General features: G+C 59.6%; 55 protein-coding genes and 5 tRNA genes (2 of these 60 cut by a window edge). 19 read left to right on the top strand and 41 right to left on the bottom strand.

The window, feature by feature from the left end:
* A protein-coding gene (gene ypfJ, locus CS919_RS06510; protein ID WP_099298681.1) for a KPN_02809 family neutral zinc metallopeptidase crosses the window boundary here: on the top strand, window positions 1-74 show its 3' end. Its footprint begins 832 nt before the window's first position; the window shows 74 of its 906 coding nt (coding positions 833-906); the start codon falls outside the window, past its left edge; the stop codon is at window positions 72-74.
* A 25-nt stretch (window positions 75-99) separates the two neighbouring features.
* On the opposite strand, the gene CS919_RS06505 is transcribed toward ypfJ, so the two are convergent.
* The 4 genes from CS919_RS06505 to CS919_RS06490 form a co-directional block, all read right to left on the bottom strand.
* Window positions 100-2,778, bottom strand: a complete 2,679-nt coding sequence (locus CS919_RS06505; RefSeq protein ID WP_099298680.1) for an ExeM/NucH family extracellular endonuclease — start codon at window positions 2,776-2,778, stop codon at window positions 100-102.
* Between the two features lie 152 nt (window positions 2,779-2,930).
* On the bottom strand, window positions 2,931-4,991 hold the full coding sequence (locus CS919_RS06500; protein WP_099298679.1) for a bifunctional metallophosphatase/5'-nucleotidase: 2,061 nt from the start codon (window positions 4,989-4,991) through the stop codon (window positions 2,931-2,933).
* Window positions 4,992-5,154: 163 nt separating this feature from the next.
* Window positions 5,155-6,450, bottom strand: coding sequence for a histidine--tRNA ligase (hisS, locus tag CS919_RS06495; RefSeq protein ID WP_099298678.1), 1,296 nt, complete (start codon window positions 6,448-6,450; stop codon window positions 5,155-5,157).
* 78 nt (window positions 6,451-6,528) lie between these two features.
* Window positions 6,529-7,227 (bottom strand): MBL fold metallo-hydrolase, encoded by a 699-nt coding sequence (locus CS919_RS06490; protein ID WP_099298677.1) that lies wholly within the window; start codon window positions 7,225-7,227, stop codon window positions 6,529-6,531.
* 134 nt (window positions 7,228-7,361) lie between these two features.
* On the opposite strand from CS919_RS06490, the gene CS919_RS06485 reads away from it, so the two are divergent.
* Window positions 7,362-8,231 (top strand): peptidylprolyl isomerase, encoded by an 870-nt coding sequence (locus tag CS919_RS06485; protein ID WP_099298676.1) that lies wholly within the window; start codon window positions 7,362-7,364, stop codon window positions 8,229-8,231.
* Between the two features lie 81 nt (window positions 8,232-8,312).
* On the opposite strand, the gene CS919_RS06480 is transcribed toward CS919_RS06485, so the two are convergent.
* The 9 genes from CS919_RS06480 to ruvC form a co-directional block, all read right to left on the bottom strand.
* Window positions 8,313-10,583, bottom strand: coding sequence for a RelA/SpoT family protein (locus CS919_RS06480; RefSeq protein ID WP_099298675.1), 2,271 nt, complete (start codon window positions 10,581-10,583; stop codon window positions 8,313-8,315).
* Between the two features lie 11 nt (window positions 10,584-10,594).
* Window positions 10,595-11,206, bottom strand: coding sequence for an adenine phosphoribosyltransferase (locus CS919_RS06475; protein ID WP_234990852.1), 612 nt, complete (start codon window positions 11,204-11,206; stop codon window positions 10,595-10,597).
* 128 nt (window positions 11,207-11,334) lie between these two features.
* On the bottom strand, window positions 11,335-12,927 hold the full coding sequence (locus CS919_RS06470; RefSeq protein ID WP_159460962.1) for an ABC transporter substrate-binding protein: 1,593 nt from the start codon (window positions 12,925-12,927) through the stop codon (window positions 11,335-11,337).
* 34 nt (window positions 12,928-12,961) lie between these two features.
* A complete protein-coding gene (gene secF / locus CS919_RS06465) occupies window positions 12,962-14,233 on the bottom strand; it encodes a protein translocase subunit SecF (RefSeq protein WP_099298673.1) in 1,272 nt (423 codons plus the stop codon).
* Complete coding sequence (gene secD / locus CS919_RS06460; protein ID WP_228073535.1) at window positions 14,233-15,972, bottom strand: protein translocase subunit SecD; 1,740 nt, start codon at window positions 15,970-15,972, stop codon at window positions 14,233-14,235. Before secD ends, secF begins: the two co-directional genes overlap by 1 nt.
* Window positions 15,973-16,177: 205 nt before the next feature.
* Window positions 16,178-16,498, bottom strand: a complete 321-nt coding sequence (yajC, locus tag CS919_RS06455) for a preprotein translocase subunit YajC (protein WP_099298671.1) — start codon at window positions 16,496-16,498, stop codon at window positions 16,178-16,180.
* 58 nt (window positions 16,499-16,556) lie between these two features.
* Window positions 16,557-17,669 (bottom strand): Holliday junction branch migration DNA helicase RuvB, encoded by a 1,113-nt coding sequence (gene ruvB / locus CS919_RS06450; protein ID WP_099298670.1) that lies wholly within the window; start codon window positions 17,667-17,669, stop codon window positions 16,557-16,559.
* Between the two features lie 3 nt (window positions 17,670-17,672).
* Entirely contained in the window at window positions 17,673-18,308 is a 636-nt protein-coding gene (gene ruvA, locus CS919_RS06445; protein ID WP_099298669.1) for a Holliday junction branch migration protein RuvA, read from the bottom strand.
* On the bottom strand, window positions 18,305-18,838 hold the full coding sequence (gene ruvC, locus CS919_RS06440; RefSeq protein ID WP_099298668.1) for a crossover junction endodeoxyribonuclease RuvC: 534 nt from the start codon (window positions 18,836-18,838) through the stop codon (window positions 18,305-18,307). Before ruvC ends, ruvA begins: the two co-directional genes overlap by 4 nt.
* A gap of 89 nt (window positions 18,839-18,927) precedes the next feature.
* On the opposite strand from ruvC, the gene CS919_RS06435 reads away from it, so the two are divergent.
* Window positions 18,928-19,389: a DUF3817 domain-containing protein gene (locus CS919_RS06435; RefSeq protein ID WP_194187380.1), complete on the top strand. Its 462-nt coding sequence runs from the start codon at window positions 18,928-18,930 to the stop codon at window positions 19,387-19,389.
* A 42-nt stretch (window positions 19,390-19,431) separates the two neighbouring features.
* Here the strand turns inward: CS919_RS06435 and CS919_RS06430 are convergent, their stop codons facing one another.
* From CS919_RS06430 to CS919_RS06360, 15 genes are all read right to left on the bottom strand, one after another.
* Window positions 19,432-20,184: a YebC/PmpR family DNA-binding transcriptional regulator gene (locus tag CS919_RS06430; RefSeq protein WP_099298666.1), complete on the bottom strand. Its 753-nt coding sequence runs from the start codon at window positions 20,182-20,184 to the stop codon at window positions 19,432-19,434.
* A gap of 115 nt (window positions 20,185-20,299) precedes the next feature.
* Entirely contained in the window at window positions 20,300-20,872 is a 573-nt protein-coding gene (gene pdxT, locus CS919_RS06425; RefSeq protein WP_306345847.1) for a pyridoxal 5'-phosphate synthase glutaminase subunit PdxT, read from the bottom strand.
* Between the two features lie 14 nt (window positions 20,873-20,886).
* On the bottom strand, window positions 20,887-21,756 hold the full coding sequence (locus tag CS919_RS06420) for an acyl-CoA thioesterase (RefSeq protein WP_099298664.1): 870 nt from the start codon (window positions 21,754-21,756) through the stop codon (window positions 20,887-20,889).
* A gap of 5 nt (window positions 21,757-21,761) precedes the next feature.
* The gene (pdxS, locus tag CS919_RS06415) at window positions 21,762-22,673 is read right to left on the bottom strand and encodes a pyridoxal 5'-phosphate synthase lyase subunit PdxS (RefSeq protein ID WP_099298663.1); all 912 of its coding nucleotides are present in this window, start codon (window positions 22,671-22,673) and stop codon (window positions 21,762-21,764) included.
* Between the two features lie 64 nt (window positions 22,674-22,737).
* Window positions 22,738-23,223 (bottom strand): SNARE domain-containing protein, encoded by a 486-nt coding sequence (locus tag CS919_RS06410; RefSeq protein ID WP_099298662.1) that lies wholly within the window; start codon window positions 23,221-23,223, stop codon window positions 22,738-22,740.
* Complete coding sequence (locus CS919_RS06405) at window positions 23,220-24,374, bottom strand: glycosyltransferase family 4 protein (protein WP_099298661.1); 1,155 nt, start codon at window positions 24,372-24,374, stop codon at window positions 23,220-23,222. The genes CS919_RS06410 and CS919_RS06405 overlap by 4 nt, the downstream gene beginning before the upstream one ends.
* A 33-nt stretch (window positions 24,375-24,407) precedes the next feature.
* The gene (locus CS919_RS06400) at window positions 24,408-25,349 is read right to left on the bottom strand and encodes a phosphatidylinositol mannoside acyltransferase (protein WP_099298660.1); all 942 of its coding nucleotides are present in this window, start codon (window positions 25,347-25,349) and stop codon (window positions 24,408-24,410) included.
* Window positions 25,350-25,381: 32 nt separating this feature from the next.
* Entirely contained in the window at window positions 25,382-26,047 is a 666-nt protein-coding gene (gene pgsA, locus CS919_RS06395; RefSeq protein ID WP_099298659.1) for a phosphatidylinositol phosphate synthase, read from the bottom strand.
* A gap of 3 nt (window positions 26,048-26,050) precedes the next feature.
* Entirely contained in the window at window positions 26,051-26,584 is a 534-nt protein-coding gene (locus CS919_RS06390) for an HIT family protein (protein ID WP_099298658.1), read from the bottom strand.
* A gap of 6 nt (window positions 26,585-26,590) precedes the next feature.
* Window positions 26,591-28,675 (bottom strand): threonine--tRNA ligase, encoded by a 2,085-nt coding sequence (gene thrS / locus CS919_RS06385; RefSeq protein WP_099298657.1) that lies wholly within the window; start codon window positions 28,673-28,675, stop codon window positions 26,591-26,593.
* 71 nt (window positions 28,676-28,746) lie between these two features.
* Window positions 28,747-29,958, bottom strand: coding sequence for a Dyp-type peroxidase (locus CS919_RS06380; RefSeq protein ID WP_099298656.1), 1,212 nt, complete (start codon window positions 29,956-29,958; stop codon window positions 28,747-28,749).
* 12 nt (window positions 29,959-29,970) lie between these two features.
* Window positions 29,971-30,642 (bottom strand): copper chaperone PCu(A)C, encoded by a 672-nt coding sequence (locus CS919_RS06375; protein ID WP_099298655.1) that lies wholly within the window; start codon window positions 30,640-30,642, stop codon window positions 29,971-29,973.
* Window positions 30,643-30,713: 71 nt separating this feature from the next.
* Window positions 30,714-31,058 (bottom strand): hypothetical protein, encoded by a 345-nt coding sequence (locus CS919_RS06370; protein WP_099298654.1) that lies wholly within the window; start codon window positions 31,056-31,058, stop codon window positions 30,714-30,716.
* 100 nt (window positions 31,059-31,158) lie between these two features.
* A complete protein-coding gene (locus CS919_RS06365; protein WP_228073514.1) occupies window positions 31,159-31,752 on the bottom strand; it encodes a copper resistance CopC family protein in 594 nt (197 codons plus the stop codon).
* A gap of 332 nt (window positions 31,753-32,084) precedes the next feature.
* Window positions 32,085-32,159 (bottom strand) — tRNA-Val (locus CS919_RS06360).
* Window positions 32,160-32,520: 361 nt separating this feature from the next.
* On the opposite strand from CS919_RS06360, the gene CS919_RS06355 reads away from it, so the two are divergent.
* The 6 genes from CS919_RS06355 to msrB all read left to right on the top strand — a co-directional run bounded on the left by CS919_RS06355 (window position 32,521) and on the right by msrB (window position 34,895).
* Window positions 32,521-32,593 (top strand) — tRNA-Gly (locus CS919_RS06355).
* A 34-nt stretch (window positions 32,594-32,627) separates the two neighbouring features.
* Window positions 32,628-32,702 (top strand) — tRNA-Val (locus CS919_RS06350).
* A gap of 47 nt (window positions 32,703-32,749) precedes the next feature.
* Window positions 32,750-32,825: transfer RNA gene (locus tag CS919_RS06345), tRNA-Gly, on the top strand.
* Between the two features lie 50 nt (window positions 32,826-32,875).
* Window positions 32,876-32,947: transfer RNA gene (locus tag CS919_RS06340), tRNA-Cys, on the top strand.
* 123 nt (window positions 32,948-33,070) lie between these two features.
* Window positions 33,071-34,474 carry a glycosyltransferase family 87 protein gene (locus CS919_RS06335; protein ID WP_099298653.1) on the top strand — a complete coding sequence of 468 codons (1,404 nt, stop codon included), beginning with the start codon at window positions 33,071-33,073 and terminating at the stop codon, window positions 34,472-34,474.
* Complete coding sequence (msrB, locus tag CS919_RS06330; protein WP_099298652.1) at window positions 34,452-34,895, top strand: peptide-methionine (R)-S-oxide reductase MsrB; 444 nt, start codon at window positions 34,452-34,454, stop codon at window positions 34,893-34,895. Before CS919_RS06335 ends, msrB begins: the two co-directional genes overlap by 23 nt.
* A 118-nt stretch (window positions 34,896-35,013) precedes the next feature.
* Here the strand turns inward: msrB and hemQ are convergent, their stop codons facing one another.
* The 3 genes from hemQ to hemE form a co-directional block, all read right to left on the bottom strand.
* The gene (gene hemQ, locus CS919_RS06325) at window positions 35,014-35,733 is read right to left on the bottom strand and encodes a hydrogen peroxide-dependent heme synthase (protein WP_099298651.1); all 720 of its coding nucleotides are present in this window, start codon (window positions 35,731-35,733) and stop codon (window positions 35,014-35,016) included.
* Window positions 35,734-35,826: 93 nt separating this feature from the next.
* Window positions 35,827-37,290 carry a protoporphyrinogen oxidase gene (gene hemG, locus CS919_RS06320; RefSeq protein ID WP_099298650.1) on the bottom strand — a complete coding sequence of 488 codons (1,464 nt, stop codon included), beginning with the start codon at window positions 37,288-37,290 and terminating at the stop codon, window positions 35,827-35,829.
* Complete coding sequence (gene hemE, locus CS919_RS06315; protein ID WP_099298831.1) at window positions 37,287-38,447, bottom strand: uroporphyrinogen decarboxylase; 1,161 nt, start codon at window positions 38,445-38,447, stop codon at window positions 37,287-37,289. Before hemE ends, hemG begins: the two co-directional genes overlap by 4 nt.
* Window positions 38,448-38,641: 194 nt before the next feature.
* Here hemE and CS919_RS06310 point away from each other — a divergent pair, with 194 nt between their 5' ends.
* Complete coding sequence (locus tag CS919_RS06310) at window positions 38,642-39,289, top strand: DUF3000 domain-containing protein (protein ID WP_099298649.1); 648 nt, start codon at window positions 38,642-38,644, stop codon at window positions 39,287-39,289.
* A 63-nt stretch (window positions 39,290-39,352) separates the two neighbouring features.
* Window positions 39,353-40,621, top strand: coding sequence for a ribonuclease D (locus CS919_RS06305; RefSeq protein ID WP_099298648.1), 1,269 nt, complete (start codon window positions 39,353-39,355; stop codon window positions 40,619-40,621).
* On the opposite strand, the gene dxs is transcribed toward CS919_RS06305, so the two are convergent.
* From dxs to dut, 5 genes are all read right to left on the bottom strand, one after another.
* Window positions 40,618-42,516, bottom strand: coding sequence for a 1-deoxy-D-xylulose-5-phosphate synthase (gene dxs, locus CS919_RS06300; RefSeq protein WP_099298830.1), 1,899 nt, complete (start codon window positions 42,514-42,516; stop codon window positions 40,618-40,620). The two genes, CS919_RS06305 and dxs, sit on opposite strands and share 4 nt — an antisense overlap.
* A 213-nt stretch (window positions 42,517-42,729) precedes the next feature.
* Window positions 42,730-44,025 carry a class I SAM-dependent RNA methyltransferase gene (locus CS919_RS06295; protein WP_099298647.1) on the bottom strand — a complete coding sequence of 432 codons (1,296 nt, stop codon included), beginning with the start codon at window positions 44,023-44,025 and terminating at the stop codon, window positions 42,730-42,732.
* Window positions 44,000-44,620 carry a DUF3159 domain-containing protein gene (locus CS919_RS06290; RefSeq protein ID WP_099298829.1) on the bottom strand — a complete coding sequence of 207 codons (621 nt, stop codon included), beginning with the start codon at window positions 44,618-44,620 and terminating at the stop codon, window positions 44,000-44,002. The genes CS919_RS06295 and CS919_RS06290 overlap by 26 nt, the downstream gene beginning before the upstream one ends.
* A 144-nt stretch (window positions 44,621-44,764) precedes the next feature.
* Window positions 44,765-45,442 (bottom strand): DUF3710 domain-containing protein, encoded by a 678-nt coding sequence (locus tag CS919_RS06285; RefSeq protein WP_099298646.1) that lies wholly within the window; start codon window positions 45,440-45,442, stop codon window positions 44,765-44,767.
* An 80-nt stretch (window positions 45,443-45,522) separates the two neighbouring features.
* The gene (gene dut / locus CS919_RS06280) at window positions 45,523-45,981 is read right to left on the bottom strand and encodes a dUTP diphosphatase (RefSeq protein ID WP_099298645.1); all 459 of its coding nucleotides are present in this window, start codon (window positions 45,979-45,981) and stop codon (window positions 45,523-45,525) included.
* A 157-nt stretch (window positions 45,982-46,138) separates the two neighbouring features.
* Between dut and CS919_RS06275 the strand changes: the two genes are divergently transcribed.
* A complete protein-coding gene (locus CS919_RS06275; RefSeq protein ID WP_099298644.1) occupies window positions 46,139-46,636 on the top strand; it encodes a DUF3093 domain-containing protein in 498 nt (165 codons plus the stop codon).
* Between the two features lie 45 nt (window positions 46,637-46,681).
* Here the strand turns inward: CS919_RS06275 and CS919_RS06270 are convergent, their stop codons facing one another.
* Both CS919_RS06270 and CS919_RS06265 read right to left on the bottom strand, forming a co-directional pair.
* Window positions 46,682-46,978 carry a DUF4193 domain-containing protein gene (locus CS919_RS06270; RefSeq protein ID WP_099298643.1) on the bottom strand — a complete coding sequence of 99 codons (297 nt, stop codon included), beginning with the start codon at window positions 46,976-46,978 and terminating at the stop codon, window positions 46,682-46,684.
* Window positions 46,979-47,056: 78 nt separating this feature from the next.
* Window positions 47,057-48,070, bottom strand: a complete 1,014-nt coding sequence (locus CS919_RS06265) for an inositol monophosphatase family protein (RefSeq protein ID WP_228073746.1) — start codon at window positions 48,068-48,070, stop codon at window positions 47,057-47,059.
* Window positions 48,071-48,264: 194 nt separating this feature from the next.
* Here CS919_RS06265 and ppgK point away from each other — a divergent pair, with 194 nt between their 5' ends.
* Both ppgK and CS919_RS06255 read left to right on the top strand, forming a co-directional pair.
* The gene (gene ppgK, locus CS919_RS06260) at window positions 48,265-49,011 is read left to right on the top strand and encodes a polyphosphate--glucose phosphotransferase (RefSeq protein ID WP_194187728.1); all 747 of its coding nucleotides are present in this window, start codon (window positions 48,265-48,267) and stop codon (window positions 49,009-49,011) included.
* A gap of 294 nt (window positions 49,012-49,305) precedes the next feature.
* On the top strand, window positions 49,306-50,940 hold the full coding sequence (locus tag CS919_RS06255) for an RNA polymerase sigma factor (protein WP_099298640.1): 1,635 nt from the start codon (window positions 49,306-49,308) through the stop codon (window positions 50,938-50,940).
* 13 nt (window positions 50,941-50,953) lie between these two features.
* Here the strand turns inward: CS919_RS06255 and CS919_RS06250 are convergent, their stop codons facing one another.
* From CS919_RS06250 to CS919_RS06240, 3 genes are read right to left on the bottom strand one after another with little or no spacing between them, the layout of a single operon-like run.
* A complete protein-coding gene (locus CS919_RS06250; RefSeq protein ID WP_099298639.1) occupies window positions 50,954-51,331 on the bottom strand; it encodes a hypothetical protein in 378 nt (125 codons plus the stop codon).
* Window positions 51,332-51,362: 31 nt separating this feature from the next.
* Window positions 51,363-53,066: a DEAD/DEAH box helicase gene (locus CS919_RS06245; RefSeq protein ID WP_099298638.1), complete on the bottom strand. Its 1,704-nt coding sequence runs from the start codon at window positions 53,064-53,066 to the stop codon at window positions 51,363-51,365.
* Window positions 53,063-53,305, bottom strand: a complete 243-nt coding sequence (locus CS919_RS06240; protein WP_099298637.1) for a DUF3039 domain-containing protein — start codon at window positions 53,303-53,305, stop codon at window positions 53,063-53,065. Before CS919_RS06240 ends, CS919_RS06245 begins: the two co-directional genes overlap by 4 nt.
* Before the next feature lie 58 nt (window positions 53,306-53,363).
* Between CS919_RS06240 and CS919_RS06235 the strand changes: the two genes are divergently transcribed.
* The 5 genes from CS919_RS06235 to CS919_RS06215 form a co-directional block, all read left to right on the top strand.
* On the top strand, window positions 53,364-53,864 hold the full coding sequence (locus CS919_RS06235; protein WP_159460961.1) for a DUF3099 domain-containing protein: 501 nt from the start codon (window positions 53,364-53,366) through the stop codon (window positions 53,862-53,864).
* A gap of 12 nt (window positions 53,865-53,876) precedes the next feature.
* Window positions 53,877-55,547 carry a DUF7782 domain-containing protein gene (locus CS919_RS06230; protein ID WP_099298635.1) on the top strand — a complete coding sequence of 557 codons (1,671 nt, stop codon included), beginning with the start codon at window positions 53,877-53,879 and terminating at the stop codon, window positions 55,545-55,547.
* A complete protein-coding gene (dtd, locus tag CS919_RS06225) occupies window positions 55,544-55,996 on the top strand; it encodes a D-aminoacyl-tRNA deacylase (RefSeq protein WP_099298634.1) in 453 nt (150 codons plus the stop codon). Before CS919_RS06230 ends, dtd begins: the two co-directional genes overlap by 4 nt.
* Before the next feature lie 184 nt (window positions 55,997-56,180).
* A complete protein-coding gene (locus tag CS919_RS06220) occupies window positions 56,181-57,218 on the top strand; it encodes a sigma-70 family RNA polymerase sigma factor (protein WP_370551586.1) in 1,038 nt (345 codons plus the stop codon).
* 132 nt (window positions 57,219-57,350) lie between these two features.
* Window positions 57,351-57,671, top strand: the beginning of a protein-coding gene (locus CS919_RS06215) for a metal-dependent transcriptional regulator (RefSeq protein WP_099298633.1). Its footprint extends 396 nt past the window's final position; 321 of the gene's 717 nt are visible here — the first part of the coding sequence; the start codon lies at window positions 57,351-57,353; its stop codon lies off the right edge, out of view.

Raw genomic sequence — 57,671 nt, 5'->3', positions numbered from 1 at the left:
AGCGCCAGGAATCCTTCTTGCGCGGCTACCAGGGCGGAACCATGGAATCCTGCCATGAGGATTTCCGGCGCTAAGTAGCGCCCGCTTCCCCAGCGCCGATTAGCGCTGGGAGTTCAGCCACCACCAGAACGCAAGGCCCACTCCGGAGCTCAATCCCACCAGGCCCAGGACAAAGCCGAGGAACCCGTTCCGGGAGCTGCCGTTGGCCAGGGAGTCCAGTGGTGAATCCTCATCAGAGGAACCAGGGGTCTCCGGCAAGGGGTTTTCTGGGTCTTCCGGATCCGTTCCGCCACCGACCAGATTGAATCCAACCTTAATCGGATCGTGGTCGCTAGAGCGGAACGGATCGGGCGCGTAGAAGTCCGTGACGTTGTAGTTGCGACGGGAGTACTCGTAAGCCACGGATTCATCGGAGTTGATGTCCCACACGTCCGCGCCCGTGGTCATCTCCAACGCCTTATCGTTAGCCAACACGTGATCGAGCGAACCGAGGCGACCGTCGAACTGGTAGGAGTGCCCTGCATCGAACTTGTCCTCGATGTTGGTGTAGCCCGCGTCCTCGAGGATGCGCACAGCATCTTCCTTCGCATACGCGTTCAAATCGCCGATGATGAATTGTGGCTTGTCCTTGAAGTCCTCTTCAGCAGCCAACCACTCCACCAACTTGCGGGACATCTCGGCGCGAAGGTTGGCGTTGTTGCCCTGTCCGTCGCCCATGTCCGCATCACCACGAGCAATGGATCCCTTGGACTTGTAGTGGTTCACAACGGCCACGAAAGCGCTGTCGTCGTCGGCACCCACACCCTTGAAACGCTGCGCAAGAGGTTGGCGGGCGATATTGGAGAAAGCTTCGTGGTCGAAGATCTTGGACTCACCGACCGGCTCCACGGCACCTTCGCGGTAGATGAACGCGGTGCGGATCACATCCTCATTTTCGGGGACAACCTCCGGGGAAGGCACGGCCTTCCAGTTGCCTCCGGCCGCATTGAGTGCTGTGACAAGAGTGTTCAGCGACTCGTCGCGATCACCACCAAACTGCGCGGTGTTTTCGATCTCTTCCAAGCCCAAGACGGATACATCCAAGGTGTTGATCGCGCTGACGATCTTGGCTTGCTGATCCTGGAATGCTTCCTCGGTGTACGCACCGCGAACTTGGCAGTAGTCCGCGGTCACGGGATTACCGTCCATATCTTCGTATGCCCGGCATCCATCCTCGTCTTTGCCCAGGTCGGTGAAGTAGTTCAGCACGTTGAAGCTGGCAATGCTGTGCGTGCCTCCCACTGCGTCCGGTCCACCGATTTCAGCAGCTCGAGTGTCCTCCCAAGAAATTGGTAGCTCGGTAGAGGCGGAGTCTCCCGTGATCTGGGAGGTCGGCTGCAGGCCCCATTTGTCGAAGTTGTAGCTCAGCACCACTGGGTTGGAGAAGCTCAAATGATCGCCCGTGCGCAGTGCCTTCTCGCCGTCAGCGGTGGTCAGGTATGGCAGAGGGGTCTTCTTCGCTTCGGCGTTGCGGAGGAAATTCGCCGTGGCGCCATCGTCGAGGGTGACTACCTTGCGCTGGTTCTCCTGCTCGTAGGCCACTGCCTCTGCTCCTGGGTTGACCACGGAGGTTGCCTGCAGCAGTGGCTCATCCCCTGCCACCAGATCCACCGAGCCATAGGTATTCAGCTCGTAGTTGTTCGTCACCGTGTACGTGGACTCCGGTGCAAAGAGCATGTGCTCGTTTGCCTCTTTGGTCTCCGGGTCCGTAGGAATCAGGCCCTTGTTTGGTTCGACGCCGTCCCCGCAATCTTCCTGGGGGTTTGCCGAAGACTTGAAGGTGGGGTTGGACAGCTGAGTCGATTCGTTGTATTCAACGGCCTTTCCGGTCACGACGACACACTGCCCGAGGTCAGCAGGAGCATTCCCTGCTCCGGTATAGACGAAGACCGCGCGGGACGCTTCGCCTGCCTTGCGCGTTTCTTTGGTTCCACCCATTTGGATGGTGAAGCCGTTGAATCCACCTGTGGGATAGCTCGCGGTGACCCAGCCGGCGGTGGTGACGGTCTGCCCCGCCAAAGGAGTGGCAGCGCCGGTGCCCTGAATATCTTCGATAGACACGCGCTCGCCCGGAGTGGTGGGCTCTTCCGGGGTATCAGGGTTTTCTGGATCAGTCGTGTCGTCCTGGGTGGCGTCCCCGCCAGAGAACTGAGGAGTAGGAGTGCCGACGGTGAAGTCAACGGCGTTGTTGTCCGTATCGGTGCCCACTGCGTCTCGAGCAGCGCTCGTGGTGTTGCTGAGCCCGGCACTAGGAGCGGTTTCATTCACTGTGGTGGTGCCGTACCCAACGATGTCTACCGCGTCGCTTCCTTGAGTCCACTGACCTGTGGAATCTGAAAGCACGGCAACACCGTTGGATGAGCTCATGTTCAGCCCCGTGCCGTCCGCGTCCGCGGTGAAATCGACGGTGCCACCAGAGCCCTTACCTGCCTTGATCAGGTAGTAGCCGTGCGGGGCAATCTCCCCATTCAAAGCTGCAGTTGATGCAGAGCTGGTGCCCTTGGAGGACAAGTACTGCACGGACCAGCCGTCCAAAGAGATGGGCTGATCAGTTGGGTTGTAGAGTTCGATGAAGTCGTTTGTCAGCTCGGCTCCACTGTTGCCACCGCCTCCGTAAACTTCGCTGATGACTACGTTATCGCCAGCTGGGGAGGCGATAGCGGAGGGAATCGTGGTGGTTGCCAGGGATGCTGAAGCCGTAGCCATGAGGGCCAGGCTGATGCGCGATGATCGCTTCATGAAAATCAAAGACCTTTACTGGAGAACTGCGGAACAAGATTGAACATGGACGAGCCCTTCCCTGCTTCGCGAGACTGCGATTGCGGGAAACGGCTCTGGGTTATTGCACGGTCAGAGCTCAGGTGATGGATCAGAGCTCTACGTCCAGTGAGCTATCGGCGGTTCTGCTGCCACCAGTAGACGGCAGCACCAAAGGCTGCGCTGAGTCCCAGCACGCTGACTGCCAGTCCAATGGCTCCGAGGTCGCGAGGGCTCAAGCTGCCCAGACTGGTGGAGCTCAGGTCAGAAGACCCGGTCAGCGAGCCCAGTGGGCCGCCTTCCTGTGCGACTAGTGGGTAGACAAACTCGGTTCCGTTATCGTCTGTGATCTTCAGCTCGGTAGCACCCTGCGGAACGGTGAGCTGTACGGTCGCACGCCCGGTTTCATTCTGGTTATCCGTCACGGTGTTATCGACAGGCGCGGAAGTACGCACCGTCTTTTCGCCCCCGAGCAACTCCGCGGCAACCTCCGTGGGCTTGGACTCGCTTGCGGTGTAGGACAACGAGGACAGATCGATAGCCAGCTTTTGTCCTGCGGTCACGGTGCCATCGGCGTTGCCGCCACTAATGTGCACGCCAACCGACGTCTGATCATCGCGAACCTGCACGTCTTGGTGGTCTGCCAAGTAGCGGTTGAAGATGTCCACGTCCATGATGCCGGAATCTTCAATGACGTTGTCCCCACTCTGGGTGTTGAACTGGGTGTACGCGTCGCCCTCGCCCAGCAGAAAGGAGGCTCCGGCCACGCGGTAGTTGCGTGCCTCATCTAGGTCTTCGCCGTTGACGCGCACGTGTGTGATGCGCTTACCCAGTGGAGCTTCCGGATCGTAGGAGTACTCCACGTTCTCGGAGAAGCCGAGGATCAAAGTAGGACGGTCTCCACCGGTTTCAGAACGCCACTGCTGCTCCATGACTCCCTTGAGCTCAGCCCCGGAGATCTCCACCACGCCCATGGAGTTGCCGAATGGCTGGACACCGTAGGCTTCAGCGAAAGTCACGTCACCGGACTCGAGATCATCACGCACACCACCGGCATTCATCACGCCGATATCCGCATTAAGGCTGGTCTGCTCGTTGATTCCGTCCAGTGCGGCGTCGGCGAGCAGGGAGTTCAGGGAACTTTCGGCGCCACGGTTTCCTCCCGCTACACCGTTAGAGTTGACACCTCGGTAGAAATCGTCGTCGATCGTGGCAACCACCTTTTGCCCCTCTACCTCAGCGGCCTGCTCTGCCGCGTTCACGATGTTTGCGACCTCCTGGTTTGGAGTGGCACCACACTCGTTCCACACGTCCTGAGCAGGGATATTGCGGGCGGAAACGGAAACGACCTTGTCCTCTGCCTTGTCGTAAGTGATCTCGATGTCAGCCAGCAAGCTGCCGTACGAAGCCGGCTGGATCACTACGGGCTGGGATTTATTGTTTTCTTGCTCTTGGTGAGTGTGTCCGCCAATCACGGCGTCGACATTCGAACCGAATCCTTCTGCCGATACTCCCTCGTGAACCAGGGCGACCACCACGTCGGCTTCGCCCGATTCCTTGAGGTGGCTAGCCTCCGCATCAGCGGCGGCCACAGGTGCGGAGAAGTTCAACCCTGCAACTCCGGAAGGTGACACTAGGGTGGGCGTCGTCTCCGTGACGGCGCCCACGTAGCCGATCTTCACGCCATCCTTAACCACCACGGTGGAAGGGGCCATCGTGGCGCCGGTCACGTTGGCCGCCAGGTATGGGAACTCTGCGAGCTTGGTTCCGTCCACGCCGACACGGTCGCGGAGGTCATCCCATCCCTTATCGAACTCGTGGTTACCCACAGCGGACGCTTCCAGACCCATGGCGTTCAGGGAGCTGATGGTTGGCTCGTCATCCAAGATGGAGGACACGAAAGGCGAGCCTCCGATGTTGTCACCAGCAGAGACGAAGGACGTGGCAGGGTTGGCTGCGCGCTCCTTGTCGATGTAGCAGGCCATTGCGCCCGCACCCATTTCCTTGACCGGCTTGCTGGGGTCCTTCGGTCCGGAGATGTGCCCGTGGAAATCGGTGATGCCCAGAACGTTCAGGTTGACCTGGTCAGCTTCGGCAGCCAGCGCAGCCGTGGAGGTGGAAAAGATGGTGAGGGGGACGATGGCAAGGGCAATCGCGGAACGGCGAGCGACCTTGTGAGAGCGCGTGAACGGCACGGATTTTCTCCTGAAGTGGCGAACTGAAATGAAACGTCGCGTTTCATAAGAACACCTAAGAGAACCCTGTGCCGGGCAAGGTGTGACCCGTCCTCGGCTTTCAACTTGCGCGTTACAAAGAATTCATCGTCGGTTCATTTCCTACCCGACGACACCACCCCCACTAGCGCTTCTGCCCCACGGCTTCCACGATGTGATCCACCACGGTGCTCAGGCTGATCTCATTCTGCTTGTGGGCAGCCAGATCGCGCACCACAATGGTGTCCGCAGCTAGTTCGGATTCGCCAAGTACCAGCGCAAACAGAGCACCGGCACGGTCTGCGCCCTTCATCGCTCCCTTAAGTCCGCGATCGCCGTAGCTCATGTCCACGGCCACGCCTGCACCGCGCAATTGGTTGACCACGCTGACCATCTTCTGCTTTGCTTCGGCTCCCAGAGCCACGCCGTAGACATCCACCCGTCGACCGGTTGCAGCGGACTTAGATTCAGCTTCAAGCGCCAACAGCGTGCGGTCCACGCCAAGGCCAAAGCCAATGCCGGACAGTTCCTGGCCACCAAGCTGCGCCATCAGCCCGTCATAGCGGCCGCCGCCACCAATGCCAGACTGTGCACCGAGACCGTCATGCACAAACTCGAAGCAGGTCTTGGTGTAGTAATCCAGACCGCGCACCATGCGAGGGTTGATGGTGTACTCGATGCCCATGTCCTGCAGATATCCGGTCACTGCGTCAAAGTGAGCACGCGAGCTATCGGACAGGTGGTCAAGCATGAGCGGAGCGTCAGCGAGCTTTTCCTGCATCTCCGGGCGCTTGTCATCCAGCACGCGCAGAGGGTTGAGCTCGGCTCGGCGCTGAGTTTCTTCGTCCAGGTCCAATCCACGCAGGAATTCCTGCAGCTTGGCACGGTAAGCGGGACGGTCAGAATCGTCGCCCAAGCTGGTCAGCTCCAAGCGGAATCCAGTCAGCCCTACGGAACGGAAACAACGGTCCGCCAACGCGATAACCTCGGCATCCAAAGCGGGATCGTCCACACCGATGGCCTCCACGCCTACCTGCTGTAGCTGGCGGTAGCGCCCGGCCTGAGGGCGCTCGTAGCGGAAGAATGGTCCGTTGTAGACAAGCTTGACGGGCAGCTGTCCCCGGTCTAGGTTGTGCTCGATTACTGCGCGCATCACACCTGCGGTGCCTTCTGGGCGCAGCGTGACAGATCGATCTCCGCGGTCTGCAAAGGTGTACATCTCTTTACTGACCACATCCGTGGATTCGCCTACTCCGCGGGCGAAAAGTGCCGTTTCTTCGAAAATCGGCAGCTCGATGTGTTCATATCCCGCATTATGAGCAGCAGTCGCGAACGCGTCCTTGACGGCCTTGAAGTCAGCAGAGCCTGGCGGGACGTAGTCCGGCACTCCCTTGGGAGCTTGCAGAGCCTTCAATTTCTTTTGCGGAGCCTTGTCAGTCACAGCAGTTAATCCTAGCGGGTCAGCGACGATGGTCAGACACGGGTACCAGCACAGGTAGCGCTGGATTCACCTCGGTGGCTAGCCCACCTCGTGCAGAAATGGATTAGTCGCCTTCTCCTGACCAATGGTGGTTTGCGGGCCGTGCCCACTTAACACCACATCATCGTCAGCGAATTCCGTGACGACCTTCTTCAGAGACAGCATCATGTCTTCCGGCGAAGACCCCGGCAGATCCGTGCGGCCTACTCCCCCGCGGAAGAGAACATCTCCACCCAAGATCAGGCCGGGTACGCGGAACATCACGGATCCGGGCGAATGCCCGGGCATGTGATGGATCTCCCACGTTGCTCCGGCCATATCGATGCTTCCCTCTAGCTCCCGGATGTCGGCAGGCGTCTGCATATTTTCTGCCTCGAACATGGAACCAAAGGGCGCATTACTCCAATCCATAGACAGCATGGACTTATCTTCTGGATGGATGTACACCGGCACAGCAAATGGTTGAGCATCACGAATGTGGTCAATGTGTCCGTGAGTCAGCACCACGGCTTCGACCGCAAAGTTTTGCTCATCCGCTTGCTCCTGGATGGTGGCAAACGCGCCCATTCCCGGATCGATCACTACGGCGGGGTACTTGCCTTGTTCCGTGGTCCGTGCAGAATCAATCAACACGTAACAGTTGGTCTGTAGTGGCCCTGCGACAAAACCCACGATGGATGTGGTGGCGGGCAATGGTGCGGATGACGCAGAAGCTGAATCATTCGGCTGGCTAGTCATGCCCACCCAGAGTAGTACAAGCACTAGTTCAAGGAATCTGACACGGGTGACAATTAGGTCTCGGCAACGGCAAGCCAATGAGGCATAATAAGGCGGATCCACACCAAGCAACTGGAAAGGTCGGAGAACCACTCGTGGCTGATAACGACAACAAGTCCCTGCCCAATGAGGCACGTCGGGACGAGGCACTCAAGAACCTGGATAAGGCCATCAAAGGCCGGGATCGCCGTGCCAAGGTAGCCCCATTGGGCGTGGTGGCCGCTACTCTTGCCGTCATCGTTGTGCTGGTGGGCGGCATCTGGTTCGCCGCTACGTACACATCGACCGACGAGGACGCCACCGCTTCTTCCGACGAGTCCACCAGCAGCCCTGAGGTGGAGCCTGCTGCACTTCCGGACGGTCCGCTTGAGCCATATGGCGAGACGGTGGAGTGCACCTACCCGGCCGGGCAGGAAGAAGCCTCCAAGGAAGTCACTCCTCCGGAAGATGGAGAAGTTAAGGCTTCGGGCACCACCCAGGTCACGTTGAGGACGAATCAGGGCGATGTGCCTCTGGAGCTGGATTCTTCCAAGTCGCCATGTACCGTCAACTCCTTTGAGCACTTGGCAAAGGAGGGCTTCTTCAATGACACTGTCTGCCACCGCAGCGTGAAGTCCGAAGGCATGGGCATCCTGCAGTGTGGCGATCCCACTGGCTCTGGCACTGGCGGCCCGGGTTACACCTTCGCTGACGAGTTCCCCACCAACGGTGTGCAGGGCGATGAGACCCAGAACCCAGTGATTTACCCCCGCGGAACTCTGGCTATGGCCAACTCCGGCGAGAACACCAACGGTTCCCAATTCTTCTTGGTCAATGCGGACACCACGTTGCCTCCTGCCTACAACGTGTTCGGCACCATCTCTGAGGAAGGTCTGAAGATCTTGGATGCCATCGCAGAGAAGGCACCTGAGGGAGACGGCAAGCCTGCCGAGGAAGTAAAGATCGAAGAGGCGAACGTCGCCTAACTTCCAGGCAGCACGGCTGGATCGGCAACGCTGGTCCAGCGCATAAAAAGAGCGGCTGGGCACTGTGCCCAGCCGCTTTTCCTATCCGCCCGTTGTCAGACGGTAGACGTCGAAGACACCTTCCACGTTTCGCAGCTGATTCATTAGATAACCCAGCTGCTTGGTGTCCGAGACTTCGAAGGTGAAGCGAATCATCGCCACCCTGTCCTCCGCGGTATGCGAGCTCGTGGCGGTGATAGGCACCTTTTGTTCCGAGACCACCCTGGTGACCTCGGACAGCAGACCGTTGCGATCCAGACCTTCGATCTGAATGGTGACCATGAAGACGGCGTTATTAAAGCTCGACGCCCAGCTCACCTCAATGATGCGCTCTTGTTCCGCATGCAGCTTCTCCGCGTTCGTGCAGTCCGTGCGGTGGACAGAGACTCCCCCGCCTTTGGTCACAAAGCCGAAGATGCGGTCTCCAGGTACTGGAGTACAGCACTTGGCCAGTTTGGCGGAGAAGTCCGCTTGTCCTTGCACCAGGATTCCCGAGCCATCTCCACGTCCAGACTGTGGAGTGTTGGCGATACGGGAGCTTGACTGCAAGCGTGGCAGAACCACGTCATCTGAATCGTCCTCGGTTGCGTACTTCTCGATGAGCATCTTGGTGACGTGCTCAGCGGATACTTCACCGCGGCCGATAGATGCGTACAGCGCATCGACATCCGTCTTTCTCAGCTCCGTGGCAACGAATCGAAGTGCCTCCGGCGTGAACAGGCGCTGAACCGTCGGGCCCCCACGGCGGATTTCTGCAGCCAGCAGATCGCGACCAGAATCGGCAGCTTCCTCGCGGCGTTCCTTGGCGAACCACTGGCGGATCTTCGACTTCGCGCGCGGAGACTTCACGAAGCTCATCCAGTCCTTGGACGGACCGGCGTGCTGATCCTTTGACGTGAAGATTTCGATCTTGTCGCCAGTCTTCAACGAGGATTCCAACGCTACGAGCTTGCCGTTGACCTTAGCTCCAATGCATCGGTGTCCCACCTCGGTATGCACCGTATAGGCAAAGTCCACGGGGGTTGCATCGTTCGGCAGAGTGATCGCATCGCCCTTGGGAGTGAAGACAAAGATCTGGTTGGTCGAAAGGTCATAGCGCAGACTGTCCAAGAATTCGTTGGGGTCCGCTGCTTCCTTCTGCCAGTCCAGCAATTGGCGCATCCACGCCATCTGATCGACTTCCCGGTTATCCCCGGTATGAGCGCCGCTAGTCTCCTTGTAACGCCAGTGCGCCGCGATGCCGAACTCCGCCTTGTTGTGCATATCGTGGGTACGAATCTGCACTTCCAGCGGCTTGGTATCAGGACCAATCACCGTGGTGTGCAACGATTGATACACCCCATACTTCGGCGAGGAAATATAGTCCTTAAAACGTCCCGGCATCGGGTGATACAGCGTATGGATCGCACCCACGGCGGCATAACAATCACGCACGGAATCCACCAGAATGCGGATGCCAACCAGGTCAAAGATTTCCTCGAACTCGTGCCCGCGGACAATCATCTTTTGGTAGATCGACCAGTAGTGCTTAGGGCGCCCCACCACTTCCGCGTGCAGACCCAGCTTGCGCATGGACTGCTCGATCTCGTTTTTGACCTGAGTCAAATATTGGTCGCGCTTTGGAGCTCTATCGGCAACTAGACGGACGATCTCCTGGTACTTCTTGGGATACAGGATCGCGAAAGACAGATCCTCCAGCTCCCACTTCACCGTGGCCATGCCCAAGCGGTGTGCCAGCGGCGCAATGACTTCCAGAGTCTGCCGTGCCTTCTTCGCCTGCTTCTCGGGAGGCAGAAAGCGCATCGTGCGCATGTTGTGCAGTCGGTCAGCAACCTTGATCACCAGCACGCGGGGGTCGTGGGCCATGGCGACTACCATCTTGCGAATGGTCTCCGCCTCGGCCGCAGATCCCAGCGCCACCTTGTCCAACTTGGTTACTCCATCGACCAGCTGTGCTACCTCTTCGCCGAAGTCACGGGTGAGATCATCCAGGCTGTAGTCCGTGTCCTCCACCGTGTCATGCAACAGAGCCGCAGCCAGCGTGGTGGTGTCCATGCCGATCTCCGCGGCTATCGTGGCAACTGCCAACGGGTGCGTGATGTACGGTTCACCGGACTTGCGCATCACGCCTTCGTGCAGTCGATCCGCCGTGGCATACGCCCGGTTCAAGATCTCCACTTCGGCGCGTGGGTGGTAGCGACGGTGAACCGTCAACAGCGGCCCCAGAACCGGGTTGATGCGAGTGCGGCTAGATCCCGTGAGACTGCGGGCAATCCGAGCGGCCATCCATAGAGAACTCTTATCGTTAGACATGGGGAGAACTCCTAAGCGTCCGAGGTGGCGTCGGAAGAAGAACCGTTGCTCGACATCTCACCTGTAGCCACGACATACAACGGCAACCCCGTGAGGCGATCGCGACCTTTCAAGCCTTGAACCTCTAGGACCACGGCGAGTCCTGCCACATCCGCACCAGCGCGCTCCAACAATGTCCGGGACGCTTCCAGCGTGCCGCCGGTGGCTAGGACATCGTCGATCAACACGATGCGCTTACCTTTCAGCGGCACGCCCTCTGCGGGGATCTCCAGCGCAGCGGAGCCGTACTCCAGGTCATATTCTTCGCGGTACACAGGCGGTGGCAGCTTGCCGCCCTTACGCACAGCCAGGATGCCTAGGCCCAATTCGTAGGCCACGGCACTACCCAAGAGGAACCCGCGTGCGTCCAAACCGCCGATGAGGTCTGCATTCAGTGAACGCAGAGCCTCGGCCAGGTCAGTCACAACGCTGCGAAAGCTCTCCGGATCCGCCAACACGGGAGTCAGATCCTCAAACACAATGCCCTCGGAAGGGAAATCCGGGACGATGCGGGTGAGACGTTGCAAGGCCTCGGCTGCAGGACGCACGTGATCAGCGGGCGCAGGATGCGAAGTATCAGTCACGAAAACTCAAGGCCTCTCGTCAAGGATGAAACATGTGGAGCGTGTGGCATCCACCCTAATGGGTTCACCTTAGTGTGTTGGAATTCACTCAACCTGAGCAATGGAAAACCCACCCGCGCGCCCGGCAACTAGATGGCGTCCGCCGGTGCCTCAGCATCCTCATCACTGCCGGTGCTTGGCTCCACAGGAGTGGAGCGTTGCACCCAACGGTCCATGTTCCATGACAAGCCGGCGTCTCCACCGTTGTCCGAGACGTTTGCCATGTACTGGTCAACTGCCACCACGCGCGGTTCTGTGCTCAGCGGGATGGAAGTCATGTCCTGGTAGAGCTCCGCTTCCACCTTTTTCACTTCCCCCACGCTGGAGGTTCCGTTCTCGTTGGTGCTGGAGTTACGGCCAAAAGCAGGGCGGGTGGTGAGGATCACGTCATAGTCCGTGCCTAGCTGTCCGTAGGATTCCACGGTCAGAGGCACAGGGTCGATGGTCACGCCTGCCTTCTGGCAGCTCTTGGCCAGTTCATCGACCATCGTGGCGTAGCGCGGGACCGCATCCAAGTAGCCCACGCGAACAGTTTGTCCGCCGAGCCACTGCCCCGCGCGTTCCATGTTCATCGTCATCTGCGCATCAGAGGTTTCCTGCAGCTGCGCAGCCAGCGGGTGCGTCGCGGGCAGCATGCGCAGACCCGTGGCCTTGGTCTCCAAGTTCAGCTCAGTAGACACACGCTGCACCATCGCCTGACGATCCACGCAACCATTAAAGGCGCGGCGCATCTCCACGTCAGAGAACATCCCCGCCGTGTCCAAACCAAAGGTGTCTACGCGTCCGGATTGATCCTTGTCCACGCGGAAGTCCGGCTCCTTAAGACCATCGGTCTCCCAGTTCGCGGTGGAGCCTAGGTCTGCCACGCGCAGCTGCTTGGCCTCCACCAAGGATTTGATATCGGCATCGTTTGGCCACACGTAGATCGGACTCTCCTGCGGCTTGCTGCCCGCATAGTGAGTGTTGGCCTGCAGTTCGAGGTCGCCCTTTTCCCCTCGTGCGCTAATACGGTAGGGGCCGTGAGTCGGCACTGTCGATGGGTCCGTAATTGCCACATTGAACGTGTCCTGCCATGCCTGGCCAAGCTGTTGCAGCGCCTGCTCGTCTTGCGAGTCGATCGCTCCCACCACATCTTGCACCTCTGCAGCTTGTGCAACGGTGTGGGACGGCAGCACTGTCCCTGGGGTAAACAGCTCACGGTAGCGCTGCCCGAAGCCGGGGTTAAAGTGCACGGTGAATTGCTTAGCCCCCGGTGCGCAATCGATCCCCGCCACCTGATTGAACAGTGGCATGTCCGAACCGAATAGGTCCGAGCGACTGCCAGCCGCCTGGGTCAAGAGGAAGTCGTCGCACACTACTGGCTGCTCGTCGGAGTACGAGGCTTGCTCGTTGATGACGTAGTTGACCACCGTTGGATCCTGTGGAACCGGCGTTGCGGTCACCAGATCTGGATTGGGCAGCAGCTGTGCATCAGGACCCGCCAAAAACGCGCCCGGGTACAGCCGAGCGGAGAGCTTTTCCGCATCCGTGGCCACTCCCAGCCCCGTACCTGCATTGGTGGTGGCGATCGGACGAGACAGCACGTAACCCAGCTGCTCGCCCTTCTCGTGCTGCTGTTCGGCCTCCTCTGCACATGCCGCCAGCGCCATGGTCGAAGCCACACCAGTCAGCAGCGCGATCACACGCCCGATTGTCCGCATCCTTAAACGCTTCTTTCTACATTCCTGGGCGCCAAGAGCGCCCCGTGTCCTCGGCCGTTGCACCGTGGTGCTCGTTCGGGCTGCTCACGCGTCGCAGTTCGCGAGTCTCGTTTGCCGAGTTCGGGTGGGAGGCAGCAGTGTCGTTATTTCCGACGCCAACCTCGCGCGCCACAACGGCATTCTCAGCGGGCAGCTCAGAGCTGGAGTCCGCGGAGTCTTCCGAGTAGCCGCCTTCACGAGCTCGCAATACGCGGCTTTCGTGATCCTGGTACTCCTTGCGTCGGTTCTTAAACACAACCAGCAGAGGTGCGGCGAAGAAGATGGAGCTGAACGTTCCGGCCACCACGCCGATGAACTGCACCAGAGCCAGATCCTTGAGCGTGCCCACGCCCATGATCCCCACGGCAACGACCAGCAAAGAGATGATCGGCACGGCGGAGAAAATGGTGGTGTTCAGCGAGCGCATGATCGTCTGGTTGACCGCCAAGTTGACCTGCTCCGCGTACGTCGAGCGGGTGGAGTTAAACAGCCCGGCAGTATTTTCCTTGACCTTGTCGAAGACCACCACCGTGTCGTACAGGGAGAACGAGAGGATCGTCAGCAGACCGATGACGGTGGCTGGAGAGACCTCAAAGCCAATCAGCGAATAGATTCCCGCCACCACGGTGAGGTCGATGACCAAACAAATGATGGCTGCGAGGGCCATGTCCGCTTCCATACGCAGGGTGATGTAAATAAACACCGCTGCCAGGAACACTGCCAACGCGATGCCCATGCGCTGGGTAATGGAGTCACCCCAGGATTCGGAAACGGTGGAATCGTTGACCGCGGCTTCCGTGACCTCGCCGTTGGCATCGGTGGGCTGGAACTTATCGAACAGAGCGGAGCGAGCATCGCGAATCTGCTCCTCGCTGAGTCGTTCCGAGGTGATTTCCACCTGCCGTGCATCACCGGAACCCACGATCTGCGTGGCCTGCGGGCTCACGCCCGTTGCCTCTTCAAAGGTTTCGGAGACGGTGGTCTCGTTGGCGCCGTTGGTTGGTGGCATCGAGATGCGCGTACCGCCCTCAAAATCGATACCCAGCGAGAATCCGCGGATGAGGATGGCGGCGATGCACACCACGAGGATGCCGATCAGTACCGCAAACCACTTCTTACGGTTGGGAACAATCTGCAAACCGCTCTCGCCGTTGTACATGCGCTCCAAGAACCCAGGCTGCTTGCCAGAGTTGTTCTTGGATGTGCGCTTATCCTTCGCGTCCTTCGACGCGGAGATGTCAGTAGACATTACTTCTCCCCCTTCGTGGACGCGGTAGTGCTGGTGCTGTCCGCGGGCGCGGTGGCCACAGCGTCAGTTTTCGAATCAATTTTCGCCGCACGCTGGTGCTCTTCCGAGTGGCGCTCCGCGGAACGGAATGCCGCGCCCAGACCATTGATGTGTGGGCTGTGGAAGAAGCGGCGTCGGGAAAGAAGAATCACCATCGGAGCCGTCACCATGAAGGCCACAACCACGTCGAACAACGTCGTCAGACCCAGCGTGAACGCGAATCCCTTCACCTCGCCGATCGCCAAGAAGTAGAGAATCACGGCGGCCAGCAAGGAGACGAAGTTACCGGTGACGATGGTGGAACGAGCGCGCTGCCATGCACGCGGCACGGCCGAGCGGAACGAGGATCCGTTGAGGATCTCATCCTTGATGCGCTCGAAGTAGATCACAAAGGAGTCCGCCGTGGTGCCCAGGCCAATGATCAAGCCGGCGATACCCGCCAGATCCAGGCTGTAACCGATCCAACGGCCCAGCAGCACGATGAATCCGTAGACCAGCAAGAAGCTGGCCACCAGAGAGAGCATCGCGACCACGCCGAGCATGCGGTAGTAGAACAGCGCCCACAGCGCGACCAGAACTAAACCAACCAGACCGGCGATAATGCCGGCACGCAGGGACGCCTCGCCCATCGTTGGAGAGATGGTTGTGGTGGTGCCACCGGGCTCGCCGTTCTCACCGACGAAGCTCAGCGGCAACGCGCCATAACGCAGGTTGTTGGCCAGATCCTGTGCTTCCTTCTCACTGAAGTTGCCGGTGATCTGGCTGACTTCTCCGGGAGGAGTGGGGCTCTGAATCTCTGGGGCGGAAATCACTTGGCTGTCCAGGGTGATGGCAACCTGGCGGCCCATCATCTGCTGACCCAGCTGGTACCAGGTCTCTCCACCAGGGGTCTGCTCGCCGGTCTTGAAGCGGAAAGTGATGGCCATCTGGGCAGTATTTGGATCCAGCCCACCAGTGATCTGCGAATCGGTATCAATCAATTCGCCGGTCAGCCTCTGGCCTTCCTCACCTGGCTTACCCACCAAAAGCGGGGCGGGGTCCAGCACCATCGGGCCCTGCTCGGAACACGTCACCAATGGCTTCGACGGATCATCTGCACCTGCCAATGGGTCAGTTCCGGAGCACGTCATCAGCGAGGCCGCAGCGTTTTGTGTGTCGGGATCAGCAGACTGGCGGTCATTGCGCAGCACCGAGACCTGATGATCGCGGAACTTCTGCTCTTCCACCGACGTTGCTGGCTCCTTCGGCGCCTTGGCAGAGACCTTGATCTCCTTGGGTGGATTAGGAACGCCGATCTGCGAAAAGACGGGAACCACCGCGGCCAGCTTCTCGTTGGCCTCATCCGGAGTCATCACTCCGGCTTCAACCCAACGATTGGCCATGTCTTTCAGCACCTTGGGAAGCTCGGCGGTAGGTGCCACAGGCTGGGCGACACCACGGAACAGCAACTGGGACGTCTTGCCCAAGTTGCGCGCTTCTCCCGCGTCATCACCAGGCACGGTGATCACCAGATTGTTGCCGTCCGTGACCACTTCTGCGCCGGATACGCCCATGCCGTTGACGCGGTTTTCCAAGATCGTACGAGCCTGGTTCAGCTGATCTGAGGTGGGCTCACCACCCTGAGGAACCAACGTCACACGAGTTCCACCCTGCAGGTCGATGCCAAGCTTCGGGGTCGGGCTCTTGGACCCGGTGAACATCACCAGGGCAAAAACACCAATGAGGATGACGATGAACAAAGCGATGACCTGCTTGGGCCAAGCAACTTGTCCTCGCCGTTTGCTACGCGTGCGCTGAGACGCCACTGTATTAGCTCCTGTAGCGATTGAAGGAGTAGGGATGAGGGCGCAAAATGACCAACTCAATTGGTCACTTGAGCGCCGAACGTAGAAATCTTAGCTGCTATTACTGCTCTTCTGGAGCCTCTGGGTCTTTGCCAAGCTGATCGGCCTGTTGCGAGCCGGACTCCACAGAATCTACGAGCGCCAGGATGCTGGTGCGGTCCCACGTGGTCACCACGCCGGCGCTGATTTCCAGATCCACGGTGGTCTCTCCGATGTGGGAGATGCGGCCGTGCATGCCGGAGGTGGTCTTGACCACCATGTTGGGATGAAGGTTGTCTTGGAAGGTGCGAATTTCCTTCATGCGCTGGTTTTGCTTGCGCAAGCTGATGAGTGGAAGCGCAACAAACACCACGAGAAGTAAGCCTAAGAGCAAAAGATCCATGAGGGATAGTGTGCCACAGTGACCTGTGGGTGCCTAAAGCTTCCCGCGCGTTTCTTGATTACAGCCCAGGTGCATTATCTGGTGGAATCAACCCTGCGTGACGCCAAGCTTGAGCTGTGGCGACGCGTCCGCGCGGGGTGCGGGCGACCATTCCGGCTCGCACCAAGTACGGTTCGCAGACTTCCTCCACCGTCGAGGGCTCCTCGCCCACCGCCAGCGCCAAGGTGCTCACGCCCACGGGACCGCCGCCATGGCCGCGCACCAGCGAATCAAGCACGGCCCTATCGAGGCGATCGAGTCCTTGTTCGTCGACGTCAAACACCACCAGAGCAGACTGAGCCACCTTTACATCGATGACTCCCCCGGCGTACACATCGGCGAAGTCACGCACACGCCGCAACAATCGGTTGGCGATACGCGGGGTTCCTCGAGATCGGCTGGCGATCTCCGCCGCAGCGTCTGCGGAGAGATTCATATTGAGGATTCCCGCAGTACGCATCACTACGCGGGTGAGATCTTCCGTTTCGTAGAACTCCATCTGGGCGGTAAAGCCGAAGCGGTCGCGCAGCGGACCGGTGAGCATGCCGGAACGGGTGGTGGCGCCCACCAATGTGAAGGGGGCAATTTCAATCGGAATGGATGTGGCTCCCGGGCCCTTGCCCACGATGACATCGATCCGGAAATCCTCCATCGCCATGTAGAGCATCTCTTCCGCAGGGCGTGCCATGCGGTGGATTTCGTCAATGAACAGGACATCGCCCTCCATCAAATTGGAGAGCATCGCGGCCAAGTCACCTGCGCGCTCCAGCGCCGGACCGGAGGTCATGCGCAGTGAGCTTCCCAGCTCCTGGGCGATGATCATGGCCATGGTGGTCTTGCCCAGTCCGGGAGGTCCCGCCAGCAACACGTGATCCGGAGCCACGTTGCGAGCCCGCGCACCGCTGAGAACCAAGTCCAGCTGCTGGCGGACCTTCTTCTGCCCAATGAATTCAGTCAGAGACTTCGGACGCAGTGACGTTTCCACATCCTGCTCTTCCGACGTGGTGCGAGCATCCAAATCTGGGTTGCGAACAGGTGGCTTCCCCGCTGCTCCCTCACCGAGCCCTGCGGCTCGCGGGGCATCGTCAGGCAACGCAAACTCCGTGCGCTCGATATCGCCGTTCTTCGCCATGAATTAACGCCCTCCGTTCATCGCGGACAGTACGCCTCGGAGCACAGCGGAGACAGAGACGTTGCTCTGATCCATGTGCGCCAGCACGTTCCGGGCCGTGGCTTCGGATTCCTTCTCCGAAAAGCCTAGGCCGGTCATCGCTTCGACAACCTGGGACAGGACATCCGCATTCTCAATACCGGCAGCGGAAGCGCCTGGGGTTGGCGTCGGATCAAAGGAACCTGGGGTAGAAACCGGGAGATCCGGCAGCTTGCCCTTGAGGTCAACGGCCATGCGCTCGGCCAATCGCTTCCCCACACCAGGGGCCTTCTGCAGGGCCTTGACGTCGCCATCGTGGACGGCGCGGGCCAGCTCCACTGCAGAAAGCGTGCCCAGGATGCCCATCGCTAGACGAGCACCCACGCCCGAGACACCTTGAACGGTGTAGAAAGCCTTGCGTTGCTCAGCGTCCATGAACGCATACAGGGTTTGTGAATCTTCACGCACCACGTGGGCCGTCAGCACGAACACTTCCTCGCCCCGCGCGAGCTGAGCATTCGTGTTCGGCGAGGTCAGGCACTCATAGCCCACCCCGCCACATTCGATGACGACAGTATCCAGGCTCTTGTCGATGACAGTGCCTCTCAAGGATGCAATCACAGTTGTCCCTCCACAATCAGGTTCATGGGCGCCCGCCAACAGTGGCACACAGCCAAGGCTAGGGCGTCCGCAGCATCGGCGGGCTTGGGCGGCTCGGATAGACCCAAGATACGGGTAATCATGTTGGTCATCTGCGCTTTGTCCGCGCGTCCATTGCCGCTGATGGACTTCTTGACCTCACTGGGGGTGTACATGTGCACCGCGATGCCTCGCTTGGCGGCAGCGAGCATCAACACCCCAGAGGCGTGCGCTGTATTCATCACGGTGGACACATTAGAACGCTCAAAGACGCGCTCGATGGCCACCACATCCGGGGAGTAATCATCCATCCACTCCTCCACCGCCAGGGAAAGGCGGAGCAGCCGGTCGGCGAGATCCTCGTCCGCCGGGGTGCGCACCACGCCCACCGCGATAGGCAACACGCTGCGACCTTTACCTGCCTGCACCATGGACAGCCCACACCGGGTCAGTCCAGGGTCAATGCCCATTACGCGCACCCCCGCCAAGGAGTGCGCAGAGCGAGGCGCCATCGCGCGCTGAGTAGTGTCCATAGCGCTAGTTAATTTAGCACATACGTGCGAAAACAGGAGCGGACACTCCGTTTGCTAGATTAGGGATCATGTCACCGAAGTCCGTGTATCAGTTTGTATCCGTCGCCGAAGCCTGCACGTGGGCCCTCCTGCTGCTGGGCATGGCCCTCAAGTACTCGGGCACCACGGAGGCGCTAACTCCCATCGCTGGCGGCATTCACGGCTTCGTCTTCTTAAGCTTTTGCGTTTCCACCGTGCTGATCTGGGTCAACAATAAGTGGAGCGCGGGACGGGGAATCATTGGCCTAGCCAGCGCAATCATCCCCTTTGTGACCATCCCCTTCGAGCGCAACGCAGATTCCCGCGGACTTCTGGATGGCCCTTGGCGCTTCCGCAAGGGCTCTACTGAACAGCCCCACACTGTGCCGGAAAAGGTTTTGGCCTTCATTGTCAACAAGCCAGTGCTCGCGCTGCTGGTGATTGTTATCGGACTTGCGATTGTGTTCAGCGGACTACTGGCACTCGGCTCCCCCGCCGAGTGGTTCAAGTAGCCAGCCGATCCTCGCCAACTCCCCTATTAGAGCCGAAGCGCTTTAAGCCTCGAGCTCCTCCAGCACGTCGGCTGGGATATCCATGTTGGTGTAGACATTCTGCACGTCATCCACATCTTCCAAGATGTCGATGAGGTTGAACACCTTCTGCGCGGTCGGCGCATCCACGGGTACTTCCATGGTGGGACGGAAATCCGGCTCCACGGAGTCATAATCGATGTCCGCGGCCTTCAGCGCATTATGCACCGCGCCCATATCGCCCGGCTCGCAGACGATCTCGAACTTCTCGCCGTGGTCATTAACCTCTTCGGCACCAGCGTCCAGAACAGCCATGAGGATCTTATCCTCTTCCTGGCCGTTCTTGTCCAGCACCACCACGCCCTTGCGGTTGAACATGTAGGACACGCTGCCCGCATCGGCCATGTTGCCACCGTTCTTGTTCACTGCGGTGCGCACTTCCGTAGCAGCGCGGTTCCGGTTATCCGTGAGGCACTCAATGAGCATGGCCACGCCGTTGGGGCCGTAGCCTTCGTACATCAAGGTTTCCCAGTCGGAGCCGCCAGCTTCTTCGCCGGCGCCGCGCTTCCGAGCACGCTCGATGTTGTCGTTAGGAACGGAGGCCTTCTTGGCCTTCTTGATCATGTCATCGAGGGTGGGGTTACCGGCTGGGTCTCCACCACCGGTACGAGCCGCGACCTCGATGTTCTTGATCGCCTTGGCCCACTCCTTGCTGCGCTTGGCGTCGTTCGCTGCCTTCTTGTGCTTGGTGGTTGCCCACTTGGAATGGCCTGACATCGTCCTCTTTCGCGTTGGTGGAAATAGGGAAAATCTTCTCGCACCCACGTTACTAGATGGGTTGCGTGTGGTTTGTTGGTGCTGGTCGTTTTCTTTTTTTGTCGACGCCAAACACCTAACAGCTACTGCGAATCATTTCCACGAAGTATTGGTGGACCTGCAGATCCTCGGTGAGCTCTGGGTGGAAGCTGGTGACAAGGACGTGGTTTTGTCGCGCTGCCACCACGCGCTCGTTCACCGTAGCCAGCACCTGCACGTCGTCCCCCACTTTTTCGATTTGCGGGGCGCGGATGAATACCGAGTCCACCGGATTCTCAATTCCGGTGAAGTCCAGTTCGCCTTCGAAAGAATCCCTCTGCCTGCCGAAGGCATTGCGTCGAACAGCCACGTCAATGACACCCAGAGATTCCGCATCGGGGCGGGTGTCCAACACCCTCGTGGCTAGCATGATCATGCCCGCGCACGTGCCAAATGCCGGCAACCCTGCTTGGATGGCTTCACGGAGCGGTTCAATCATTCCACCAAGTCGGAGCAGACGGGACATCGTGGTGGACTCGCCACCGGGCAGGATCAGCCCATCGATGTTCTCGAGGTGCTCGGTGCGGCGCACCAGCACAGCCTCGTGCCCCAGCTTTTCCACCATGCGGACGTGTTCGGCAACTCCGCCCTGCACGGACAGGATGCCGATGGTCAACTTCGTGCTCATGAATTCTCTTTACGTGGTGGCAGGGTGTGCTTTCCTGGCTGCAGTGTGCGCGTCAGGCCTTCCTGAGTCACCACCGCAATCAAATCGCCTTGCTGGTTGAAAATGCGCCCGTGCGTCAGTGCGCGTCCCGCGTGTGCGGATGGAGAAACCTGGTCATACAGGAGCCATTCGTCGGCACGGAAAGGCCGCAAGAACCACAGCGCGTGATCCAGCGAGGCTTCCTGAACGGGCTCGTCCTGGTGCGGAACCAGAGCGGAGGACAGCAGCGTCATATCGGACATGTACGCCAGCGTGCAGATATGCAGGGTCTCATCGTCCGGCAACTTGGCCTTGGATCGGAACCACACCACCTGCTGGGACGGGGTGTATTTGTTGTGTTCGTACATCTCCGGCGGCACGATGCGGATGTCCCACTCGTTCCATTCCTTCAACAGAGAACGGACTGCCTCCCGTGCGGGTGCAGACTCTTCAGGAATGTCCTCCGGTGCCGGGACCTTGCGCATCTGATCTGAATGCTCTGGGCCGTCATCGGTACGGATGTGGAAACTGGCCTGCATCACGAAGATCGCTTTGCCATCTTGCAGCGCCTTGACGTGCCGGGAGACGAAGGAGCGTCCGTCGCGGATGCGATCCACGAGGAACGTGGTTTTCTTATCTGGGTCTCCCCCGGCTACGAAGTATCCGTGGATGGAGTGCACGCCAAATTCAGAGCCCACGGTGCGGGTTGCCGCCACCAAGCTCTGCGCAGCCACTTGGCCGCCAAACGTGCGCCCCAGGTTGGTGGGGATCACTGCTCCACGGTAAATGTCCCGATCAATGTGCTCCAGATCGAGGACGTCCAGAATACGTGGCTGCGGTATAGACATTGGTCTTACCAGCCGCGCTCTGCCAGACGGTGTGGCTGTGGGATGTCATCGACGTTGATGCCCACCATGGCCTCACCGAGTCCACGAGAGACATCGGCGACGGTGCGTGGATCGTCGTAGTTCTGGGTGGCCTGAACGATTGCCTTGGCGCGCTGCTCTGGGTTTCCGGACTTGAAGATTCCGGAGCCCACGAACACACCCTCGGCGCCCAGCTGCATCATCATTGCGGCATCGGCTGGGGTGGCGATTCCACCAGCGGTGAACATGACCACTGGCAGCTTCCCGTTGCGAGCAACCTCGCGGACCAGCTCGTATGGCGCCTGCAGCTCCTTGGCTGCCACGTACAGCTCATCTTCTGCCATGGAGGTCAGGCGGTTGATTTCCGCGCGGATGGTGCGCATGTGGGTCACGGCGTTGGAGACATCTCCGGTGCCGGCCTCGCCCTTGGAGCGGATCATTGCGGCACCTTCGTTGATTCGACGCAATGCTTCACCCAGATTGGTAGCGCCACAGACGAAAGGCACGGTGAAGGCGAACTTGTCGATGTGGTTCTTGTAATCGGCTGGAGTCAGAACCTCGGACTCGTCGATGAAGTCCACTCCGAGGGACTGCAGTACCTGTGCTTCCACGAAGTGGCCGATGCGTGCCTTGGCCATTACGGGGATGGAGACCGCGTCGATGATGCCTTCGATCATGTCTGGGTCAGACATGCGAGACACGCCACCCTGGGCGCGGATGTCTGCTGGAACGCGCTCCAGAGCCATTACTGCGGTAGCGCCCGCATCTTCAGCAATCTTGGCCTGCTCAGGGGTCACCACGTCCATGATGACGCCACCCTTGAGCATGTCTGCCAGTCCGCGCTTAACGCGGGCAGTGCCGGTAGAGCCGGCGGTTGCGGTGCTATTTTCTTCAGTCACAGGCAATCGTCCTTCACAAGTAAGTAGCTAATGTTCGTTTTGCTAAAAACGGCTGTTCAATAATCTACTCTGTGGCGGGCAGCTGGGTAAACAGTGCCTCGTAGTATTCCGGGAGTGGCGCTGATCCTGCCAGTCTCAGGGCTTTCACATCTGCGCGGTCGCGCACCGTGCGGGTGTCTGCCACCGCGTCGTTGTAGAAGCGAGCCGCGAGATCCACGCGCGTGGACGCTTCCACGAACGCGGGGTTGGACAAGATCTCCTTGGGGATTTCTGCCAGGATTCGGTTTTCCGCATCGGTCCGGTGTCCCATGTCGGTGGCACGGAGCACCACACCTTCCACCCGGTTAACCTCCTGGGCGAGGTCGGGACACAAGGCCTTGATCACTTGTCCTCTGGCGCTCAACGCGCCTTCCAATCCCAGGCGCGCGGAATCAGTGCGGATATGCAGCCGGTTCAGGCGGTTGGCCGTACCACTGGCCCATAGCCCCACCAGGCCCAACACCAGCAGCACGACGATGCCAATGAATACCCACATGGGCAGCGAAATCATGACAGCGTCACCTTTCGTCCTGGGGCGTGCACGGTGCGGTAGACATCTTCCACCTGAGAGGTCACCGTCGACCAATCAAACTGCGCGGCGCGGGACTCTCCGTTGCGTGCCAGTTTCTGGCGCTTATCTGCATCCCGCAGCAGGTCAATCACCACGCGAGAAAGTTCCTCTCCATTACCGTTGCGGAACAGTGCTGCGGATTGTCCGCTTTCTCCCACCGCAACAAACGCGGGAATATCGCTGGCCACCACTGCGGCTCCCGCAGACATACCTTCCACCAAGACGATGCCAAAGCTCTCGCCACCGGTATTGGGTGCCACGTAGACATCCGAGCTGCGCAATGCACGGGCCTTATCTTCTTCCGAGACTGGCCCCAGAATGCGCACGGTCGCATCTGATGGGCCCATACCCACGGTGTAGCTCAGTCCAGAGGACTTCAACCGGTTACCCAGAGTGTCTACCCCACCACGGCCGGCAATCATGAGCTCCACATTTGGCACGGCGCGCACGATGTCCGGCATCGCGCTGAGTAGCACCTGCAACCCCTTGCGCGGTTCGTCGAATCGGCCCAAGAACATCAGTCGTGGGCGGGAGTCATCCAGGTCATCCAGTGGCTGCGCGTGGCGATAGTTCGCAGTCTCCACGCCGTTGGGGATGAGCACGGGATCGCCCGCCAAATTCTCCACCTGCCACTTCCGGGCTTCTTCGCTGACCGCGATGCCCCCGTGGATGCGCTCCAACAAAGGGCGCAGAAAAGGAAGCGCGAGCGTCAGCAGCTTCGACTCACTGGCGGAGGCGTGATACGTGGCCACCACCGGTCCCATGACTTGAGACAGCGAGAGCATGGAGTACGAAGGCGAATTCGGCTCGTGAATATGCAGAATGTCGAACTCGTTGCCCTCCACCCACCGGCGGATGTGCCGCCGAGACTTCGGGCCAAAGCTCAGCCTAGCCACAGATCCGTTGTAAGGAATCGGAATGCTGCTCCCGCCGAGTTCCACGAAGTCCGGAACCGTTGAGCGGTCCGTGCCCGGGCCAATCAGACTGACCCGGTGACCGCGACTGCGCAGTTCTTTACACAAGTCAATCGCGTGGGCTTGCACTCCTCCTGGCTCGTCGAAGGAATACGGGCACACCATGCCGATGGACAAGCTTTCGGGTGAATGGAATCGAGAAACCACGAACTATCGGCCTCCCTGTTCTGCGTCCGCATCGGAGTGGTCATCCAGGCCCATCTTTCGGCGTCGGTCCGCGGACAGATCCGCGTGCCACAGTGGCTGCAGCATATGCCAGTCCTCTGGCTTTTGACCGATGTATTCCGCCATGAGATCAGCCTCTTGCTGCACAATGTCCTCCAACGGTTGGGAGGTATCCAGCGGATCGGACAGCTCAATCAGCCAGCCATCGTGCGTATAGTGCATCTTCACCACGTGCAGTGGCGCGCCAGTCCGCTTAGCCAGCAATGCGGGACCTGCAGGCATGGAACAAAGCTCACCGAAAAAGTCCACGTGCACGCCACTGCCGGTCAGATCGCGCTCCGCCATGAGGCACACCACGCGGTTTTCCCTCAGGGTCTGCTCCATGTGCGCCATGGGAGGCTTGTCTGCTCCGGACAGTGCAATCACGTCGAACCCTAGGGTTCTCCGGTACTTCACAAAAGCATCAAACAGCGATTCCGGGCGCAAGCGTTCCGCCACGGTAGTGAATTCACCCGAGTGATTGACCAGCCACACCCCCGCCATATCCCAGTTCGTGGCATGCGGCAGGGCGAAAATCGCCCCTTTACCGCCAGCCATAGAGGCTTCGATCTTGGTGGGCACATCCGCCGCGACGTTCTCATTAATCTTGGCAATGAGCTCCGGCCCCACCATCGAGGGCAAGCGGAATGCCTCTAGCCAGTAGCGCATGTAGCTGCGCATCGACTGCCGCACGAGTTCTCGCGTGACGTTTTCTGGGCCCACCACGCGGGCGAGGTTGCGGCGGAGCTGCTCTGGTCCTTTTCCTTTTTTCGACGCCACATCGGCGATCGCATTGAACAAAGGCTTCGCTACCGGCTCCGGGATCCTCTTCATCGCGGCCCATCCGAGCTGGTATCCCCATGCCGCGATGCGTTCCCAAGCGCTCACCCGAGGTGTTTTGTCCTTTGCCACGCTTAACCTCACGCGTCCTTGACTTCGGAGAACTCGCGAGCGCCCTCCGGCGCGGTGATCTTTTCCTGGGCCACATCGGATTTACCCACGATGATCAAGCGTTCCAGGACTGTATAGACGGAGCCCGCAGTCAGGATGCTCAAACCGATGGGAAGGATATACGGGATCCCCACACCAGACAGACCCAGGGAGACCAGTCCAATCAGCAGGCGCTCCGGCCGCTCGATCAACCCGCCGACCACCTTGATTCCGCTGGCCTCCGCGCGAGCCTTGACATAGCTAGTGACTTGGCTAGTCACCAGGATGATCAGACATAGTGCCGTGAAAAGTTCGTGCGGATCCTCCCGGGTGGCAAACCAAAAGGCCATCGCCCCGAAGATCGCACCATCGGAAAGACGGTCGCACGTGGCATCCAACGTGGCGCCGAACTTGGTCCCTCCGCCCTGCATGCGCGCCATGGTTCCGTCCACCATGTCCGTGGCGACAGTCAGTCCGATCAAGGCGGAAGCAGCGAAAACGTGACCGGTGGGAATCAGCGTGAGCGCGAATACGATCGCCAGTACCGTTCCCCCGACAGTCACTGCGTTGGGGGAAACACCTAACCGAGTCAGCCCTTTAGCCAGAGGTTCTATGAACACAGCGACGGGCCCACGACCACGAACACTCAGTACCATCGGTTACTCCTCCCGCCAGGCATCGGCAAGCAACTGCCTCGTCTCTCGCAGAGTCTGAGGAAGTACTTTCGTTCCAGCAATTACCGTCATGAAGTTAGCATCTCCGGTCCACCGAGGCACGATGTGCTGGTGAAGATGCTCGGAGACGCTGCCGCCGGAGGCTTTGCCAAGGTTGAGTCCGACATTGATGGCGTCGGGCGAAGAAACGGTACGCAACGTGCGGATCGCACGTTTGGTGAACACGGCGAGCTCCGCCGTCTCCTCCTCGGTGAGGTCCACGTAGTCCGCGACCCGGCGGTAAGGAACCACCATCATGTGCCCCGGGTTGTAGGGGAACAGATTCAGCACGCAGTACACACTGGTGCCACGAGCGACGATCAGCGCCTCCTCGTCGGACCTTTCCGGAAGGGTGGAAAACGGATCCTCGGACTTCTCGGTGGTGGTCAGGTACGCCGAACGATACGGAGCCCACAAGCGCTCGAGGCGCTGTGCTTCAGGGCTATCCTCGCTGACACCGTGATCCACATAAGAATCCACTACCGGTCACACCAGCGCAGCAATGGTAGCTTCGGACGGCTGATCATTGCGGCGCTCCGCGATCCACTGTGCGATGATCTCCACCGCACGCTCGCGAGGCACGCCGTTGACCTGGGTGCCGTCGAGGAAACGGAAGCTCACGGCGTTCGCCTCCACATCGCGACCGCCTACCAGAATCATGAACGGCACCTTGCCGGTGGTGTGGGTGCGGATCTTCTTCTGCATGCGATCATCGGAAGTATCCACCTCGGCGCGGACCCCGCGCTTGCGCAGATCAGCGGCGAACTCATCTAGGTAGCCGTTGAAATCATCGGCCACCGGGATGCCCACCACCTGGTGCGGAGCCAGCCAGGCTGGGAACGCACCCGCATAGTGCTCCAGCAGCACGCCGAAGAAGCGCTCGATGGAACCGAACAGCGCCCGGTGAATCATGATCGGCTGCTTCTTGGTGCCGTCCGAGGCCGTGTACTCCAAGTTGAATCGCTCTGGCATGTTGAAATCCAGCTGCACGGTAGACATCTGCCAGGTACGGCCGATGGCATCGCGAGCCTGCACGGAAATTTTCGGCCCGTAGAACGCAGCACCCTCTGGATCCGGAACCAGTTCCAAGCCGGAGTTAGTGGCCACGCGCTCCAAAATCTCGGTGGAGCGCTCCCAGATTTCGTCAGAACCAACCGATTTCTTGGGGTCCCGAGTAGACAGCTCGAGGTAAAAATCGTTGAGGCCATAATCTTTGAGCAAGGATAGAACGAACTCCAACACGCTGGTCAGCTCGCCCTCCAGCTGTTCCTCAGTGCAGTAGATATGCGCATCGTCCTGCGTGAAGCCACGGGCACGGGTCAGTCCGTGGATCACGCCAGATTTCTCGTAGCGGTACACGGTACCGAACTCAAACAACCGCAGAGGCAACTCGCGGTAGGAGCGCCCACGGGAGTCAAACACCAGGTTGTGCATCGGGCAGTTCATGGGCTTCAGGTAGTAATCCTGGGCGGCCTTCACCACGTTGCCGTCGGCATCGAACTCGGCATCTACCTGCATGGGCGGGAACATGCCGTCCTTGTAGAAACCGAGGTGACCGGAACGCTCATAGAGGTTCTGCTTGGTGATGTGCGGAGTGTTCACAAAGGAATAGTCCGCTTCCACGTGTCGACGACGCGAATGCTCCTCCATCTCCATGCGCACCATCGCACCGTCCGGATGGAACACGGGCAACCCGGAACCGAGGTCGTCGGGGAAGCTAAACAAATCCAGTTCAGCGCCGAGGCGCCGGTGATCGCGCTTTTCAGCCTCGGCAAGCATGGTCTGGTATTCGTCCAGTGCTTCCTTGGATTCCCACGCAGTGCCGTACACGCGCTGCAGATCCGCCTTGGACTGATCTCCGCGCCAGTACGCCGCAGAAGAACGGGTGATGGCGAAGGCCGGAATGTACCGGGTGGTGGGCACGTGAGGGCCGCGGCAGAGGTCGTACCAATCCACATCGCCCGTCCGCGGGTTGACGTTGCAGTAGCAGGTCAGCTCTCCGGCGCCGACTTCCGTGGCCTCGTCGGAATTAGGATCCACGCTGCCCTTGTCCTCGATGAGCTCCGTCTTATACGGCTCGTCAGTGTATTCCGCCAGGGCATCTTCGGTACTTGCGTACGCCTTGCGCTTAAACTTCTGCCCGGATTTGATGATCTTCTTCATCGTCTTTTCGATCTTCTTCAGATCTTCCGGGGTGAACGGCTCGGCGACGTCGAAATCGTAGTAGAAGCCGTTCTCGATTGCCGGACCAATGCCCAACTTGGTTCCGGGGAATTCCTTCTGCACGGCCTGAGCCAACACGTGCGCCGCGGAGTGACGGATTACGGCCCGGCCTTCCTCGGTATCGGAGGCGATGGCCGTGACTTCTTCGTCTGCTTCCGGAGCCCAAGAAAGGTCACGGAGCTGACCGGTGGAGTCCTTGACCACCACGATCGCCTGTGGGCCCTTGTTGGGCAGTTCCAGTGGTCGCATCGCCGACCCAGCCGTTTCCCCTGCTAGCACCGTGAAAATCACGGGTGCAACGTGCACGTGAGCGGACTGAATGTCGGGGGTCGAATCGAGGGTACTCATGGGGTCAGGGGGCTCCTTCAAGCTCATGGAGACGGTCACATACCTGGTGACAATCTTTAACTTGAAAGAGTCTACCCCTCCAGCACGTCCTGACCCCAGTAGCCACCCTCCGGTGTGCCAGCAGGGCACCAGAACACGGCAGAGCCCACGTGCGTGACCCACTGATTCAGCCGGTCACCCTCCGCCAAGCGCTTCTGGAGGGGCGTAAATGCCGTGTCTGGATCATCCTGGAAGCAGATGAAAATCAGACCCGTGCTTCCCAGGGCCGTGACTTCCCCGTCCCAGTTGTAGGCACGCCTGCGCATGTGTGTGCCTTCACCTGCAGTCAAACCCACATGCGAATGCGGATCGATCATGGGCAAGCCCTGCTCATTGACCGCGTTGAGGTCGACCTCGTCGAACTCCTCTGTGCCACCCAGAGGCGCGCCGGTCTCGATGGAGCGACCAAAGACCACTTCCCTGCTCGAACGGTCCAAGGCTTCCCATTCCGGCATGTCGTAGACCACGCGCCGCACCACCATGGCTGAGCCACCCAGCTCATCCCACACCGCGTCGTCGTACTCTTCCTTCGAGCGCGGGATGGCCGTGCCGTCCTTGAAGCCCAGCAGATTGCGCGGGGTCTCCCCCGTCGGTGAGTCAATGAACCCACGTTGACTCCACTTGGGCGTGACGAAGTCCCTACAGCCACGCGTGAGTACGCGAGCAGCGTGGCTCACGGCCGTCAAGTCATCGCCACATATCTGCAGCACCAAGTCACCGTCGGAGAAATCCTCCGTCAGCCGGTCGCCCTTGAACTTAGGCAGCCCGTCGCGGTTGTTTTCGATCCAACCCGGGAGTTTGTCGCTGAGCTTGGCGTCGGAAATCAAACGAGGACCCCACCCCACCGTGATGGTGAGGTTGCGTGGCGCCATCGCCAGCTCCGATTCCAGATCCGCCAGCGGCGTGTGACCTTGCGTGAGGTTGCGCGCATCTCCGGTCCAAATTCGCATGATGCGCTGCAGACCTTTAGCGGACCGCCGCTCCTTGCGAACGTTGTATGCCACCAATAGAGCGTGCGTTTGCGGTGCGGTCTGGATTCCGGCTTGATGCTCGCCATCAAAGGCGATCTTCGTGTCTTCGGTGGCAAGGCCCGCGGAATCTGCTTGCGGTGACGTGCCGTTTTCATCCGACGCCATACTCCCCGCAGCCTCAGAATCAGACCCACAGGAGGTGATGACTGCCGTGGCACCAGTCAGGCCCACCCCGGCGAAAAAACCGCGGCGAGAAATCGATCGACGTGTCATGACCAGTTCCCCTTAGTGGGAGTGCTGCTCGTGATCCATGCCTTCGTGGTTCATGGATTCACTCTCAGCGGCGCCTGAGTTGGAGGAATCTCCGGTGGTGCCGTCGGAGTAGTGCTCGTGGGTGGACTGCTGGACGCGGACGGGTACGTCAGGCAGTTCGTAGCTGTTGCCTTCATCGTCCTTCAGGGTCAGGCTGAGTACGTCGCCTGCTGCGATGTCTTCCGTGTTGTCCATGAGCATGATGTGCTCGTGGCCTGGCTGAAGAACCAGAGAATCGCCGGCCTTGATGGTGAAACCGTCCTCAGCTTCCTTCATCTCGCCATCGGAGACAACGTGGAGCTGGTACATGCCCTTAGCGGAACCGGAGACCTCAGTGATGTGAATGTCCTTGTCCGAGGTGTTTTTCAGGGTGCCGAAGATGCCGGTCATTTCCTTATCGGCGGGCTTTGCCGTGACGTACGCATCGTCGAAGGTGATCGCGGAATCGCTGTCTTCGGTTGCCCCCTCTACGGCGGACTCTGCCGCAGAGGTGGCGGATGTGGCCTGGTCAGAGACGGACTGATCGCTATCGTTCTGCTCAGACGGGCTGCAGGCCGCCAAGGTCAAAGAACCCGCTGCAAGAGTTGCAACAGCCATCTGTGGGAAACGGCGAGAAATACGCATGATCACATTCTTTCTATGCATACGACCTGCGCCCGCGGATTACCGAATTGCTAAACGATTGGCCTTGGGTGCGGCCGGAAAAACTGCTTGAGTTACTGTGCAGAAGTATCAGTTTGGGTACCAGCCTGGCCTGCTGCGCCAGACTGGGTGCCTGCACCTTCATTGGTGAAGCCAGGATCAACCACGGAACCTTCGGTGGCGGCGGTCTCGGAACCGGATACTGCAGTGCCGGTGGCCTCGCCGTTTGCGCCCTGCTCACTTGAGGATGACTCTGCAGTTTCAGAGGACTCGATATCCAAAGATGGAGAACTCTGCCCGGACTGGTTGTCCTTGAAAGGCTGGTCAGAGTCATTCTGGTGTGGAGGGGTGCATGCGGAAAGCGCCAGTGCGGCGGTCAAAGCGATGGAGGCCGTAGCGGCGGTACGAAGGTTCTTCACGAAAATCTCCTGGTTCGTCGGGACGTCAGTCCACGGCCAGAGGATCTACCCGTGGCCGAGGGGGCGCGTGGTGCCCACGCTGCGAAAGGAAGATTGGAGTCTATTCGGACTTCAAATTCCGGAAGCGCGCGATGGCCATTACCAGTGCACCTGCAATAACGACGATACCTGCCAAGGGAAGCAACCAGGAAGGCAGGGAACTTGAATCCTCCCCCTGATTGGAACCGGTGGTTGCTGGGGTGGCTTCGGTGGTTTCGGAACCCGCCGAGTCCCCAGAACCGGACGCGCCTTCGGCGATGGAAAACTCCAGGCTGCCTCTGGTGGCATGTCCGTCGGAGGAGGTGATCTGGTAGCCCAGCATGTAATCGCCAGGTCCAGCCTCGACATCGTCAGGGACATCCACAGTCAGAGTCTGGCCTTCTACCTTTGGCTCTTCGCTGAACAGGACCTCGCCGTCTTGGGACAACGCCACGGTGTTGAACTCACCTTGTGGGGTGCCAGAGAACTCGAGGGTGATTTCCTGCGGAAGTTCGTTCACTACTTCCCCGTTTGCAGGGTTCGATGACAACACAGAATCGTGCGCCATCGCTGCCGGTGCCATGATTGCTGAGCCGAACACGCCCGCCGTCAGCGCGAGTGCGGCGACCGACGTGCGAGCGGCAGGCTTTTCAGTACCGCGGGCAAAGAGTGACATGGAACGTCCTTTCACTGATCTTCTGTGACCGTCATGGGGACGGTCAGTGAAGTAGTCGTTTGTTTGTTTACTTTAGTTCCCGTTTACGTGACGTTTGTGAAGTTTCTCACCTACCGGCGCTATAGCCCAAGCGGCTGAGACCAAGCCGGAGACCATGATCATGTTTTCCTACTATTCCTCAACAGGGCTGTTCCATTTACGCAGGTGAGTGTTACCCATGGGACACCCTTACGCGAGAAATAGTAGGAATACCTGGAGGAATCCAGATCGGCTGGACCCGAGCAAAAAGAAGCTCCGTCGCGGTGATCTGCGCGACGAAGCTTCGTATTAAGTGGTGGTCCTAACTGGGATCGAACCAGTGACCTTTCCGGTGTGAACGGAACGCTCTCCCGCTGAGCTATAGGACCTCAGGTGTTCTTGCGAACGCATCAGAATCTAGCACTGTTTAGGTGCGCTACATAAAAACGCAGGCCACAGGCTTTAACGCGGCGCTTAACCAACCTCGTCGGGTACAGGTATTGCCCGCAGCGGGGTCGTGTCCGTTCCGCAAGCCCCGTTCTTCTGCGACTTCCATCACTCTCGCTCACAGCCGCCAACAACCGCCAACAGCCAACATCCATGCATGCTCAACTCACAGCCATGTCATTTAGCCACCAGCAACAGCGCGCCACACTCACCCCACAAACGCGGATTCACCAGCTGATTTGTGAATACTCACCCGCACCCGCTATCGTTTTATCTCGCACCACACGTTGTTGTGTGGAGCACGCGGATGTAGCGCAGTTGGTAGCGCATCACCTTGCCAAGGTGAGGGTCGCGAGTTCGAGTCTCGTCATCCGCTCTCATTTCACCGGGCCAATCGTTGGAATGTACCCGCGCGTTTAGCTCAGCGGGAGAGCGCTTCCCTGACACGGAAGAGGTCACTGGTTCGATCCCAGTATCGCGCACCATCTACTTGATGAAGTTTCTATCGAACTTGATCGCTGTAAGTAGATACGCGGATGTAGCGCAGTTGGTAGCGCATCACCTTGCCAAGGTGAGGGTCGCGAGTTCGAGTCTCGTCATCCGCTCCAGGTTCACAACAGTTTGCTGTACGGTGAATCGTCGAGGCGGTATACGCCACGGTGGAATGGCTGAGTGGCTTAGGCAACGGTCTGCAAAACCGTCAACACGGGTTCGATTCCCGTTTCCACCTCGAAGATTATCCAGAAACACATTCACGCCCACACGGTCTCTGCACTGTGTGGGCGTTTTTGCGTCGTCATCTGCGGCGTCGCCTCCCCTGTTTATCGGTGTGCACACGATAGAATTTTTTTCGATGACTGCGTACAAGACGAACACCCCTCCAGCGACTAGCCACCCAGCCTCTGAGGCAGCAACCGATGAGTACACGTCCGTGTCGGATCAAACTCCCTCATTGCCCATGTGGTCCACTGCTCGCATTTCTTTGATCACTGCTTTGGTCATGTGGCCGTTGGCTTTGATGAGCCTTATCTACAAGGTGTTCCTCGTTCCGCACAACAACCACATCACAGATGATTTTACTACCGTGTGGGAGGCCCTCGGCCGTTTCCGCGCGGGCGTTCCGGTGTATTCGGAAGATTATTCGACGGTCGATCCGCACTACCTCTACTCCCCCGGTGGCACGTTGCTGCTGAGCCCGTTGACGCTCATGCCAGGCTTCGATTCCGGCCGTATTGCTTATATCTTCCTCAACGGGTTGGCCATCGTGCTGGCCCTGGCGATCCTCACAAGGCTGTTCGGTTTCCGCTTGCGTGGTGGCGTTTGGCCCACCTTGATTGTTGCGGTCTTCGCCACGGAGTCTGTGAAGAACACGCTGCTGTTTTCCAACATCAATGGGCTCTTGCTGCTAGCTGAGGTGGGCTTCCTGTACCTGTTGTTGAAGCATCGCTCGGTGGTCGCGCAGATTGCGGCCGGCGTGCTGTTGGGTCTGGCGATCACGGTCAAGCCGCAGTTCGCTCCGTTGTTGTTCATTCCTTTTGTTCGACGCCAGTTCGCGACCGTCGGCACGGGCATCGCCGTGCCAGTAGTTTTCAATATCGTTGCCTGGCCGTTGATGACTGCTCCCGGGGATTACCTGGACAAGCTGGTTCCCTATCTCGGCGAGGTTCGGGACTACGCCAACTCCTCCATCACTGGCGTGGGCGCGTACTTCGGTATCTCTGGTCCGCTGCTGTGGTTCTGGCAGCTACTATTTGCCGCCCTGACTGCCATTGCCATTGTTTTGCTGATGCGTTGGCGTGACCGGGATCCGATCATGTGGGCCACTACAACGGCCGGCGTGCTGCTCACCGGCGTATTCCTCTTGAGCTCTCTGGGCCAGATGTACTACTCCATGCTGCTGGTCCCGATGCTGCTGACGGTGGTGCGCTATCGTTCCGCGATGCACAACCCGGTGGTCTGGCTGGGTGTCTACTTCTGCCTCAGCGCCGATCATTGGCACTCGGACCGCTTCCACACGATTGGCCGCGCGATGGAAAACATCCGGGCTACTGTGGGTTGGAGCGCGATTATTATCGCCGTGGCCACCACCGTGGTGGTGTGGACCGTCATGGAAATACGCCGCGGTGCACCAGTGTTGGGAGATGTAGCAACTGGTGGACTTTTCGGCGGACGTGATGAGTCTGGCGTCGACAATGAAGATCGCACAACCACCGCACAGATCAAGGAGGACGAGCATGTCGAACGAACCAAGCACTAACCCTGGACTGAATCCCATCGAGGATTTTCGGGGGCTGACGGACGAACAATGGCGCGAACGCCTCAACCCGGAGGAGTTCTACGTGCTGCGTCAGGCAGGCACCGAGGCGCCGTTTAAGGGCGAGTACACGGACACGGAAACCGAGGGCGTGTATGCCTGCCGCGCATGTGGGGCAGAGTTATTCCGCTCCACGGAGAAGTTCCACTCTCACTGCGGATGGCCAAGCTTCTTCGATCCCGCAGATTCAGATGCCGTGGTCACTCGTGAAGACAATTCGTTGGGGATGCCTCGCGTGGAGGTGCTGTGCGCGAATTGCCAGAGCCACCTGGGCCATGTGTTCGCTGGTGAGGGCTACGATACTCCCACGGATCTGCGCTACTGCATCAATAGCATCAGCTTGACGCTCAAGCCTGCGGAGTAGGTCCGGGAGCGTTTTGACGCGGATGAGGAACAGCCTCTAGATATAGCGAAAGGCTCGCCAGAATCTCACTGGCGAGCCTTTCTTCTTGCGCTCTATGCGATTATTTGCGCGTTAACTTTTAGGCCAGAGCGGCGACGAACTCGGAGATCTCTTCGGAGGAGCCGTTGATGCGACGGCCGGTGAAAAATGGGATCTCCTCGCGCACGTGGAGGCGAGCCTCGGTGTAGCGCATCTTGTGCATCAGCTCGACGATGCGCTCCAGCTTTGGAGCTTCGAAGGACAGCAGCCACTCGTAGTCACCCAGAGCGAATGCGGAGATGGTGTTCGCACGCACATCATCGAAGCCGATTGCTGCCATGCCGTGATCACGCAGCATCTTGGCGCGATCCTTGGGATCCAACAGGTACCAATCGTAGCTACGCACGAAAGGGTACACGCAGATCCACTGCTCAGGGTCCTCGCCCATGATGAACGATGGCAGGTGGGAGCGGTTGAACTCGGAAGGACGGTGCAAGCCAGCGTTAGACCAAACTGGCTCGCAGGCCTGTCCCAGGGTGGTCTCACGCAGGAAGCGGCGGTAAGCCTCCTGAAGATCTTCCATCTTCTCTGCGTGCCACCAGATCATGATGTCTGCTTCAGCGCGGAGTCCGCCGAGATCGTAGACGCCACGGACTTCAAGATCTTGATCCGCAAAGGTATCGAGGAAACGCTGGAAATCTGCGGCGGCTTCTTCCCGGTTCTCGCCTAGCACGCCTGGCTCCACTTTAAACACGGAGTACATGGCGTAGCGCACGATCGCATTGAGCTTCTCGACCTCTACATTGCTTTGATCAGTCATTATTCCGACACGGCCTTTCAAGCACATTTGACGACATATCCGGATTCCAAATTACGCTTCTTCGGGGCAACGTCCCCCGAACGGGGTGTGGCGCTAGTTATTCCATCCCATTTCTTCAACGATCTCCGCCGCCGCAGCCCGGCCAGTCGCCGCCGTTGCCGGAACTCCCACTCCGGAAAGCATGGAACCAGCAAGCGCCAACCCACGGATATCCCGAACATCCTGGAATGCTTCATTGATGCGCTCCATATAGCCCACGCCATAGCGCGGTATTCCGCCCCACCAGCGCTGCACAAAGTACTCTTCCGGCTTCTTGCGCTCGCCGGTGATCTTCTCCAAGCCATCGAGGGCATAGGCCACCAGAGCACGGTCATCCGCCTCTACGTACCACGGATCACGGAAGGTGCCGAAGCTGGCGCGGACAAAAGCGCCGCCACGCTGTTCCAAATGCGGCCACTTGCGAGAGGAGAACGTGAAGGCTTTCGCCTCTGTCGGCGCGTCCGGTCCCAGAAGCACTCCCGAGCGCTCCGGGATTCCGTAGGCCGATGCGAAACGCATGCCCACCACCACGGAGCTGGCTAAGTCGATGGAACGCATTGCCTCGGCGGCCACCGGTGCCACATCTTGCAGTAGTACTGAGGTGGTCGGGGCTGGAGCTGCGAGAATCACTGCGTCCACAAAGCCAATGGGCTCGAGGTACCAGCCATCGTTGTTACGCCCGATGGATTCCACGCCCGTGTTGTATAGCACCTCGGCGCCGGACTGCGCACGCAAAGCATCAATCAACCTGCGGTAACCACTCTCGAACCCGTAGAACATCGGCGGGCGCGCGCCCGCATCGGTGTGAGCAGCCTTGGCGGCACGCTGATCCAGGAGCTGTTGGACAACGTCAATCAAGTAGAACTCTGCCCCTCCTGCACCGCGCTCATCCAAGACCTCGGCCAGTTGCGGAATAGTTGCGCGTACGCCCAGATCATCGGCAGCCGTGGAGTACACCCCGCCAAGCAATGGCGTGACCATGCGGTCCACCACTACCCGGCCAAGGCGGGCTTCCACCAGCTGGCCTACGGACACATCCTGACCCGGCTCCCAGGTCATCGGAGCACCAGAGCGCTCGGCGTCAATCCTGGCAGCTGCCTCGGGGCCCACAACCTCGGCAACCGAAGCGCCCGTTGCAGGAATCCCCATGAGAGTTCCTCGCGGGATATCCACCAGCTTGCCGTCGACAAAGAAACCAGAAGGCCTATCGGAGGACGGAGTGCGCAACTGGTCCCCCAGCCCCACCTCACGAACCAAGTCCACGAAGTCCTGACGCAGCCCCATGAACGCCTCGGCACCCATGTCCACCGGACCGTTCGCGAAGTTGACGGTCTTCAACTTGCCACCCAGACGGTCATAGGCCTCGGCGATCAAAATGTGAGCCTCCGGTCCCAACCGTTTCCGCAGCTCCCACGCTGCAGTGACGCCAGCAATACCGCCGCCCACCACAGCAACGCGGATCGGGCGATCCGCCTGCGAACGGTTGTTTACACCGGGAGATGACGTGGACCTGGTCATGACTTATGAACCTCCTCGAAGGCGCGGGTGATCGCATCTGGGTCAGTGGTTGGCAGCACGCCGTGGCCGAGGTTGAAGATATGCCCCTTCGCCTGGCCTCGGTCGATTGCGCGATCGGCTTCGGCAGCGATGCGCTTGACGTGGGCTGCAATCACGTCATCTCCGGCGAACAGCACCGCCGGATCCAAGTTGCCCTGCAAGGCCTTGATCTTGTCCTCCGGCTTGGCATCGGGACGATGGTGATCCAGTGCCGCGCGAATGCGTGCGGCTGCGGAGTCCATCGGTACGCGCCAGTCCACGCCCACCACGTCCGGACCTGCCACGGCCATATCTCCCAACAGCTCGCCGGTGCCCACGCCAAAGTGGATCATCGGGATCTCGTAAGGACGAATGGCCTCGAAGATGGCGTGCGAGTACGGCGCCACGAATTCGCGATAATCCCGCGAGGTCAAGTAGCCGGCCCAGGAATCGAACAGCTGCACCGCGTCCACACCTGCTTCGATCTGTGCCTGCAAAAAGCGCACGATCGTCGGGGTGAGCGCACGCATGAGAGCGTGCCAGGTCTCTGGCTGGGAATACATCAGGGACTTGGTGACCTCGTGGTTTTTCGAGGGGCCGCCCTCCACGAGGTAGGAAGCTACGGTAAACGGTGCGCCAGCGAAGCCGATCAGCACCTGGTCATCGCGCAACTCCTCGAGGACGTGGCCGATGCCCTTTTCAATGTTTGCCAGCTGCTCGCGCTCTACCGTTGGCAGCTGTGCAATCGCCTCCATAGTCTGTACAGGTTGCGCCACCACGGGGCCCCGGCCGGGGACGATGTCCAGATCCACTCCTGCGGCCTTGAGCGGGACGACGATATCGCTGAACAGAATTGCCGCGTCCGCATCGTGACGACGGACAGGCTGCATGGTGATTTCTGCAACCCGCTCGTCATCGAAGCAGGCGTCGAGCATAGGAACGTTCGCCCGCACCTCGCGGTACTCGGGCAGGGAACGTCCCGCTTGCCGCATCATCCACACCGGTCGCCTACTCGGCTTCTCGCCACGAACGGTGGCCAGCAGTGGGGCATCTACGCTGGCACGTCGCTTCTGACGAGCTGCCTCGGTATCAGTGGCAAAAAGGTCGGCGGATTCAAGGGCAAACTTCTCAGCAGTCATGCCCGTCATTATGCCAGTCCTGCGTGCATCCCCTATTTTGTTGAGTGCCCCCACAATCTGCGCCTCGCGGTACGCACCTTGTGGCTGCACCGAAACGCTTGCAGAAATGTCGACCGCGCTTCGGCGATTTTCCCTCTCAGCCCATCGGCGCGCCTCTCTTGTACGTTGAACCCTCAACGGTAGGTTGAGGCCTTGTGAGCCAAGAGACAGAGCAAAACAGAGACGTCCCTCAGTACTTCGACGATGCTGTGCACTCCATGTCCCACGCCGCGGTCCGCACGGGCATCAGCGTCGGTGACATCCGCCCGCCTCGGAACCTAGCGCCATTGAGCCACGCCGTGGGCCTCGAGGTACTGCACCCCGAACTGGATCCAGACACCGATCACGTACCCGAGTTTGCACTGGACCACGGCGGCGATGCCTTTGGCCGCCTCATCTTGCTGCACGATCCCGCCAGTGACGAAGGTTGGGACGGTGCCAAGATGCGCCTTGTGGCCTACATCCAGGCGGATATGGATGCCTCCCTCGCCTCCGATCCACTGCTTCCGGACGTGGCATGGGACTGGCTGACCGAGGAACTGGACTCCCCTACTAGTCCCTATACCAACCTCGGCGGCACCGTAACCTCCACCGCGTCGGTGCGTTATGGTGAGATCGGCGGGCCACCCCGCGCGTTCCAGATCGAGATGCGCGCCTCCTGGACCGCCACCGGAACCGATCTTTCCGGCCACGTGCAGGCATTCGCCCGCGTTCTGGCCAATGTCGCGGGACTTCCTCCCGAGGGCATCACGTCCATTGGCACCCACAGCCACGGCGCGTCGGGAGCAACCTCCGCAGGCTAGGCCTCGGTTCGTTTTTCGTTTCGTTCTTTTTCTCGACGCCAGCCTCACCGCGAAAGTCTTGACGTGCACCTTGCAGAGCCCAGAGACGGCCTACCTCCACTGCTGGACACGGCAGAAGCAATTGCCGACGGCGCCCGCCGATTAGCTGCCGGGCACGGTCCCATCGCGGTGGATACGGAGCGCGCGTCCGCATTCCGGTTCGACGAGCGTGCCTTCCTCGTGCAGCTTCGACGCCCTGGCACGGGTACGCTGCTCATTGATCCCACGGGCAGTGCTTCCGGCTCTACTGTTTCTGCCTCTGCTTTCTCTGGGTCTGCTTTCTCTGCGGCGATGGATCAACTGGGGCGCGTGATGAATTCCGCGGAGTGGATCCTGCACGCCGCGCATACCGATCTGCCCGCATTGACCACGCTGGGATGGCGGCCCACCCGGCTACATGACACACAGATTGCCGGCCGGCTTTTGGGCATGGGTCAGCCTGGTTTGGCCGCGATGTTGGAAGAGTTTCTCGACGTCACGATCGACAAAGATAAGGGTCGCGAAAATTGGTCTGCGCGCCCCTTAACCACGGATTTGTTGACGTATGCGGCGTTAGACGTGGAGCTACTGCACGAATTGTTGGATATCGTGCTGCCGTTACTGCAGGCGCGCGGCCGCCTCGACTGGTATGTGCAGGACTGTGCCGCGGATCTGCGCAAGGCCCGGCCTTTGAAGGTCCCTACGTGGACGAACCTGAAGGGGATTCAAAGTCTCCGCACCCCGCGCAGCGTGGCGGTAGCACGGGGGCTGGCTGAAGCTCGGATCGCTTTTGCCCAGCAGCGCGATCGGCCCCTCGAGCGCACCATGTCCAGCAAAGATATCGTCGCGCTGGCCAAGCATCCCCACTCCGCAAAGCGGGCTTTGGGAACCATGCGCATGGCCAAGGATCTGGTTGCCCCTGCTCGGCAGGCCATCAGTCACGCCATGGCACTGCGTGAAGCTGAGCTTCCTGCCCCGCTTCCACGAAGTTCGCAAGGATATCCCGATCATCGGAATTGGGAAGACGATTATCCCCATGCTTTTGCTGCACTGAGGGTCTTGGAACAGCAGGTGGAGCAGCTCGCAGAAGAACTGGAGATCTCCCGGGAATCCCTCGCCGTCATGCGACAAATCCGTCCGGCTGCGTGGGCCGTCAGTCACGTGGAACTGGATAGTTGTGACGCAGATGATCCAGTGGGTGCGATGGAAAACGAGTTAGGTAGCGTTCTGAAAGCCAATGGTGCCCGCGACTGGCAGAGCGAGTTAATCCTTAACCGCAGCGTGCCCGTACTGATTGAAGCACTGACTGGCTAGCGCAGCGACTGCACCCACTCGCGGACTCGCTCAGTGACTGCCTCATTGTCCAGGCGCAACTGAGCCAGTACCTCAGGGCGCTCGGCATGAGCCAGGAATTGCTGCGGAATACCGATATTGCGCACGGGAGTGGTCATGCCCGCCGCATTGAGCTCGGTCTGAAGCACGGCACCCGCACCGCCGTGCACACCGTTGTCCTCCACGGTCACAATCAAATCTGCCTCGCGCAGGGCATCCACCACCGACTCGCGCACTGGAACCACCCAGTGCGGATCAATGACGCTTGCGGTCACACCATCAGCTGCGAGGGCGCTTGCGGCAGCGAGCGCCTGAGCGGACAAGCTGCCAAAGTTCACGATGATCACCCGGAATGTGGCGGAATCGTCGTTGAGGTTGGCGCCGGACTCAAAGAGAACATCGAAGTCCTCCTCGGAACGCACCGCTTCCACGTCGGCCGGCACGCTGCCCTTGGGGAAACGGACCACGGTGGGAGCATCGTCGATGGCCAGGCTGCGGTCCAGCGCCTTCTGCAACTGCGCACCATCGCGAGGGGCAGCCACAGAAATACCAGGAACGATGCTGGTCAGGGACATATCCCACATGCCGTTGTGGGACGCGCCATCCGGGCCGGTGATTCCCGCACGATCCAGCACCACGGTCACACCAAGCTTCAGCAATGCGACATCCATCAGCAGCTGATCAAACGCGCGGTTCAGGAATGTCGAGTACACAGCCACTACCGGGTGCATGCCACCCAGCGCCAAACCAGCGGCGGAGGTCATCGCGTGCTGCTCAGCAATGCCCACGTCAAAGGTGCGCTGCGGGTAGTGCTCCGCGAACTCTGCCAAACCAGTAGGACCCGCCATCGCGGCCGTGATAGCCACAATGTCCTCGCGGTCCTTGGCCACCTCGATCAAGTGGCGGGAGAACACCTTGGTCCACCCCGGCTTGGAGGTTTTCAGCGGCGCACCAGTCACAGGGTCGATGACACCGGTGGCGTGCATCTGGTCGGCCTCGTCAGTTTCCGCGGGCTTGAAGCCCTTACCCTTCTGCGTCATAGTGTGGACGATCACCGGGCCGCCGTAATCCTTGGCGTAACGCAGAGCGTTTTCCACCTGGTGCAGGTCGTGACCGTCCACCGGGCCGATGTACTTGATGCCCAGATCAGAGAACATCTCGTGTGGGATGACGGTGTGCTTCACGCCCTCCTTAAGCCCGTGAATGACTTGGAACATGCGGTCACCCACCCAGCCCATGTGGCCCAAGGCGTATTTCCCAGAGTCCATCACCTTGTCGTAGACAGGCTGCAGGCGCAGAGCCGCGAGGTTCTCCGCGAAACCGCCGATGGTGGGTGAATAGGAACGGCCATTATCGTTGACCACCGCGATCACGCTGCGCTTCTTGGAGGTGGCGATGTTGTTCAGCGCCTCCCAGCACATACCGCCGGTGAGCGCACCGTCTCCTACGAGGGCGACGACATGCCGATGCACCTGACCACTCAGTTCAAAGGCCTTGGCCAGGCCATCCGCGTAGGAGAGCGAGGCAGAAGCGTGCGAAGATTCTGTCCAGTCGTGCGGGGATTCCGCGCGCTCTGGGTAGCCGGACAAGCCGTCGCGCTGGCGCAGCGTATCGAACAGCTCACGGCGTCCCGTCACGATCTTGTGCACGTAGGACTGGTGGCCGGTATCGAAGATCAACGGATCAGTGGGTGAATCGAAAACCCGGTGCATAGCCAAAGTCAGTTCCACTACTCCGAGGTTGGGCCCCAAGTGACCACCCGTGGCGGAGACCTTCTCGATCAAGAACTGTCGAATCTCGCCGGCGAGCTTGTCGAGCTGCTCATCGTTGAGCGGCTTGAGATCAGCTGGTGAGGAAATTGTCTCGAGGATACCCATGCGGTCCGGCTCTTCTCCATCCGTTGTATCTGCTGTGCGCGCCTGCTGGAGATGGTGGTCATCCATCGCTAGCGGCTCACGTTGAGAGCAAGGGGTGCGCTCTCTGTGCCTATAACAGGCATCTGTTTCGACTGTATCGCGACAAGTGCTTGAAGCGACAAGGTTATCCGTTCAGTCTAGTGCTGTCTGGGAAGTTCGTTCCAAATCTCAGACTTAAACTCGGCTCAGCGCCACCAGCATCTCTACGTGGTGCGTCAGAGGAAAGGCATCCACCACGGTCAGAGCGTCGATCTGATATCCGTTGGCTACCCATTCCGCGAGGTCTCGCGCTGCGGTGGCAGGGTCGCACCCCACGTGCACTACGTGTTGTGGGCGAGACTGCGCGATGCGGCGCACCACGTTCTTGCCCGCACCGGTGCGCGGCGGGTCGAGAACCACCGCGTGCAGGCCTTCGTGGGATCGCAGTGCATCCAGTTGGCGGGCAACGTCGCCGCTGACGAACCGCACGTTGTCGATGTTGGCCAGTGTCATCGCTGCCTTTCCGGCGTCGGTGCTTTCAGATCCGACGTCAACGCTGTCCACTGCGTCCACGCGATCAGCCAGCGCCACTGCGAACACCCCGGCTCCGCCGTACAAATCCCACGCCACGCCTTCTCCTGCAGGCACGTGCTTCTGGATCCACGAGCTATAGAACTCTGGAGCGGCGTGATGCCCTTGCCAAAACGCGTCTGCGGGAAGTGACCACGCCACATCGCCCACCTGGTGAACAATCGTGGGATCGCCTAAAACCACCTCGCGGTGTGGCTGGTTCCGCGATCCGGTCAGTTCCACAAAACTGCGTGTGCCGTCATCGCCCAGTGCCACTGAAACTTCTGCATTCGGGGTGAACTCGTGCTCGGAAAGGCCCTCGACTAGTCCAGGCGCCCACTGTGCGCACGTGGCAACAGAGATTTCGACGATCTCGTGGCTATCCTTTTTCCGCAGTCCTGCCCTGCCATTCTCATTGACTCCAAGCCGGACTCGCGTACGCCATCCCAGAGTGGGTTGCAGAACATGGGTGTCCACTCGATCATCAGACAGTTCGATACGCCCGATGCGCCGAAGCTGATCTGTCACCACCTCGCGCTTGAAATCGATGGAACCCTCGGAGTCCACGAAATCGAGGTCACAGCAGCCCGCGCCTGCGGCGGCTGCGGGACACTGTCCTTCAATGCGGTGTGGCGAGGGCTGCCCCACTGATACCGCGGATCCGGTGCGAAAGCTGCGCTTGCTTTTGGATGCGCTGGCTGGATCCAGCACTACACGCACATCGGATTCGCCTGGCAGTCCTCCAGTGACAAAGACAACCTGGCCATCTACTCGGGCGATAACACTTCCGCCGTGTGCCGGGTTAGCAAGGTTGACGGTGACCTCTTCCCTATCACCGGTGGAATCGGTGTGGGTTGAACCTGCTGGCTGTGAATTGGAAATAGTGTGTCCTGACTTAAGGTTGGTCGGAAAATTGTTCATAGCGAGTAACTTCAGGGCCTTCTTGTGAGCCTTCTTCGGCCCGATTTGCCTTACGTACTGCCCATACGGTGACCAGTACGGCGAGGATGGTCAGCGGCCATCCCATGGCGATGCGGGTGTAGCCCAGCGCCTCGGTGGAATCCTGCAGATAGAGCCACTGCTGGACGGCGAAACGGGCCAAGAAGAGCACCGCCCACGCTGCGGTGGCGATGCTGTATCCACGCACGGCTTCTCGGTTTGTGCGCCATCGCTGATCCTCGCCGTTGATGCCACGCCAAATCACGCCCACCAGAGGCCACCGCACCACAATGGACACCACAAGAGCGATGCCGAGAATCAGCGAATACCAAATGCCGTAGACAAAGTAGCCCTTGGCATCGCCCATAAACCAGGCGATCGCTGCGCAAAAAGCCACACCGATGAAACCGGAAATAGCTGGTTGCAGGCTCTCCTTGCGCGCCAGCCGCCACAGCAAAACAACCACGGCCACAGCCAGCGCAGCCAGCAAGGCAGGTTGCAATCCATACGCACTGTTGACGGGCACTAGGACCAGCACCGGCAGCGTGGTCGCCACGAGTCCGGTGAATCCACCCATTTGCTCCAGCAGGGTTTGCGGCTTGTCCGCGTCCACCACGGGTTCTGGTTCCCGGGTGTCCTCTTCGCGCTCGCCGTTTTGGTCTAACTGGTGCGTGCGTGGATCGTTCGCGTGTTGTTCAGAATTCACGAGTCCTCTGTACTTCTACTCGCCAGCGTCTGGGTTCTGGGTGGCATCCGGGTTCTGTGCTGCATTGCGGGCCTGAGCGAGGTTGTGTTCCTGGATTTGCTTCTGCAGCTCCTCGGCCATCGCTTGCGGGATTGTTACGGGAAGCACGTTGCCTGCGGGAATGGGATCGTTTCCACGACGCACAAATGCCCGCGCCATCACTTCCCGCGCAAAACGTGCCAATTCCTCGGCCTTGTCCGTGGGGCCAGCGGCGGTCATCCGCAGCATCCATCGGTCACCCGTGGCGCCGATGACGCGCATGGTTCCATCGCCAGCAGTGGCCACGATTTCCTCGCCCCATGGCCCCTCTACCTGGGAGACGGTGAGACCGTCGTTGGTCATGCCTTGCACGACCTCGGGCAGGCTTTCTTCCCACAGGCTGCCCTGTTTCGGTGCGGCAAATGCCACGGGAGTCAGGCGGCCAGCTGGTGTGAGTACGTGCACCATCTGCGGGCCGTTGGCTCCCATTTCCACCTGCACTTCACCCTCGTGAGGCACGGGAATCATCATCGATCCCAAATCCAAGCCTCCCTTGGCGAAGTCCGAGAAATCGAGGTCCGAGAAATTCACCGTATCCGCGTCATAAGGGCCGAAATCTGGGGTGGCTGTGGTGGATTCTTCATTGGGTTGGTCGTTGTTGCCGAAAAGTGCCATTGTTTCTGGTTCCTTGGTGTGTTGTTCGTTATTTTTCTCGACGCCGCGAGCGTCCGCAGTCGCTCTATACGCGTTTGCCACTACTGGCCGGTTGAGCCGTATCCTCCAACTCCGCGCTGTGTGTGGCCGAGCTTGTCCACGCTCTCGACTTCCTCAACTGGGCTCAGCAGAACCTCTTGCAGCACCAGCTGCGCGATGCGATCTCCGCGGCTGATGACGATGTCCTGTTCAGGGTCCAAGTTGATCAAGCACACCTTGACCTCGCCACGGTAGTCCTCGTCGATAGTTCCCGGGGCGTTGACGATGGACAGGCCGTGCTTGAGTGCCATTCCGCTCCGCGGGTGGATTAGCCCCACTGTGCCCGGGTTAAGGCCAATAGCGATTCCGGTGCCCACCAGTTGGCGAGCTCCAGGTTCGATAGTGCAATCAGTTGCCGCATAGAGGTCGATGCCCGCATCAGTGGGGTGGGCTCGAGTGGGAAGCGGTAATGACTTATCCAAGCGAACAAGTTTGAGAGGTGCGGGATGACGCTGTTCCATGGTGCCCTACTTTACAAGCCGCTGGCAGGCAGTTGGCTTTTCAGCAGGGGTAGTTGGCTAGACTAGAAATAGTTTTCATTGGACTGCCCTCAAGGTTTCTCGATTAACCCTGCTGGTAGCCACGTTTTTAGTTTCACAATCTTCTCAAGGAGCACCCGTGCCAAAGACTGAGCCGCAACGGGCACAGCAGTCTGAAATTCTGTACTCGGAATCTCAGCGCGTCCCGCTGTCATGGTGGCTGCTCGGCGCGCTCATGGTGGGACTTTTGTCTTGGCAGGCGCAGATGCAGCGCGAGTGGTACTGGGGCATCGCCGCCGGAGTAATTGTCTCCGCAGCTGTCATTTGGTCAATGATTTCCCTATCTTCCACGAAGATCGTGGTAACACGTGAGCCCTCCGGAGAGGTGTGGCTCTATGCAGGTGCGGCGAAGCTGCCCGCAGATGTGGTCAGCCGCACGTTGGTGATTCCCCCCACCGCGAAACAGGCGGCTATGGGTCGACAGTTAGACCCAGCTGCCTATGTGTTGAATAAGTCATGGATTCCTACCATGGCCATGCTCGTTCTCGAAGATCCGGATGATCCCACCCCCTACTGGCTTATCAGCAGTAAGGAACCTCAAGAACTGCTGGAAGCCCTTGGCCGCCCCATCTACTAGGCCGGGCTTCCCACCGCGTTTACGATGCGGCTGCCTAGAGGGTTGCTAGGCGCAGTCCACGCAGATGTAACTGCCGTCTCGCTCTTCTGCAATGCGAGAGCGGTGCTGTACCAAGAAACACTCTCCGCACGTGAACTCGTCACTCTGCTTCGGGGTCACGGTTCCGGAAAGTTCTTCTCCCGATAGATCTGCCATGGGAACGTCGAATGGTTCAATGATCTCGCCATCGTCAGTATCGTCCACTACGGTCTCGGCCTTTTCAGCGGCCTTGAGGCCTTCGAGAGAGTCGGTCTCGATATCGTCTTCAGCGCGACGACGGGGTGCGTCGTAGTCAGTAGCCACGCTTTCCTCCTAAGGAAAATCAGGTGCGTCGTGGCGGATACTAAACCAGTGCGTGGCTGAATGTCATCTTCGACAAACCTAAGGGGTTGCTACGGGCGCCAACACTCCCCCCGCTGCGCCCGTTACCACCGCTTCTTCGAAGGCTCGGAACACTTGAGGATTTCCTGCACTGACCTGCAGACCATCGTTTGAAACCACATCTAAAAGTGGCATCCGCACAATTGCCCCCGCACGCGCCGCAATCAGCGCGCCCGCTGCATGATCCCACGGTCCCAGCCCGTGTTCGTAATACGCATCCACTCGCCCCGCAGCCACATGGCACAAATCCAGCGCCGCTGAGCCAATGCGACGAATATCCCGCACCTTCGGAAGCAGCTCAACCAACAGCTGAGCTTGGGCCTTACGGCGCTCCGAAAGATATGAGAACCCGGTGGCCACCAATGTGGTCTCCAGACTCAGCTGGCTTTGCTCGGTGTGGACACTCAGTATCTTGCCGGTTCGGCCGGAGTTGGCGTCGGAAAAAGAATGCTCCATAGAAGACCCACCGCTAGACGCAGAATAAACCACCTCACCTGCAACATCGGCTACTGCGGCTGCGACTGGGACGCCATCGATAGTGGCTGCGATCGAGACCGAATACGCGGGCAGGCCGTAGATGAAATTGACGGTGCCATCGATGGGATCGACAACCCACAGCAGTTCGGAGGCCGCGGATTCCTCGTCCGTACCTGCCGTGCCACCCTCTTCGCCCAACACACGAGAACCGGGAACGGACTTCGCAAGCTCGCCACGAATCAACTCCTCGGAGGCCTGATCCACCTCCGTGACCGGATCCACCACGGAGCTCTTCAGGCCATAGGCGGCAACATGCCCGGCATCGTCCCGCGACTGTTCTCGCTTGCTTCTCACCAATCCGGCAGCGCTGATCGCTACCTGCACTGCAATGTCTCGTAGATCCTCCGCGGAAAGCCCACCCGCTGCCTCGCTCCAGGCCGTAAAACCTGTTGGCACGTCCTCAGTAGAGGCGACATCCAGAATCTGGGTGCGGTGGAACAATGGGATTGATTCTGGAGTTACGGAAGTAGAAGTCATGCTTCCATTGTGCATACAGACAGCGCGGAGAGGTGATGCATACAACGTGCCCAATCCCATCTCCCGCTAGGAATGCGTAGCAGAGTGCACGCCCGGCGGTTCTTGTAGCATCTCGAAGTATGAACCAGAACCCGGAAACTGGAACGCAGACCGCAGAAACCCACGCACCCGAACACCCTGTAGGAAAGCACAGCATGCTGGCCTTCGGTGTGGACATTGGTGGCTCCGGGGTCAAGGGGGCTGTAGTCGATGTCACCACCGGACAACAGGTCACGGAGCGCAAGAAGATCGCCACGCCTCGCCCATCCACACCGGACGCCGTGGCAGAGGTAGTGCGGAAACTCGTAGAAGACGCAGGATGGGACGGTCCGGTTGGCATTACCGTTCCATCCGTGGTGCGCAATCAAATCGCGTTGAGTGCAGCCAACATTGATCCCGCGTGGATCGGCACAGAAGTCCAAGAATTATTCCGCCGACATCTCGGCTCACGAGACATCGCCGTGCTCAACGATGCCGATGCCGCCGGCCTCGCCGAGGTTCGCTACGGAGACCCCACTGCACGGACGGGAGCTGCGATGATGCTCACATTCGGCACGGGCATCGGCTCTGCACTGCTCATCGATGGCGAGCTCTACCCCAACACTGAATTGGGTCACCTGCCCTTCAAGACCACCACGGCAGAGCGCTACGCCAGTTCCAAAGTCAAGGAGGCCGAGCAGCTCAGCTACGCACAATGGGCTGCGCGCGTGGACGAAGTGATGCACGCGTACTCAGACCTGTTTAATCCACAGACGTTCATTGTCGGTGGCGGGATTTCGCGCGACGCAGACGCGTGGGTGCCACTGCTGACAGTGGAACAAGACGTGGTTCCGGCCCAGCTCCGCAATGAGGCGGGAATAGTGGGAGCCGCTTTGGCAGTTATAGAAAACACCATGCCCTAAAAGCCTTACTGAATCGCTTCCCAAGAGCAGGGGTAACACGCGGACTACGCGCGCGGAGTGCCTTTACGACTCTCCGCCGGTTATTTGGTTATAATGGGCGGTTGATCGCGCGGCTAAGACCGTTCCAACGTCCGAACCCTTGTCAACAGATAGGGCGCTCGGGGGTTGAGTTCTAAGAGGTTACCGCTAGAACAACCAGCGCGTACCGCGAATGACAGGCTGATCTTGCTGGCCACACCATAGCGAGTGTGGCGATGAAAGCAAGAGACGCGAAAAACGAGTGAAAGGGCTTCTGTGGCAGCGAACGACTCGACCACCAGCGGTGAAACCAACGAGAATGCAGCTGTGCGCAAGGTCGCCAAAAAGACGGCCAAGAAGACTGCTCGTAAAGTGACCAAGAAGGCATCCACGCCACGCAAAGTCACCGCAACGAGCAAGGCTGCTTCCACTAAGGAAACGCCCGCAACGACGGAGTCCGAGGCCTCCACCTCGCCCGCCACCGAAGGTTCAACCGCCACCACCGCGTCGACGAAAAAGACTGCTGCGAAGAAGGCCACCGCGAAGAAGACGGCTGCGAAAAAGACCGCAGCAAAGAAAGCTGCGGCAAAAAAGACGGCCGCGAAGAAGACGGCTGCGAAAAAGACCACGCGCAAGGCTGCCACGAAGAAGGCAACGGCAGCCGAAGATACGGCACCTGAGGCAGACACCACCGCTGCAGAGGCAGTGGTGGATACAGCTGCAGAGCCGATCGTCGAAACTCCTAACAAGGACGGCCTTGCCGAGCCGGAGGCGGAAATCGATTCCGACTTCGTAGAGGAGATCGACGACGACCTCGAAGACGAAGACTTGGAAGATGACGGTCTGGGCGACGACCTCGAAGACGACGCTGAAGAAGAGACCGCCGAAGCAGCCACGGACGATAAGGACGAGGAAGAAGTTGGAAACTTCGTCTGGGACGAGGACGAGTCCGCCGCCCTGCGCCAGGCTCGCAAGGACGCGGAGCTCACCGCCTCTGCAGACTCCGTGCGTGCCTACCTCAAGCAGATCGGTAAGGTCGCGCTGCTGAACGCAGAGCAAGAAGTTTCCTTGGCCAAGCGCATCGAGGCAGGTCTGTACTCCGCTTATCGTTTGCAGGAGATCAAGGAATCCGGCGAGAAGCTCTCCCCTATGAACCGCCGCGATCTCCGCGAGATCGAGCGCGACGGCCGCAAGGCCAAGAACCACCTGTTGGAGGCCAACCTGCGCCTCGTTGTCTCCCTGGCTAAGCGCTACACCGGACGCGGTATGGCGTTCTTGGACTTGATCCAGGAAGGCAACCTCGGCTTGATTCGCGCCGTGGAGAAGTTCGATTACGTCAAGGGCTACAAGTTCTCCACCTACGCAACGTGGTGGATCCGCCAGGCCATCACCCGCGCCATGGCTGACCAAGCCCGCACCATCCGCATTCCCGTACACATGGTGGAGGTCATCAACAAGCTGGGTCGCATTCAGCGCGAATTGCTGCAGGATCTGGGTCGCGAACCAACCCCAGAGGAGCTAGCCAAGGAGATGGACATCTCCGTGGATAAGGTTCTGGAGATCCAGCAGTACGCACGTGAACCGATCTCCTTGGACCAGACCATCGGCGATGAAGGCGACTCCCAGCTGGGAGACTTCATCGAGGATTCCGAGGCTGTCGTGGCCGTGGATGCTGTGTCCTTCACCCTGCTGCAGGACCAGCTGCAGGACGTGCTGCACACCTTGTCCGAGCGCGAAGCCGGCGTGGTCAAGCTGCGCTTCGGCCTCACCGACGGCATGCCGCGCACTTTAGACGAAATCGGTCAGGTCTACGGAGTCACGCGCGAGCGCATCCGCCAGATCGAATCGAAGACGATGTCCAAGCTGCGCCACCCATCCCGCTCTCAGGTGCTGCGCGACTACCTGGACTAGCTCGACAAGCTAGTTACTGGTTATCGCGCACGCACTGCGTGAACTCTTCGCCCCGCAGATCCTCGCAGCCTTCCAGAGCTTGGAAGCTGACCGTGGTGAAGAAGATTGCCAGGCCCATCGCCAGAATTGCCAGCAACAGTCCAGCGATCGCGTAAGAGCGCTGTGTCTGGTTGCGGTAGGCACGGATCACGGCGACGATGCCCACGACGATGCCGACCATCGCCACGGGGATTCCAAAAATGGGGAGGATTGCCGCGGGAATGGTGAGAATGCCAATGAGCAGCGCTGCCAACGACAGTTTGGATATTGGCCGCGGCCCCACGACGACGTCTTGCGTCGTCACCTTTCGGGGTGCGCTGTCCAGATCTGAATAATCCCTATTTCTAGCCATAGTGGGAAATTATCGCAGGTTCAGCGCCCATTCACCATTCACGCAAGTACGCGATACGGTCCTTGAGCTGCTGCGCCGAGCACAGTGCCGTGGGAGGCCCGCCACAGTTTTTCCGTACGTCGTTGTGGATCGCCCCGTGTGGTCGTCCCGTGCGCGCGGAGGTCATGTTCACCAACGCGTTCAGCTCCTTGCGCAGCGCTGGCAACTCCTCGCTGGCGATGCGCTCATGTACGGCGTGCAGCTCCGTGCCCTCTTGCGCCGCCGCGGCCTTCTTCTCTCTTTCCGCTTCGACACGTGCTTCAATTTGCACGGCTTGGCGTCGCTGCAACAACGTCCGCATCTGCTCCGCGTCCAACAGACCCGGCAACCCGAGGTACTCTTGCTCTTCCTCGTAGCCCTCCACCCGGGTGCCGTAGGTGGAGCCGTCGTAGATGAGCGATTCCAGTTCTGCGTCCGCGCCGATCGATTCGTACGTACGTTCTTCGCCCGGCTCGTCTTTTTGTTTGTTCGCCTCCGCGAGGGCTTCATCGTCCCAACCTTCTTTTAGTCGGTCTGGTTGCCCCAGCACGTGGTTGCGCTGTCTCTCAATTTTCGACGCCAAATCCAGCAATACCGGAACACTTGGCAAGAACACGCTGGCGGACTCTCCCGGCCGGCGAGAACGCACGAAACGGCCGATAGCCTGCGCGAAGAACAGCGGAGTGGAGGCGCTGGTGGCGTACACGCCGACGGCCAATCGGGGCACGTCCACGCCCTCGGAGACCATGCGCACTGCCACCATCCATTCGTCTGAGGAGGCGGAGAAATCCTTGATGCGCTGCGAAGCTCCGGCTTCGTCAGAGAGCACCACGGTCACTGGTGTGGAGCTGATGCGGTTCAAAATGGTGGCATAGGCGCGCGCGGATAGCTTATCCGTGGCGATGACTAGCCCGCCGGCATCTGGGGTGGTCTCACGCAGCTGCAATAGACGTGTGTGGGCGGCCTGCAATACGGAGGGAATCCAGTCGCCACGGGGGTCAAGAGCCGTGCGCCAGGCGCGAGCATTCTGCTCCGGAGTCAGGACCTCGCCGAGGCGCGCCTCGTACTCTTCGCCGGCGCTATCGCGCCAGCGTGCCTGCCCGGAATACGCCAGGAACACCACGGGACGGACTACTCCGTCGCGCAACGCTTCGGAATATCCATAGGTGTAGTCCGCTGCCGATTCCAGCGCGCCGCCCGTGCCAGGCACTTCGAAATAGCGAACAAACGGGATCTGCGAATCGTCGGAACGAAACGGAGTACCGGTTAGAGCCAACCTCCGCTCAGCGTGTGCGTAGGCCAAGCGCACGCCATCGCCCCAGCTCTTCGCGTCGCCGGCGTGGTGGATCTCATCCAAGATCACCAGAGACTTCTGTGCGGTTGCCACTTGGTAGTGCTTGGTGGGCTTCATCCCCACCTGGGCGTACGTCACGGCCACGCCGTCATAGGAGCTATTGACCGCGGAGCTGTTAGTGAAACTGGCATCGATAGCAATGCCACGAGCAGCCGCGGCCTGTGCCCACTGCGTTTTCAGGTGGTCCGTGGGTACGACGATAACCACGCGCTGCACCACACGAGTGTCCAATAACAGCCGGGCAACCGTCAGTGCGTAGGTGGTCTTGCCCGCTCCCGGGGTAGCGACAGCGAGATAGTCCTTAGGAGAACGCTCGACGTATTGCTCTAGTGCTTCCCGCTGCCACGCGCGAAGTCCGTTCACTTCTTGCGCAGGCCTTGGTAGATCTGCTCGCAGTCAGGACACACAGGGGAACCTGGCTTGGCCTGCTTGGTGACGGGGAACGTTTCACCGCATAGCGCCACCACAAACTTGCCTTCCACGGCAGACTCTACGATCTGGTTCTTCTTCACGTAGTGGAAGAACTTGGGCGTATCGTCCTGCCGCTGGTCTTCGGTGACCTCTTCGGGGCGTTCAATTGTTGTCGTGCTCGGGTTACTCACAATGCTCCATATTGCCCCTCCCGTTCCGCATTTTCCAGCCGCGTACTACCGTGGAAGCATGGTTGCAGGTAAGGGACACGACACGCCTCGTCGGGCACACGGCTCGGGCGGTCGGCACGGTTCCAAAGCCGTCACTTTGATCACCAGTGCACGCAAGTCACCGTTGCAGGACTGGAATAATCGGCGAAAAATTTACGCCAGTTTGCAGCTTGCCCGTATTCCGCTGCTGGGGCTCGCTGGCCTGCTGATGTGGTGGACCAATAACTTGTGGATTTCCGCCTCCGTAGCCACGATCAGTCTCCCCTTGCCGTGGATCGCGGTTCTTCTCGCCAACGAAAAAGGCGATGTGGATCGACGCAGTCAACGCGTGTACAAGCCGCAGGTGGCACGCGAGGCACGCCAGGCAGTGGCACTGGAGCAAGCGACTCAGCGTCAATTGGGCCAGGAACAACAAGAGCTAGATCCCGATGCAACGTTGGCTCGCAGCCGGGAATCGGCGCCTCGCCAGCAGAGCATTCCTCCCCGAGAATTGCCTCCGCATATCATCGACCTGGATTAACCCTCCCCGCAATTGAAAGAGGACGTCATCAACACCCCCTCGGATCTATCCCCGATCTCAGAACCTGCTCCCGCTGCGCGCGCAGGCCAATCCCTCAAAGATTTGCTGGAACTGCTCGAGCACGCCGGATATGGCGGCGCAATGATTCACGATGTCCTAGGCGAAACAGGAGTCACAGCAGCGGCAACGGGCGCCCCTCAAGCTGCAGAGTGGCACGTCCAGCGTTCCACGGCCACAGATCATGCTCGCCAGTTGGTGCGTACGTTTTACCTCCGTCGGCCTATTTCGATGGCCGCATTGGATCAGTGCGTGGGCACCAAACTGATAGAAAAGCTGATTGCAGATCACGTCTTCGTTCCCCACGGCGCTGACACCTGGATTTCGAACGTGGACATTCGCCCGATTACGGTTGCCAGCCACGGCGTGGAGGATGTGCTCATCGCCTCCGATCCCGATGCATCACTGTGGGATCACATGCCTGGCCCCGATCATGTGCCTGGTGTGGGCAACGCTCCCATTTCTTTGTTGGGTTCCATCCCACCGATTGCCGACGGCTCGCGGGTTCTCGATCTCGGATGTGGCTCCGGAGTCCTGAGCTTGATCCTCGCATCGTCAGCCACGGATGTCACCGTGGTGGGCACCGATATCTCATTGCGGGCTCTGGCTTATGCCCAGGTGAATGGCCAGCGGTTGGCGTCGAAAACAAAAAGCACCGTGACCTGGAAACACGGCGACTGGTTTGCACCGGTTGCGGAAGAGAAATTCGATTACCTCGTGGCCAACCCGCCGTTCGTGGTGGGACCGCCGGACGTGGAGCACGTCTATCGCGATTCCGGGCTCCCGCTGGATGGTGCCACCCAACACGTGGTGGAGAGCGCGCCAGGATTTCTCACGGACTCAGGTACCGCGCACATCCTGGCAGCATGGGCGCTGCGGAACGCAGAAACTGCCGCGCAACGCGTTGTTTCTTGGCTACCGGAGAAGGGCATTCGCGCGTGGGTTTTGCAACGAGAAACCGTTGATCCTGCGACGTATGTGACCACATGGCTGGAAGATGAATCGATCGATCCGCGGCACGAGGCCGGTCGAGCGCGCACGCAACGATGGATGGACTACTTCGCCGAGCACGATGTGGTGGAAGTGGGACTGGGCTTCATTCACCTGCAGCGCATCGAGGATGACGCGCCCACCGAATTAACCGTGGAGCCCCTCGATCACGCTCTGTCACCAGGAACGTTTTTGGGTGCGGAGGTAGGTGAGTTCTTCGCTCGTTCCGAATGGCTAGCCGGGATCAGTGGCCGCGGTCCCGAGGCGATCTTGGATGCCCATTTCGCATTGCGCCCCACGGTGGCTTTGGAGCGGGTGAGTCTCCCTGGATCCGACGCCACCACTTCTCTCGGTTTCCTGCCAGAGGTCTCGCGCCTTACGCGTACTGACGGCCCACGCTGGTCTCATGAAGTGGATGAACCACTCATCACCGTATTAGCGGGTGTGCACCCTCGAGCGCTGCCTCTTCGCGACGTGGCCGAGCTGTACTGCGCTGTCAATGACGTGGATGACATGGAGTTTTGCGCCGCACTGGCTCCTCTGGCTGTGGACCTGGTACGCCACGGAATGCTGATCCCCGCGGAACTATGGGATGAGTCGGAGGAAGAAAATCACTACTCGAAGGAGGGTGTGTGAAGGCAGTAGTAAGCACGGTCAGTGAAGCCGCTGTCACGGTGGCGGGTGAAACAGTCGGTGCGGTCGAGGGACCTGCTCTGTTGGCGCTGGTGGGCGTTAGCCGAGAAGATTCCCCGGAGGCGTGGGAGACGATTGCTCGCAAAATTGCCGAGCTGCGGTTATTCTCCCACCCAGACGAAGGCTGGGATGGCAGCCGAGACTACAGCGCCACAGACATCGGGGCATCTGTGCTGGTAGTGAGTCAATTTACGTTGATGGGTGCGACTGCCAAGGGCCGGCGGCCATCGTGGGCTCAAGCGGCGCCCGGCGAGGAAGCAGAACCAATCATCGACAAGATTGTGGACTATCTACGCGGGAGAGATCTGCATGTGGAAACGGGTCGCTTCGGCGCGATGATGCGGGTTCGCAGTGTCAACGAAGGCCCTTATACAGTCATCATTGAAAAATGAGGCGGACAGATGTGATTGCACCCCTAAAAAGGGTTGAGATCAAGGGCCTTCTAGGGGCAATGGAACTATTGCAGTGCGCAAAGCGTTGAAGAGGTAGATCATCAGAGAGATCAGGAACACATTGAGCAGAACAGCCTGCCCAGTGATTGTCTCCACCCCAAGCCCCTAGGAGGTTTTCGCGCTTATGAGTGAATCCATGTTTGACGAGGACAACGTCGACACCCTCAAGGAGGCTGATCAGAATACCGCCGAGGATGACAAGCCCCAGGACAAGGTCGAAGACAAAGGCCGCCGTCGCGGAAACAATGAGAACCCTTCCGCTGACCTGGTGCGCGTCTATCTGAACGGCATCGGCAAAACCGCTCTGCTCACCGCAGAGGATGAGGTGGAACTCTCCAAGCGCATCGAGGTCGGTCTGTACGCCAGCCACATTTTGAACAGTGGCGAACAACTGACGCGTGCACGTAAGCGTGACCTGAAGATCTTGGCTCGCGAAGGCAAGGCTGCTCGTACTCACCTCCTCGAGGCCAATCTGCGTCTCGTGGTCTCCTTGGCCAAGCGCTACACCGGACGTGGCATGCCGTTGTTGGACTTAATCCAAGAGGGCAACCTGGGCTTGATCCGCGCGATGGAAAAGTTCGATTACAGCAAGGGCTTTAAGTTCTCCACCTATGCCACGTGGTGGATTCGCCAGGCGATTACCCGTGGCATGGCTGACCAGTCTCGCACTATTCGCCTCCCGGTTCACTTGGTGGAGCAGGTCAATAAGCTGTCCCGTATCAAGCGCGAGATGTACCAGCAGCTGGGTCGAGAGGCCACCAACGAAGAGCTGTCTGAGGAGTCCGGCATCGAGGAGTCCAAGATCGAGATGTTGCTCAAGCAGTCTCGCGATCCAGTGAGCTTGGATATGCCTGTGGGATCCGATGAGGAAGCCCCTTTGGGTGATTTCATCGAGGATTCGGATGCCACGGATGCCGAGGCAGCTGTTGTCGCGTCCCTTCGCCACTCCGATGTCCGCGCAGTATTGGGCACGTTGGAGGAGCGGGAACAAGATGTCATCAAGCTGCGTTATGGCCTAGACGATGGCATGCCGCGCACGTTGGATCAGATCGGCCGCCGTTTCGGGCTGTCCCGCGAGCGTGTGCGTCAGATAGAACGCGAAGTCATGGCCAAGCTCCGTGATGGTGACCGCGCGGAAAAGCTCCGCGAATACGCTGTCTAGTACCGCGTTCGGAGCAGATCCATGCGTTCCACGCCGAATGCTGCCGTGTAACGTTAGTGTGAGTCATGCCTTCGTGCTTAGGCTGGGAAAACCCAGCACTTTAAGATTTTTCTTCGAGAAAGGGCCTATACGTTGAGGGATCTCGTCGATACAACCGAAATGTATCTCCGAACCATCTACGAACTGGAGGAAGAGGGAATTCCTCCGCTGCGCGCTCGCATCGCCGAAAGGCTCGAGCAGTCCGGCCCCACCGTGAGCCAAACAGTGGCGCGTATGGAACGTGATGGATTGTTGACCATCTCTCGCGACCGTTCACTGAAGCTGAGCGCGGAGGGTCGCGATCACGCCACCGCCGTGATGCGCAAACATCGCTTGGCTGAACGTCTTTTGACTGATGTTATTGGTCTTCCGTGGGAAAAGGTTCACGATGAAGCCTGCCGCTGGGAGCACGTT

It is taken from the genome of Corynebacterium dentalis (genome assembly GCF_900232865.1).
Lineage (GTDB): Bacteria > Actinomycetota > Actinomycetes > Mycobacteriales > Mycobacteriaceae > Corynebacterium > Corynebacterium dentalis.
The sequence above is the reverse complement of the archived record's forward strand: the minus strand, read 5'-3'. Positions and strand labels throughout refer to the sequence as shown.

Excerpts from the sequence above, each read along its gene's own strand:
- CS919_RS06505 (WP_099298680.1), bottom strand. The coding sequence starts at position 2,778 with ATGAAGCGATCATCGCGCATCAGCCTGGCCCTCATGGCTACGGCTTCA.
- CS919_RS06490 (WP_099298677.1), bottom strand. The coding sequence starts at position 7,227 with ATGACTAGCCAGCCGAATGATTCAGCTTCTGCGTCATCCGCACCATTG.
- CS919_RS06480 (WP_099298675.1), bottom strand. The coding sequence starts at position 10,583 with ATGTCTAACGATAAGAGTTCTCTATGGATGGCCGCTCGGATTGCCCGC.
- secF (WP_099298673.1), bottom strand. The coding sequence starts at position 14,233 with ATGTCTACTGACATCTCCGCGTCGAAGGACGCGAAGGATAAGCGCACA.
- secD (WP_228073535.1), bottom strand. The coding sequence starts at position 15,972 with ATGTTCACCGGGTCCAAGAGCCCGACCCCGAAGCTTGGCATCGACCTG.
- yajC (WP_099298671.1), bottom strand. The coding sequence starts at position 16,498 with ATGGATCTTTTGCTCTTAGGCTTACTTCTCGTGGTGTTTGTTGCGCTT.
- ruvB (WP_099298670.1), bottom strand. The coding sequence starts at position 17,669 with ATGGCGAAGAACGGCGATATCGAGCGCACGGAGTTTGCGTTGCCTGAC.
- ruvC (WP_099298668.1), bottom strand. The coding sequence starts at position 18,838 with ATGGCGCCTCGCTCTGCGCACTCCTTGGCGGGGGTGCGCGTAATGGGC.
- CS919_RS06435 (WP_194187380.1), top strand. The coding sequence starts at position 18,928 with ATGTCACCGAAGTCCGTGTATCAGTTTGTATCCGTCGCCGAAGCCTGC.
- CS919_RS06430 (WP_099298666.1), bottom strand. The coding sequence starts at position 20,184 with ATGTCAGGCCATTCCAAGTGGGCAACCACCAAGCACAAGAAGGCAGCG.
- CS919_RS06420 (WP_099298664.1), bottom strand. The coding sequence starts at position 21,756 with ATGTCTATACCGCAGCCACGTATTCTGGACGTCCTCGATCTGGAGCAC.
- CS919_RS06410 (WP_099298662.1), bottom strand. The coding sequence starts at position 23,223 with ATGATTTCGCTGCCCATGTGGGTATTCATTGGCATCGTCGTGCTGCTG.
- pgsA (WP_099298659.1), bottom strand. The coding sequence starts at position 26,047 with ATGGTACTGAGTGTTCGTGGTCGTGGGCCCGTCGCTGTGTTCATAGAA.
- thrS (WP_099298657.1), bottom strand. The coding sequence starts at position 28,675 with ATGAGTACCCTCGATTCGACCCCCGACATTCAGTCCGCTCACGTGCAC.
- CS919_RS06380 (WP_099298656.1), bottom strand. The coding sequence starts at position 29,958 with ATGACACGTCGATCGATTTCTCGCCGCGGTTTTTTCGCCGGGGTGGGC.
- CS919_RS06375 (WP_099298655.1), bottom strand. The coding sequence starts at position 30,642 with ATGCATAGAAAGAATGTGATCATGCGTATTTCTCGCCGTTTCCCACAG.
- CS919_RS06365 (WP_228073514.1), bottom strand. The coding sequence starts at position 31,752 with ATGTCACTCTTTGCCCGCGGTACTGAAAAGCCTGCCGCTCGCACGTCG.
- CS919_RS06335 (WP_099298653.1), top strand. The coding sequence starts at position 33,071 with ATGACTGCGTACAAGACGAACACCCCTCCAGCGACTAGCCACCCAGCC.
- msrB (WP_099298652.1), top strand. The coding sequence starts at position 34,452 with ATGTCGAACGAACCAAGCACTAACCCTGGACTGAATCCCATCGAGGAT.
- hemQ (WP_099298651.1), bottom strand. The coding sequence starts at position 35,733 with ATGACTGATCAAAGCAATGTAGAGGTCGAGAAGCTCAATGCGATCGTG.
- hemG (WP_099298650.1), bottom strand. The coding sequence starts at position 37,290 with ATGACCAGGTCCACGTCATCTCCCGGTGTAAACAACCGTTCGCAGGCG.
- hemE (WP_099298831.1), bottom strand. The coding sequence starts at position 38,447 with ATGACTGCTGAGAAGTTTGCCCTTGAATCCGCCGACCTTTTTGCCACT.
- dxs (WP_099298830.1), bottom strand. The coding sequence starts at position 42,516 with ATGGGTATCCTCGAGACAATTTCCTCACCAGCTGATCTCAAGCCGCTC.
- CS919_RS06295 (WP_099298647.1), bottom strand. The coding sequence starts at position 44,025 with ATGAACAATTTTCCGACCAACCTTAAGTCAGGACACACTATTTCCAAT.
- CS919_RS06290 (WP_099298829.1), bottom strand. The coding sequence starts at position 44,620 with ATGGGTGGATTCACCGGACTCGTGGCGACCACGCTGCCGGTGCTGGTC.
- CS919_RS06285 (WP_099298646.1), bottom strand. The coding sequence starts at position 45,442 with ATGGCACTTTTCGGCAACAACGACCAACCCAATGAAGAATCCACCACA.
- dut (WP_099298645.1), bottom strand. The coding sequence starts at position 45,981 with ATGGAACAGCGTCATCCCGCACCTCTCAAACTTGTTCGCTTGGATAAG.
- CS919_RS06265 (WP_228073746.1), bottom strand. The coding sequence starts at position 48,070 with ATGACTTCTACTTCCGTAACTCCAGAATCAATCCCATTGTTCCACCGC.
- ppgK (WP_194187728.1), top strand. The coding sequence starts at position 48,265 with ATGCTGGCCTTCGGTGTGGACATTGGTGGCTCCGGGGTCAAGGGGGCT.
- CS919_RS06250 (WP_099298639.1), bottom strand. The coding sequence starts at position 51,331 with ATGGCTAGAAATAGGGATTATTCAGATCTGGACAGCGCACCCCGAAAG.
- CS919_RS06235 (WP_159460961.1), top strand. The coding sequence starts at position 53,364 with ATGGTTGCAGGTAAGGGACACGACACGCCTCGTCGGGCACACGGCTCG.
- CS919_RS06220 (WP_370551586.1), top strand. The coding sequence starts at position 56,181 with ATGAGTGAATCCATGTTTGACGAGGACAACGTCGACACCCTCAAGGAG.